The sequence below is a fragment of the Pseudomonas sp. 5C2 genome, from assembly GCF_034314155.1.
Taxonomy (GTDB): Bacteria; Pseudomonadota; Gammaproteobacteria; order Pseudomonadales; family Pseudomonadaceae; genus Aquipseudomonas.
In genome coordinates this window covers 576716-632262 of record NZ_JAVIWH010000002.1, presented here as the reverse complement: position 1 = coordinate 632262, position 55547 = coordinate 576716, and the positions used below count along the sequence as shown (strand labels likewise).

General features: G+C 56.0%; 57 protein-coding genes, 1 tRNA gene and 4 pseudogenes (2 of these 62 running past the window's edge). 29 read left to right on the top strand and 33 right to left on the bottom strand.

Translation table 11 applies throughout. The features are described 5' to 3' along the window. A protein-coding gene (gene zapE, locus RGU44_RS03585; RefSeq protein ID WP_322215668.1) for a cell division protein ZapE crosses the window boundary here: on the bottom strand, positions 1-695 show its 5' portion. 430 nt of this gene lie to the left of the window's left edge; only the first 695 of its 1125 coding nucleotides appear in the window; the start codon lies at positions 693-695; its stop codon lies beyond the left edge, outside the window. 149 nt (positions 696-844) lie between these two features. Next, positions 845-1021, bottom strand: a pseudogene (locus RGU44_RS03580) (cysteine hydrolase); the annotation flags it as partial. A 13-nt stretch (positions 1022-1034) separates the two neighbouring features. Here RGU44_RS03580 and RGU44_RS03575 point away from each other — a divergent pair. Then, positions 1035-1217: pseudogene (locus RGU44_RS03575) on the top strand (SDR family oxidoreductase); the annotation flags it as partial. A gap of 187 nt (positions 1218-1404) precedes the next feature. Next, positions 1405-1494: transfer RNA gene (locus RGU44_RS03570), tRNA-Ser, on the top strand. A gap of 170 nt (positions 1495-1664) precedes the next feature. Here RGU44_RS03570 and RGU44_RS03565 read toward each other — a convergent pair. Next, positions 1665-1784: a DUF2514 family protein gene (locus tag RGU44_RS03565; RefSeq protein WP_322215665.1), complete on the bottom strand. Its 120-nt coding sequence runs from the start codon at positions 1782-1784 to the stop codon at positions 1665-1667. Positions 1785-2194: 410 nt separating this feature from the next. Here RGU44_RS03565 and RGU44_RS03560 point away from each other — a divergent pair, with 410 nt between their 5' ends. The 6 genes from RGU44_RS03560 to RGU44_RS03535 all read left to right on the top strand — a co-directional run bounded on the left by RGU44_RS03560 (position 2195) and on the right by RGU44_RS03535 (position 6719). After that, positions 2195-2977 (top strand): transporter substrate-binding domain-containing protein, encoded by a 783-nt coding sequence (locus tag RGU44_RS03560; RefSeq protein ID WP_322179745.1) that lies wholly within the window; start codon positions 2195-2197, stop codon positions 2975-2977. 56 nt (positions 2978-3033) lie between these two features. Further along, entirely contained in the window at positions 3034-3762 is a 729-nt protein-coding gene (locus RGU44_RS03555) for an ABC transporter permease (protein WP_322179747.1), read from the top strand. Further along, positions 3759-4469, top strand: a complete 711-nt coding sequence (locus RGU44_RS03550) for an ABC transporter permease (RefSeq protein WP_322179749.1) — start codon at positions 3759-3761, stop codon at positions 4467-4469. Before RGU44_RS03555 ends, RGU44_RS03550 begins: the two co-directional genes overlap by 4 nt. Before the next feature lie 56 nt (positions 4470-4525). Continuing rightward, positions 4526-5290 carry an ABC transporter ATP-binding protein gene (locus RGU44_RS03545; protein WP_322179751.1) on the top strand — a complete coding sequence of 255 codons (765 nt, stop codon included), beginning with the start codon at positions 4526-4528 and terminating at the stop codon, positions 5288-5290. A gap of 219 nt (positions 5291-5509) precedes the next feature. Then, a complete protein-coding gene (locus tag RGU44_RS03540) occupies positions 5510-5740 on the top strand; it encodes a hypothetical protein (RefSeq protein ID WP_322179753.1) in 231 nt (76 codons plus the stop codon). Between the two features lie 556 nt (positions 5741-6296). Then, positions 6297-6719: a hypothetical protein gene (locus tag RGU44_RS03535; protein ID WP_322179755.1), complete on the top strand. Its 423-nt coding sequence runs from the start codon at positions 6297-6299 to the stop codon at positions 6717-6719. Positions 6720-6895: 176 nt separating this feature from the next. On the opposite strand, the gene RGU44_RS03530 is transcribed toward RGU44_RS03535, so the two are convergent. Further along, positions 6896-7390, bottom strand: a complete 495-nt coding sequence (locus tag RGU44_RS03530; protein ID WP_322215662.1) for a hypothetical protein — start codon at positions 7388-7390, stop codon at positions 6896-6898. 227 nt (positions 7391-7617) lie between these two features. Between RGU44_RS03530 and RGU44_RS03525 the strand changes: the two genes are divergently transcribed. The 4 genes from RGU44_RS03525 (at position 7618) to RGU44_RS03510 (ending at position 10814) form a co-directional block, all read left to right on the top strand. Continuing rightward, positions 7618-7911: a DUF6388 family protein gene (locus RGU44_RS03525; protein ID WP_322179759.1), complete on the top strand. Its 294-nt coding sequence runs from the start codon at positions 7618-7620 to the stop codon at positions 7909-7911. Positions 7912-8105: 194 nt separating this feature from the next. After that, positions 8106-8798, top strand: coding sequence for a crotonase/enoyl-CoA hydratase family protein (locus RGU44_RS03520; RefSeq protein ID WP_322179761.1), 693 nt, complete (start codon positions 8106-8108; stop codon positions 8796-8798). A gap of 185 nt (positions 8799-8983) precedes the next feature. Next, positions 8984-9706, top strand: a complete 723-nt coding sequence (locus tag RGU44_RS03515) for a 1-acylglycerol-3-phosphate O-acyltransferase (protein WP_322215659.1) — start codon at positions 8984-8986, stop codon at positions 9704-9706. Between the two features lie 136 nt (positions 9707-9842). Continuing rightward, positions 9843-10814, top strand: a complete 972-nt coding sequence (locus RGU44_RS03510; protein WP_322179765.1) for a magnesium and cobalt transport protein CorA — start codon at positions 9843-9845, stop codon at positions 10812-10814. A 40-nt stretch (positions 10815-10854) separates the two neighbouring features. Here the strand turns inward: RGU44_RS03510 and RGU44_RS03505 are convergent, their stop codons facing one another. The 3 genes from RGU44_RS03505 to RGU44_RS03495 all read right to left on the bottom strand — a co-directional run bounded on the left by RGU44_RS03505 (position 10855) and on the right by RGU44_RS03495 (position 15092). Further along, the gene (locus RGU44_RS03505; RefSeq protein ID WP_322179767.1) at positions 10855-11583 is read right to left on the bottom strand and encodes an amidotransferase; all 729 of its coding nucleotides are present in this window, start codon (positions 11581-11583) and stop codon (positions 10855-10857) included. A gap of 115 nt (positions 11584-11698) precedes the next feature. Next, entirely contained in the window at positions 11699-13843 is a 2145-nt protein-coding gene (locus RGU44_RS03500; protein ID WP_322217735.1) for a 3-hydroxyacyl-CoA dehydrogenase NAD-binding domain-containing protein, read from the bottom strand. Positions 13844-13886: 43 nt separating this feature from the next. Further along, a complete protein-coding gene (locus tag RGU44_RS03495; RefSeq protein WP_322179769.1) occupies positions 13887-15092 on the bottom strand; it encodes an acetyl-CoA C-acetyltransferase in 1206 nt (401 codons plus the stop codon). Between the two features lie 625 nt (positions 15093-15717). On the opposite strand from RGU44_RS03495, the gene RGU44_RS03490 reads away from it, so the two are divergent. Next, complete coding sequence (locus tag RGU44_RS03490) at positions 15718-16551, top strand: cytochrome c (protein WP_322215656.1); 834 nt, start codon at positions 15718-15720, stop codon at positions 16549-16551. A 56-nt stretch (positions 16552-16607) separates the two neighbouring features. On the opposite strand, the gene RGU44_RS03485 is transcribed toward RGU44_RS03490, so the two are convergent. The 11 genes from RGU44_RS03485 to RGU44_RS03435 all read right to left on the bottom strand — a co-directional run bounded on the left by RGU44_RS03485 (position 16608) and on the right by RGU44_RS03435 (position 28057). Beyond that, complete coding sequence (locus RGU44_RS03485; RefSeq protein WP_322179773.1) at positions 16608-17405, bottom strand: transglutaminase family protein; 798 nt, start codon at positions 17403-17405, stop codon at positions 16608-16610. Further along, positions 17402-18361, bottom strand: a complete 960-nt coding sequence (locus tag RGU44_RS03480) for an alpha-E domain-containing protein (RefSeq protein ID WP_322215653.1) — start codon at positions 18359-18361, stop codon at positions 17402-17404. The genes RGU44_RS03485 and RGU44_RS03480 overlap by 4 nt, the downstream gene beginning before the upstream one ends. A gap of 12 nt (positions 18362-18373) precedes the next feature. Then, positions 18374-19783 (bottom strand): circularly permuted type 2 ATP-grasp protein, encoded by a 1410-nt coding sequence (locus RGU44_RS03475; RefSeq protein WP_322179777.1) that lies wholly within the window; start codon positions 19781-19783, stop codon positions 18374-18376. Positions 19784-20113: 330 nt separating this feature from the next. Further along, positions 20114-20452, bottom strand: coding sequence for a ribonuclease E inhibitor RraB (locus RGU44_RS03470; RefSeq protein WP_219060602.1), 339 nt, complete (start codon positions 20450-20452; stop codon positions 20114-20116). 250 nt (positions 20453-20702) lie between these two features. Then, positions 20703-20939, bottom strand: a complete 237-nt coding sequence (locus RGU44_RS03465) for a hypothetical protein (RefSeq protein ID WP_322215649.1) — start codon at positions 20937-20939, stop codon at positions 20703-20705. Between the two features lie 139 nt (positions 20940-21078). Further along, positions 21079-23166 carry an LTA synthase family protein gene (locus RGU44_RS03460; protein ID WP_322215646.1) on the bottom strand — a complete coding sequence of 696 codons (2088 nt, stop codon included), beginning with the start codon at positions 23164-23166 and terminating at the stop codon, positions 21079-21081. Positions 23167-23536: 370 nt separating this feature from the next. Beyond that, positions 23537-24397, bottom strand: a complete 861-nt coding sequence (gene speE, locus RGU44_RS03455) for a polyamine aminopropyltransferase (protein WP_322215643.1) — start codon at positions 24395-24397, stop codon at positions 23537-23539. Positions 24398-24608: 211 nt separating this feature from the next. Next, on the bottom strand, positions 24609-24800 hold the full coding sequence (locus RGU44_RS03450) for a PLDc N-terminal domain-containing protein (protein ID WP_322215640.1): 192 nt from the start codon (positions 24798-24800) through the stop codon (positions 24609-24611). A gap of 110 nt (positions 24801-24910) precedes the next feature. After that, positions 24911-25441 (bottom strand): hypothetical protein, encoded by a 531-nt coding sequence (locus RGU44_RS03445; protein ID WP_322179785.1) that lies wholly within the window; start codon positions 25439-25441, stop codon positions 24911-24913. Positions 25442-25587: 146 nt separating this feature from the next. After that, complete coding sequence (locus tag RGU44_RS03440) at positions 25588-26124, bottom strand: ankyrin repeat domain-containing protein (RefSeq protein WP_322179787.1); 537 nt, start codon at positions 26122-26124, stop codon at positions 25588-25590. Between the two features lie 100 nt (positions 26125-26224). Continuing rightward, positions 26225-28057: a long-chain-acyl-CoA synthetase gene (locus RGU44_RS03435; RefSeq protein ID WP_322215637.1), complete on the bottom strand. Its 1833-nt coding sequence runs from the start codon at positions 28055-28057 to the stop codon at positions 26225-26227. A gap of 434 nt (positions 28058-28491) precedes the next feature. Here RGU44_RS03435 and RGU44_RS03430 point away from each other — a divergent pair, with 434 nt between their 5' ends. Both RGU44_RS03430 and RGU44_RS03425 read left to right on the top strand, forming a co-directional pair. After that, on the top strand, positions 28492-28770 hold the full coding sequence (locus RGU44_RS03430) for a DUF3509 domain-containing protein (RefSeq protein ID WP_322179791.1): 279 nt from the start codon (positions 28492-28494) through the stop codon (positions 28768-28770). A 384-nt stretch (positions 28771-29154) separates the two neighbouring features. Then, positions 29155-30087: a hypothetical protein gene (locus tag RGU44_RS03425; protein ID WP_322215634.1), complete on the top strand. Its 933-nt coding sequence runs from the start codon at positions 29155-29157 to the stop codon at positions 30085-30087. A gap of 1 nt (position 30088) precedes the next feature. Here the strand turns inward: RGU44_RS03425 and RGU44_RS03420 are convergent, their stop codons facing one another. From RGU44_RS03420 to aroC, 6 genes are all read right to left on the bottom strand, one after another. Then, complete coding sequence (locus RGU44_RS03420) at positions 30089-30811, bottom strand: helix-turn-helix transcriptional regulator (RefSeq protein WP_322179795.1); 723 nt, start codon at positions 30809-30811, stop codon at positions 30089-30091. A 275-nt stretch (positions 30812-31086) separates the two neighbouring features. Then, positions 31087-31770: an acireductone synthase gene (mtnC, locus tag RGU44_RS03415; protein ID WP_322215631.1), complete on the bottom strand. Its 684-nt coding sequence runs from the start codon at positions 31768-31770 to the stop codon at positions 31087-31089. A gap of 15 nt (positions 31771-31785) precedes the next feature. Beyond that, the gene (locus RGU44_RS03410) at positions 31786-32331 is read right to left on the bottom strand and encodes an acireductone dioxygenase (protein WP_322215628.1); all 546 of its coding nucleotides are present in this window, start codon (positions 32329-32331) and stop codon (positions 31786-31788) included. A gap of 12 nt (positions 32332-32343) precedes the next feature. Continuing rightward, on the bottom strand, positions 32344-32958 hold the full coding sequence (locus RGU44_RS03405) for a methylthioribulose 1-phosphate dehydratase (protein WP_322215625.1): 615 nt from the start codon (positions 32956-32958) through the stop codon (positions 32344-32346). Then, positions 32955-34094: an MFS transporter gene (locus tag RGU44_RS03400; protein WP_322217733.1), complete on the bottom strand. Its 1140-nt coding sequence runs from the start codon at positions 34092-34094 to the stop codon at positions 32955-32957. Before RGU44_RS03400 ends, RGU44_RS03405 begins: the two co-directional genes overlap by 4 nt. A gap of 61 nt (positions 34095-34155) precedes the next feature. After that, positions 34156-35247: a chorismate synthase gene (aroC, locus tag RGU44_RS03395; protein ID WP_322215623.1), complete on the bottom strand. Its 1092-nt coding sequence runs from the start codon at positions 35245-35247 to the stop codon at positions 34156-34158. 174 nt (positions 35248-35421) lie between these two features. On the opposite strand from aroC, the gene RGU44_RS03390 reads away from it, so the two are divergent. The 5 genes from RGU44_RS03390 to RGU44_RS03370 all read left to right on the top strand — a co-directional run bounded on the left by RGU44_RS03390 (position 35422) and on the right by RGU44_RS03370 (position 42040). Next, on the top strand, positions 35422-36399 hold the full coding sequence (locus RGU44_RS03390; protein WP_416194613.1) for an alpha/beta hydrolase: 978 nt from the start codon (positions 35422-35424) through the stop codon (positions 36397-36399). A gap of 116 nt (positions 36400-36515) precedes the next feature. Further along, the gene (locus RGU44_RS03385; protein ID WP_322179805.1) at positions 36516-37319 is read left to right on the top strand and encodes a hypothetical protein; all 804 of its coding nucleotides are present in this window, start codon (positions 36516-36518) and stop codon (positions 37317-37319) included. A 1200-nt stretch (positions 37320-38519) separates the two neighbouring features. Next, entirely contained in the window at positions 38520-39230 is a 711-nt protein-coding gene (locus RGU44_RS03380; RefSeq protein WP_322215621.1) for a FadR/GntR family transcriptional regulator, read from the top strand. Between the two features lie 125 nt (positions 39231-39355). After that, on the top strand, positions 39356-40549 hold the full coding sequence (gene lhgO / locus RGU44_RS03375; RefSeq protein WP_322215619.1) for an L-2-hydroxyglutarate oxidase: 1194 nt from the start codon (positions 39356-39358) through the stop codon (positions 40547-40549). 162 nt (positions 40550-40711) lie between these two features. After that, positions 40712-42040 (top strand): MFS transporter, encoded by a 1329-nt coding sequence (locus RGU44_RS03370; protein WP_322215616.1) that lies wholly within the window; start codon positions 40712-40714, stop codon positions 42038-42040. A 574-nt stretch (positions 42041-42614) separates the two neighbouring features. Here RGU44_RS03370 and prmB read toward each other — a convergent pair. Continuing rightward, complete coding sequence (gene prmB, locus RGU44_RS03365; protein WP_322179813.1) at positions 42615-43523, bottom strand: 50S ribosomal protein L3 N(5)-glutamine methyltransferase; 909 nt, start codon at positions 43521-43523, stop codon at positions 42615-42617. Between the two features lie 261 nt (positions 43524-43784). Here prmB and RGU44_RS03360 point away from each other — a divergent pair, with 261 nt between their 5' ends. From RGU44_RS03360 to RGU44_RS03350, 3 genes are all read left to right on the top strand, one after another. Beyond that, the gene (locus RGU44_RS03360; RefSeq protein WP_322179815.1) at positions 43785-44375 is read left to right on the top strand and encodes a cysteine hydrolase family protein; all 591 of its coding nucleotides are present in this window, start codon (positions 43785-43787) and stop codon (positions 44373-44375) included. 203 nt (positions 44376-44578) lie between these two features. Then, positions 44579-44899: a hypothetical protein gene (locus RGU44_RS03355; protein ID WP_322179817.1), complete on the top strand. Its 321-nt coding sequence runs from the start codon at positions 44579-44581 to the stop codon at positions 44897-44899. 119 nt (positions 44900-45018) lie between these two features. Then, positions 45019-45576 (top strand): Smr/MutS family protein, encoded by a 558-nt coding sequence (locus RGU44_RS03350; protein WP_322179819.1) that lies wholly within the window; start codon positions 45019-45021, stop codon positions 45574-45576. A 327-nt stretch (positions 45577-45903) separates the two neighbouring features. Here RGU44_RS03350 and RGU44_RS03345 read toward each other — a convergent pair whose 3' ends face one another. After that, entirely contained in the window at positions 45904-46137 is a 234-nt protein-coding gene (locus RGU44_RS03345) for a hypothetical protein (RefSeq protein WP_322179821.1), read from the bottom strand. Between the two features lie 64 nt (positions 46138-46201). Further along, the gene (locus tag RGU44_RS03340) at positions 46202-46849 is read right to left on the bottom strand and encodes a BON domain-containing protein (RefSeq protein WP_322179823.1); all 648 of its coding nucleotides are present in this window, start codon (positions 46847-46849) and stop codon (positions 46202-46204) included. 267 nt (positions 46850-47116) lie between these two features. Here RGU44_RS03340 and RGU44_RS03335 point away from each other — a divergent pair, with 267 nt between their 5' ends. From RGU44_RS03335 to RGU44_RS03320, 4 genes and pseudogenes are all read left to right on the top strand, one after another. After that, on the top strand, positions 47117-47503 hold the full coding sequence (locus tag RGU44_RS03335) for a hypothetical protein (RefSeq protein WP_322215614.1): 387 nt from the start codon (positions 47117-47119) through the stop codon (positions 47501-47503). Positions 47504-47616: 113 nt separating this feature from the next. Then, a pseudogene (locus tag RGU44_RS03330) lies at positions 47617-47842 on the top strand (site-specific integrase); the annotation flags it as partial. A gap of 23 nt (positions 47843-47865) precedes the next feature. After that, positions 47866-48411 (top strand): GTP cyclohydrolase I FolE, encoded by a 546-nt coding sequence (folE, locus tag RGU44_RS03325; RefSeq protein ID WP_322179827.1) that lies wholly within the window; start codon positions 47866-47868, stop codon positions 48409-48411. An 88-nt stretch (positions 48412-48499) separates the two neighbouring features. Further along, a complete protein-coding gene (locus tag RGU44_RS03320; protein WP_322215611.1) occupies positions 48500-48871 on the top strand; it encodes a glutathione S-transferase N-terminal domain-containing protein in 372 nt (123 codons plus the stop codon). 33 nt (positions 48872-48904) lie between these two features. Here the strand turns inward: RGU44_RS03320 and RGU44_RS03315 are convergent, their stop codons facing one another. The 3 genes from RGU44_RS03315 to RGU44_RS03305 all read right to left on the bottom strand — a co-directional run bounded on the left by RGU44_RS03315 (position 48905) and on the right by RGU44_RS03305 (position 51269). Continuing rightward, a complete protein-coding gene (locus RGU44_RS03315) occupies positions 48905-49294 on the bottom strand; it encodes a lysozyme inhibitor LprI family protein (protein WP_322215609.1) in 390 nt (129 codons plus the stop codon). A gap of 171 nt (positions 49295-49465) precedes the next feature. Next, positions 49466-50068: a glutathione S-transferase family protein gene (locus RGU44_RS03310; protein ID WP_322179836.1), complete on the bottom strand. Its 603-nt coding sequence runs from the start codon at positions 50066-50068 to the stop codon at positions 49466-49468. Positions 50069-50102: 34 nt separating this feature from the next. After that, entirely contained in the window at positions 50103-51269 is a 1167-nt protein-coding gene (locus RGU44_RS03305) for a PLP-dependent aminotransferase family protein (protein ID WP_322215607.1), read from the bottom strand. Between the two features lie 82 nt (positions 51270-51351). On the opposite strand from RGU44_RS03305, the gene RGU44_RS03300 reads away from it, so the two are divergent. Further along, on the top strand, positions 51352-51828 hold the full coding sequence (locus tag RGU44_RS03300) for a MarR family winged helix-turn-helix transcriptional regulator (RefSeq protein ID WP_322179841.1): 477 nt from the start codon (positions 51352-51354) through the stop codon (positions 51826-51828). A 129-nt stretch (positions 51829-51957) separates the two neighbouring features. Next, entirely contained in the window at positions 51958-53151 is a 1194-nt protein-coding gene (locus tag RGU44_RS03295) for a benzoate/H(+) symporter BenE family transporter (protein ID WP_322215605.1), read from the top strand. Between the two features lie 40 nt (positions 53152-53191). Here the strand turns inward: RGU44_RS03295 and RGU44_RS24875 are convergent, their stop codons facing one another. The 3 genes and pseudogenes from RGU44_RS24875 to RGU44_RS03285 all read right to left on the bottom strand — a co-directional run. Further along, complete coding sequence (locus tag RGU44_RS24875; protein WP_407074677.1) at positions 53192-53896, bottom strand: methyl-accepting chemotaxis protein; 705 nt, start codon at positions 53894-53896, stop codon at positions 53192-53194. A gap of 204 nt (positions 53897-54100) precedes the next feature. Further along, positions 54101-54229 (bottom strand): annotated as a pseudogene (locus RGU44_RS24870) (HAMP domain-containing protein); the annotation flags it as partial. Positions 54230-55412: 1183 nt separating this feature from the next. Next, positions 55413-55547: the 3' end of an LD-carboxypeptidase gene (locus RGU44_RS03285; protein ID WP_322179847.1), read on the bottom strand. The gene runs 816 nt beyond the window's last position; 135 of the gene's 951 nt are visible here — the last part of the coding sequence; its start codon lies beyond the right edge, outside the window — the gene reads right to left on this strand; it ends in the stop codon at positions 55413-55415.

The following is a 55547-nucleotide window of genomic DNA, read 5'->3' as shown; positions in this document are numbered from 1 at the left end:
CCAAACGCGACCGGCTCGCTCGACATGGCATGGCCCGCGCTCAGGCGTTTGAACACGTCACCCAGAACGCTCGGCTGATCCGGCTGGCTGAGCCAATAACGCTGATGCAATTGCCCCGGATGCAGGCGGTGATCTTCACCACCGTCGACGCTCACCACCGTCATTTCACGGTTGATCGCGTCGATGGCCGGAACCAACCGTTGACGGTTGAAGCCATCGGCATACAACTGCTCCGGCGGTTGATTGGAGGTGGACACCAGTACCACACCTTCCTCGAACATCACCTGCAGCAAGCCACCCAGAATGATCGCGTCGCCGATGTCACTGACAAACAGTTCATCGAAGCACAGCACCCGCACTTCCTGACTTAGCTCGCGGGCCAAGGCTCTCAATGGATTGGCCGTGCCAGTCAGCTGGAACAGCCGAATATGCACCCAACGCATGAAGTGATGGAAATGCTGGCGTCGGGCCGGCACTTTCAAGCTCTCGTAAAAGCGGTCCATCAACCAGGTCTTGCCTCGTCCTACCGGGCCCCACAGGTAAACACCCTTGATTGGCGATTGGTGCTTACTCTCATGCAGCGCCACGTAGCATTCCTGTAACAACCGAACGGCCTTCAATTGCGCCGCATCAGGCTTGAATCCTTGCTCATCAATGGCCTGTTGATAGGCCTCCAGTGGGGACACGACATTCATCAAGAAAAATTACCGTCCAATTATTAAATTCCCGAATCGCCTTCTCAGGTCTTCGACTGACCTTTTCGCGCCCGTCATATTTGCATAAAACGCAACGCTCGCCTCGCTCTTGGTATCCCGATATTCCGCATTCGTGAGTGCCCGCCTCATCAGGCCCGACTTATCCCTGTGAGAATTTCAGCAGTCGACAGCACCGTCGCATACTCGTCATGCAGGTTGCTCAACGACATCGCGTGCACCTCCTGTGCCGCATGCGGAGCGCCAAAGAAGTCGGTCTGATCAAACGTAAAACAAGCATCGTGAGGCACCAGCACCTCGAACCCCAGGACGCTGGTCCGCCCGGTCGACACCGACATGAACCCGGCCGAAGGTGACTTTGCGGACTCACTGATCCACCTGATCGCAGTAGGTCGCCACGGTAAAGCCGAAGAAATCGCCGGCTTCCTGGCCTACCTGGCAGGCCAGGAGGCCGGTTACACCACTGGCGCAAGCCTGTCCATCGACGGCGGCTTCGGCGCCTGATTCCTGCTTAAGGACAGCCACGGACTTCGAACAGATGACAGGGCCGAGTCGTATCTGTACTCATCACCACGTCGATGACAGCGTAATTTGCTTAAGCACATGAAAATTCTGAAAAAAACTTTTGCCTTCGTCAAAGGTTTCGACTACATTAGCGCGCCTCGACAGACTGAATGGTTTGACGAGATACGGTGAGGTGTCCGAGAGGCTTAAGGAGCACGCCTGGAAAGTGTGTATACAAGAAATTGTATCGAGGGTTCGAATCCCTCCCTCACCGCCATATTAGAAATACGCTAAAGCCCTGATTTTCCTAGAGAAAATCGGGGCTTTTTCGTTTATGCCTGTTTATTCAGGCAATTTTTAGGGCGAAAAGGACGACTTTAAGCCTGGATTAGGCCGCTTTAGGCTCACCCTTCCCCGGCGTCCTGCCGATCTAACACAATACCTTCTTTATTTACCCACCCCATCAAACGCCTGCTCGCACGTCACACCCCGTGCATGGCTTTGGTCAGCATATCCTGCCAGATCGGCCGCTCGCCGATCAGCGCGCTTGAACATGTCGGCGAGCAAAGGAGCGGTTCAACCTGGGGTCTTCCCCGACCGCACTCGCTCATTTCAAATTGTTACCGGACGCCCCAGCCTGGGCTAAAACCCTGCCTCGGTAACAACCGCAAGCGCATTTCAAAAACCTTCGATAAGTTTTATACCATCTCAAAAACGTTGATCTAGACAGCCTCCAGCTATTTTTAGAACTTTCTTGAACACCCAATCAACGAGTTGGCCGTTCGATTGCATAGGCTTGTACGTACAAGTAAGCATGTGTTCAGACGCGTAAGCGCCAGAAGGGCCGACACACAGGTTTGCTTAAAGCCCTTGCTCGGGGATTCGGTTCGGAAATTTCTACGTTCATAGCGTCATACGCGTTCCCGCAACAGTACTTATGCGTCACAAGCGCTCATATTGATTTTAGGAAATGAATAATGAAAAAAGCATTGCTGACCCTTTCTGCACTGGCTTTATGCATCGCCGCCGGTTCTGCGCTGGCCAAGGAGTACAAGGAATTGCGCTTCGGCGTCGATCCTTCTTATGCGCCTTTCGAGTCCAAAGCAGCTGATGGCAGCCTGGTGGGCTTTGATATCGATCTGGGCAATGCGATCTGCGCCGAACTGAAGGTCAAGTGCAAATGGGTCGAAAGCGATTTCGACGGCATGATTCCGGGCCTGAAAGCCAACAAATTCGACGGCGTTATCTCGTCGATGACCGTAACAGATGCGCGGATGAAGGTTATCGACTTCTCGGAGGAACTGTTCTCTGGCCCGACTGCACTGGTGTTCAAGAAAGGCGCGGGCGTAACGGCCGACCCTGCAACCCTCAAAGGCAAGAAGGTTGGCTATGAGCAAGGCACCATTCAGGAAGCCTACGCCAAGGCTGTATTGGACAAGGCGGGTGTAACAACCCAGGCCTATGCGAACCAGGACCAGGTTTATGCTGACCTGACGTCTGGCCGTCTCGATGCTGCCGTGCAAGACATGCTGCAGGCGGAACTGGGCTTTTTGAAATCGCCAGCCGGTGCTGGTTTCGAAGTCAGCAAACCCATCAACGATCCACTGCTGCCAGCAAAAACCGCAATCGGCATCTCGAAAGGTAACAAAGACCTCAAGACACTGCTGGATAAAGGTATCAAGGCATTACACGATGATGGCAAATATGCCGAGATCCAGAAAAAACACTTTGGCGACATGAATCTTTACAGCGGCAAATAATGCCCCGGCGCCCATCCTCAAGATGGGCGCTTTTTTGCTTGCCAAGGGCCTGACCAATGTTCGAAAACCTATTACATATTCTGGGACTTTCAGCTTTCAGCCTTAAAGGCTTTGGCCCGCTGTTACTGGAAGGCACCTGGATGACCATCAAACTATCGATACTGTCGCTACTGTTGAGCGTTCTACTCGGTCTGATCGGCGCCAGTGCCAAGCTGTCCAGTTCGTCCCTGCTGCGCATTCCAGCGCAGCTCTACACCACGCTGATTCGTGGGGTGCCGGATCTGGTCCTGATGCTGCTGATTTTCTACAGCCTGCAAACCTGGCTGAGCAACCTCACCGTGGCGCTGGACTGGGACTATATCGAGATTGATTCATTCAGCGCCGGGATCATTACCCTGGGGTTCATCTACGGCGCTTATTTCACCGAGACCTTTCGCGGCGCGATCCTCGCCGTGCCTCGTGGGCAGATGGAAGCTGCAACGGCCTATGGCTTGAGCCGCAGCCAGCGCTTCCGCTTCGTGGTGTTCCCGCAAATGATGCGCTTCGCCCTGCCCGGCATCGGCAATAACTGGATGGTGATTCTCAAAGCCACCGCACTGGTCTCGATCATCGGCTTGGCCGATCTGGTCAAGGCTGCCCAGGATGCCGGCAAAAGCACCTATCAACTGTTCTACTTTCTGGTACTCGCCGCCTTGATCTATCTGCTGATTACCAGCGCTTCGAACTATGTCCTGCGCAGGCTGGAATACCGTTATGCCGCAGGCTCCAGGGAGGCGGTACGATGATCGATCTTCTACAGGAATACTGGAAACCGTTCCTTTACAACGACGGTTATCACATCACCGGGCTGGCCATGACTTTGTGGCTACTCAGCGCCTCGATCTTCATCGGCTTTCTGGTGTCGATCCCGCTGTCGATTGCCCGGGTTTCAACCCATGTATGGGTACGCTGGCCGGTCCAGTTCTATACCTATCTATTTCGCGGTACGCCGCTGTATATCCAACTGCTGATTTGCTATACGGGGATCTATAGCATCGCCGCAGTTCGCGCTCAACCGGTGCTCGATGCGTTCTTTCGCGATGCGATGAACTGCACCATTCTCGCCTTTGCCCTGAACACCTGCGCCTACACAACGGAAATTTTCGCCGGGGCAATCCGCAGCATGGCCCACGGTGAAGTCGAAGCGGCAAAGGCCTATGGTCTGACCGGCTGGAAGCTGTATGCCTATGTGATCATGCCGTCGGCACTGCGCCGCTCGTTGCCGTACTACAGCAATGAAGTGATTCTGATGCTGCATTCGACCACCGTGGCCTTTACCGCGACCATCCCGGATATTTTGAAAATTGCACGAGACGCCAATTCGGCGACCTTTTTGACCTTCCAATCGTTCGGAATTGCCGCGCTCATCTACTTGAGCGTCACCTTTGCACTGGTCGGTTTGTTCCGCTTGGCAGAACACCGATGGCTGGCGTTTCTTGGCCCGGCTCACTAGGACGTCAACTGCACGCGCAGCGGCTATCTACTTCCCTCTTGAGGATGCTTGCACACATGTACAAACTGACCATTGACGGCCTGCATAAAAGTTACGGCAGCCACGAAGTACTCAAAGGCGTGTCGCTGAAAGCCAAAACCGGCGATGTGATCAGCCTGATCGGCGCGAGCGGTTCGGGTAAGAGCACGTTTCTACGGTGCATCAACTTTCTCGAAACACCCAACAGCGGCAGCATGAGCCTGGACGACCAGCAGATTCGCATGATCAGTGATCGACACGGCATGCGCGTAGCCGACGACGCAGAACTGCAACGAATCCGCACCCGCCTGGCGATGGTGTTCCAGCACTTTAATCTGTGGAGCCACATGACTGTGCTGGAGAACATCACCATGGCCCCGCGCCGAGTGCTGGGGGTCAGCAAGAAGGATGCAGAGGATCGGGCTCGACGCTATCTCGACAAAGTCGGTCTGCCATCCCGTGTCGCCGATCAATATCCCGCGTTTCTCTCTGGAGGTCAGCAACAGCGCGTCGCCATCGCCCGGGCCTTGTCCATGGAACCGGAGGTCATGCTGTTCGACGAACCGACCTCGGCACTCGACCCGGAATTGGTTGGCGAAGTACTGAAGGTCATTCAGGGGCTGGCCGAAGAAGGCCGTACCATGATCATGGTCACCCACGAAATGAGCTTCGCTCGTAAAGTGTCAAATCAGGTGCTGTTTCTGCATCAAGGGCTGGTCGAAGAACAGGGAGCACCCGAGGACGTACTGGGCAATCCCCAAAGCGAGCGGCTGCGGCAGTTTCTCAGCGGCAATCTGAAGTAAGCCCCACCCTCCGCACACTACCTTTGAGCGACTGGCACGTTGCTCAAAGGGCTGATCAAGGACTTGATCAAAGGGTCACTGATTACTTTGGTAGTTGGCGTTATCATTCTGGACTTCGCTTCCAGGCGGTCCATGTCCCCCATCAAAACCTTTCTTTCGCCATTCGACCAACACCCAATCAAATTTGTTAGGCTCAGCCTTCTATACAGGAGGCCACCCATGACTCTCGAAGAAATGAACATTCCTCTATCGATCAAAACTCAAGCCGCCGATATCATCGCGCGCATTGAGCAGTCGACTGGAATTATCGATGCGACAATGGCGGGAGGGATCGCTGAAGGCTTTGTACTGGGTATCGTCTGCCTCAAGGCAATGCAGCCAGAGGATATCGATCAGTTGGAAACGCTGTTCAGTCAGGCCGGTGACCGGAAAATGGCTGGGTTGAAATAGACTTTCCTGTCCGTGGACGGATGACGGCTGCCACACTTTTATGCGTATTCTGCCCATCAGCCAGGCTCGCGCTCCTTACACGCCAGTGGAATGCATCAAGACCGCTTAGGGGAAATGCGAGTTTCAGATTGCTTCACTCCGTGGTGGGCACTCAACACGCTCCAGGAGATATCTCCCTGTTCCGACGTAGACAGCCAAGCGACCATGCTCCACACCAGGCCCAGCCAAAACACTCCCAAAACCATCAACATCCTTATGAAGGCTCGCGTGGTCATGATGGCAACCCGTTTGAATGATACTCATCATGCATCAGTCTCTCTCTAACCGTTCAACTTTGTTCAAATAAGTTTCATTCCTGCAAATAGCCTGTATGCGTCGAACAGAGGACGATGTGGATAGAGACAGTGGAGGACCCGCCGACCCTGTATCGTGTTAAAACACTGCATGAGACACCGTATATTACCTCGTCATCTAGTCCGGCTCAGCGCCGGGCTTTTTCATTGTTTGCCCACTGCACTAACCCACAACGTTGTACCTATCTTTTGAGGTTGAAATCATGCGATTGACGCTGCCCGTACTAGTTTTAGGGCTTCTTGCTGCTCAAGGTGTCATGGCTGCCGGAGATGGCACTGCTGCTATTGGTGGCGGGCTTGGCGGCGCGCTTGGAAATGTCATCGGTCAACAGATGGGCGGAAGCACCGGGGCGGCGGTTGGAGCAGGTGTCGGCGGCGCTGCTGGCAGTGCTGTAGGCGCTAAAAGAGGCAACAAAACCGAAGCGGCCATTGGCGGTGGTATTGGTTCGGCGGGTGGCTCGATAATCGGCAACAAGCTAGGCGGCACGACCGGATCAACCATCGGTGCAGGCCTTGGTGGTGCAGCGGGCGGAGCCCTTGGTAACAACATGGCCGATGACGGTGGTAATAATCGATCCGACGGGAAGAGGCACGGCCACAAACGCAACAAGCATAAACACGACTGAGTCGCTTTTGATTGATTGCGCGCGACGCCTGATCTGTCGACACGCTCGCTATAGCCCGGCCCAGCGCCGGGCTTTTTCATTCTGCCCCGGCGTATAGCCCTAAAGCACCCACCGACGAGGGCGAGGCGGAACCTGACAGAAAGGCCTGATGATGAGCAGGCCAGCCTTTTTTGGCGCTATTCCTGCCCCAACGAATAGAGCAGTGAAAGCCCCAAATGCAGGATTGCGTCGTCTGACCGGTTTGAAAGCGAAGCCCTCAGACTGATCAGTTCACCCCCTTCATCCCCGGGATGGACCAGGCCTTGCAGTGTGATACGCAGTGCCCACACTTGATGCCAAAACGGTTCATCTCTAGGGTCGTTGTTCAGCTTTTGAATCACATACTTTCCGTACAACCCGGTTTCACGGGTGAATACCCTGAAATGGGCTCTGGCTACGCCGAACGGCGACTCGATATGCCAGGCAGTGCCATCCCCAAGAGTTTCGAAGGTCACCCCCAGTGTTTGCCTGGAGTGCTCGTCCTCGAAAAGCGCATTCAGCCTCGCCGTCAACCTGACAGCATATTTTTTTAGCTGGGCTGACTCTTCCACGGCCGATGTGACTGTGGCCCAGTGTTCTTCGGGTATCGACAGGTATCTCATGGCAACCTCCGGAGCTGCTTGAACGCTCACTGTGCACCTTCCTTGTATCAACCCGGCAACCGCCCTCAAACCCCACACTCGTCGCAGGCTCGGACGCTGCCCGTCCATTCCAATACTAGGCCAAGAAGTGAACATGGATCGGGATCCACGGTTAGGAAGTTGATCCTCACTCCGTACGACGACCGAGACTCGTTTCCGGTGTAACCTAGCGCCGGTTGTCGCATAGCTCGACGTTAATCTGCCAGAAGAGACGAAGCATGAACGCATTAGAGTGGAACGAAGTCGCGCTGGCGAAATTTCTCGCTGACAATTCTTTCTTGCAGGCAGAGATCGAAAACCTGAGCCCCGAGGAGCAAAAGCAGCAGACCCACTGGGCCTTCGAGGATGAGGCGGAGTCTCAAGGTATCGAGCCCTGGGAGTTGGCGTTGCAACTGGTTGCCGAGTCGCCCGAACAACTTAAGACGATGCGTCTTGAAGCCCATAAACAAGTCGCCGAGACACTCGGTATGAACTGGGCAGAGTACTGCGAGCTGAACGATATCGAGGAGTGATAAGCCTCAAGGTGATCCGCCGTTGAAAAAATGTGTTGCCGCACGTGCACGACCGACCGTTGCGGCAGCCCGCTTTATCCAGTGATTCAAGGCTGAGGCCGGCTAAAATCCTGACTCACCAGTCATCCATAGCGCTTTACCTTGGCGTCGCGGGTGGGTAACGTCTGCCCCACTTCAACACAAGGAATCGCGTCATGAGTGATCTGATCTCGTATCACCTGGAAGACGGTATTGCCACGCTGACCTTGAGCAATGGCAAGGTCAATGCTATTTCCCCGGAGGTGATCGTAGCGTTCAACTCGGCGCTGGATCAGGCCGAACAGGATCGCGCGGTGGTGATCATTACCGGGCAACCGGGGATTCTTTCGGGTGGTTATGACCTCAAGGTGATGACGTCCGGTCCTGAGAATGCAATCAGCCTGGTCACGGCCGGTTCGAGCCTGGCACGGCGGCTTTTAGCTCACCCTTTCCCGGTGGTGGTTGCCTGCCCTGGGCACGCAGTGGCCAAAGGCGCATTTTTGCTCTTGTCGGTAGATTACCGGATTGGCGTGGACGGTCCGTTCAGCATCGGCTTGAACGAAGTACAGATTGGCATGACCATGCACCATGCCGGGATCGAATTGGCGCGTGATCGCCTGAGCAAATCGGCCTTCCATCGGTCGGTGATCAACGCCGAGATGTTCAACCCTAAAGGCGCTCTGGATGCAGGTTTTCTCGACAAGGTTGTCAGCGCCGAAGAACTGCAAAGCGCCGCACGCACAGCGGCCTTGCAATTGAAGAAACTCAATATGGTGGCGCACAAGAACACCAAGCTGAAAGTGCGCAAGGCGCTGCTTGAGGCGCTCGACCAGTCCATCGTGCTGGATCAGCAACACTCCGTGATTTGATCTTTAATCGGTTGAAAAAGCCTGATTCTTTGCCAGGTCTTTTCAACCGACCGCTCTAGCGCAAGCCTGTCCCGACACAAGAAATATCTCCTCAAACAATCAACCCTGAACAGCCCTGCTCTGCAATTGCTGTCCTCAGTGCACATCCGTACACTGCGCCACCTTTTGCCTTGGTGGGCCAGTTGATGCTGTTGGTGTTTCGCATGTTGTTAATGGGCCTGCACTTTATTGCAGCGGGTGTACTGGGCGTATTGTTAGGGCTGTGCCGTCCATTCAATCCGGATAACAGTCGTCTGTGCGCGCGCATTTACGCCTGGCCTGCGATGTCTATTTTACGTTTGCGTCTGAAGGCCGACATGGCCCCGTTGCTCAAGCAGTCGCAACCGTGCGTAATCATTGCCAATCATCAGTCGAACTACGACCTCTTTGTCCTCGGCAATGTGGTCCCTCCACGCACCGTTTGTATCGGCAAGAAAAGCCTTAAATGGGTGCCATTGTTCGGTCAGCTGTTTTGGTTGGCGGGTAATGTCCTGATTGATCGCGGCAACGTCCACAAAGCCCGGCAGTCGATGTTGACCACGACCGACACCTTGCAGCACAAGGACACCTCGATATGGGTCTTCCCGGAGGGCACACGCAACCTCGGAGAAGACTTGCTGCCATTCAAAAAGGGCGCGTTCCAGATGGCCATCGCTGCCGGCGTGCCCATCGTGCAGGTATGCGTCAGCAGCTACATCAAACACATGCAACTCAATCGCTGGCGCACGACCCGAATAATGATTCGTTCATTGCCCGCCATCCCGACGGCTGGCTTGAGCCTGGATGACGTGCCCATACTGATGGGCCGATGCCGCGAGCAGATGCAAATCTGTATCGCCGCCATGGACAAGCAACTGCTCGGCGCATGACGCTCACCCTTCAAGCCCGTTGAGTCGGCTTTATTGCCCGTGAACTCACCCGCTATCGCTGACTCTGATCAGTCAGACCACGTTAAGCTAAGCGCTACGTGCCACTGTCATCCAAAAAAGAAGAAGCGATACCACTATGGGCCGAGTTGTTGCTGCTGCGGTTTACAGCGCCGGAAAAAAAGTCACCAACATTACCCTCGACGAGGGTGCCGCATGGGCTGCGAAGCCCGGGCACTTCGTCTGGATTGGCCTGGAACAACCCAATGCGGAGGAACTGACTAATCTACAACGTCAGTTCAATTTGCATGAACTGGCCATCGAAGATGCACTTGAGACACACAGCCGACCGAAGCTCGAAACCTTCGGCGACGCACTGTTCATCGTCACGTACTCCCCTGTTCGCGAAAACGGCAAACTCGAATTCATCGAGACGCATATCTTTGCTGGCAAGGGCTACATCATCACCGCCCGTAATGGCCACTCGAAATCGTACGGGCTGGTGCGCCAGCGTTGCGAGGCGCGGCCGTTGCTGCTTGAACATGGTGAAGATTTCGTGCTGTATGCGCTCCTCGACTTCGTCACAGAGTGTTATCAACCCGTTACCGAGGCCATCCACAGCGAACTCGACGCACTCGAACACGGTGTACTGAGCGGCGCGATGAACGAAGTCGATATTCAGCGCATTCACAGTCTGCGCCGCGATCTGCTGCGGTTACGCAGGTACGTGGCGCCCATGGTGGAGATTGGTGAAGAACTGCAAAAACTGAGCTTCCCGTTTATCGACAAGAACATGCGCCCGTACTTTCGCGACGTGGAAATTCACGTCACTCGGCAAATGGAAGATTTGGCCAACCTGCGCGACATCGCCAGCCAGACCATCGAAATCGGTCTACTGCTGGAGTCCTCGCGGCAAAGCATCGTGCAGCGCAAGTTCGCAGCCTGGGCGGCGATTTTGGCGTTTCCGACGGCGGTTGCGGGGATCTACGGGATGAACTTCCAGAACATGCCGGAGCTGGGTTGGCAGTACGGCTATTTCGCGGTGCTCGGGTTTATCTCGACAGGATGCGTGGGTTTGTATGCCAGCTTCAAGCGCTCGGGATGGTTGTAGCGCACCTGCTCGACAGCGGTAGAGCAGGTGCGATTTACCCTCAGCCCACCTGTGTTTCAGGCTTGTGCGCCACAAAACGCATCATCCATTCAGCCACGGTCGTGCCGTGGTGGTCGTATTCCAGACTGGCGATGCCGCTGTTATAGATCTGCTCACCCAGGTGCTGTTGGCGGATCTCCAGCAAGGCGCGGGAGTAATCGTGGATGAACTCCGGGTGACCCTGAAAGCACAGCACTTGATCATTGATGTGGAACGCGGCGAACGGGCAGAAATCGCTGGAGGCAATTACGGTAGCGTTTTCCGGGAGTACCGTGACTTGATCCTGGTGGCTGATGAGCAACGTCAGCTCGTCGATAGCCGGACTCATCCACGGTGTCGCCGGAGCCAGTTTATATCGGTGCGTACCGACGCCCCAGCCCTGATGGGCACGTTCACTTTTCCCACCCAGCAGCAACGCCAATAATTGATGGCCGAAGCAGATACCCAGCAGCTTGTCACCTTGCTCGAACCGCTGCAGCAGGAAGGTTTTCAGGGTTTGAATCCATGGATCGCTGCCGAATGAGTCGGCTTTGCTACCGGTGATCAGATACGCGTCGAAACGCTCATCAGCAGCAGGGTAATCACCATGCATCACGTTGTAGACGCTAAATTCTGCCGGAATCGGCTGACGCGAAAACAACCGTTCAAACATCTGCCCATAACCCTGATATTGATTGACCAACTCCGGACGCAGGACGTCGGTTTCCAGAATGCAGATGCGTAACGACATAAAAAAGTACCTGACACAGTAAAGGCAATAGCGCAGGGGCAAAGCCTGCCTTGAATAACCACATCAAGGCAAGTGCCCACGCACTATTCATTTACTCCAGTTTCGCGCGCGCCCCTTAAAACAATTGGTTCTGCGCGGCTTTATCCAGCAACAGTACCGGTGGCTCGAAACGCTCTCCGTACTGTTCGACCAGATACTGCGCGCGAGCGACGAAATCCTTGAGCCCGTACTGGTTGATAAATTGCAGCGCACCACCGCTCCAGGCGGCAAAGCCGATGCCGAAGATCGACCCAATGTTAGCGTCGGCGGTGGACAACAGAACGCCCTCCTCCAGGCAACGCACGGTTTCGATGGCCTGAATGAACAGCAAGCGATCGCGTACATCCTGCGCGGCAATCTGCCCATCGGCTTTTTCGAAGCGCGATTTCAGTTCCGGCCACAAGTGCTTGGGCGCGCCTTGTGGGTAGTCATAAAACCCACCGCCAGCGGCCTTGCCTGGGCGCTTGTACTCATTGAGCATCAGGTCGACCACCGCGAACGCAGGGTGTTGCGGCACGGGTTTGCCCTCAGCCTCGAGATCCTTGCGCGCCTGTTGGCGAATGTGGCTCATCAGGCTCAAAGACACTTCATCGGACACTGCCAGCGGCCCAACGGGCATACCGGCCTTGCGCGCCTCGGTTTCAATCATCGCCGCCGATACGCCTTCGCCAAGCATGGCAATGCCTTCGTTGGTAAAGGTTCCGAACACCCGTGAGGTGAAGAAGCCCCGACTGTCGTTGACCACGATTGGGGTTTTCTTGATTTGCAGGACAAAATCGAAACCTCGGGCCAGGGTTTCATCGCTGGTGTTGGCACCCTTGATGATCTCCACCAGTTGCATCTTGTCCACCGGGCTGAAGAAATGCAGGCCGATAAAACGGTTCTCTTGCACAATCGCCTTCGCCAGGCCGCTGATAGGCAAGGTCGAGGTGTTGGACGCGATGACAGCGTCACGCAAGGCAACCCGCTCCGCTGCAGCCGTGACAGTGCCTTTGAGCGAGCGGTCTTCGAACACGGCTTCAATGATCAGATCGCAGCCATGCAGATCGGCATCCAGCTCAGTGGCCAGGATGCGGGCCAGAATCGCATCCCGCTGCTCGGCGGTCATTCGCCCACTGGAGACCTTCTTGTCCAGCAACTTGGCAGAATGGCTTTTGCCCTTCTCAGCCGCAGCCTGACTGACGTCTTTAAGTACCACCTCGATACCCGCCGACGCGCTCACGTAAGCAATGCCCGCGCCCATCATGCCCGCGCCTAACACGCCGACTTTTTTGGTCTGATGAACCGGAATACCTGTGGGGCGTGATCCACCGGCATTGATTTCATTGAGCTGAAACCAGAAAGTGCCGATCATGTTTTTCGCGACCTGACCGGTGGTGAGTTCGGTGAAGTAGCGTGTTTCGATGATCTGCGCCGTATCGAAATCCACCTGTGCGCCTTCTACAGCAGCACACAGAATTTTCTCGGGCGCCGGGAAACATCCCTGAGTACGGTTTTGCAGGATCGACGGCGCAATGGCGAGCATTTGCGCGACTTTCGGGTGTGAGGGCGTGCCACCGGGAATCTGGTACCCGGCCACATCCCACGGTTGTTTCGCGGACGGGTTGGCGCCGATCCACGCGCGGGCCTTGGCCAGCATGTCGTCGCGGTCGCTGGCGATCTGGTCAATCAGGCCTGCTTGCAGTGCCTGTTGCGGACCAATTTTCTTACCTTCGAGCAAATACGGCAGGGCTTTTTCCAGACCGAGCATGCGCACCATCCGCACGACCCCGCCGCCGCCCGGCAAGAGACCCAGGGTGACTTCCGGCAGGCCGATCTGAACACTGCTGCTGTCCAGGGCAATGCGATGATGACAAGCCAGGCAGATCTCCCAACCGCCGCCTAGCGCGGCGCCATTAATGGCGGCGACCACCGGTTTGCCCAAGGTTTCGAGCGTGCGCAGCTGTACCTTCAGGTTCAGGACCATCTCGTAGAACCACTGTGCACGGGCCTTGTCGACCTGAATCAGTTCGTTGAGATCGCCACCGGCGAAAAAGGTTTTCTTCGCGGAGGTGATGATTACCCCGGCAATCGAGTCTTTCTCGGTGTTCAGTCGGGCGACGATGCTGGCCATGGCATCGCGGTACACCGCGTTCATGGTGTTGGCGGTCTGGCCGGGCATGTCGATGGTCAGGACGACAATCTGGTCCTGGCCCTTCTCATAATGGATGGCGTCAGTCATGGCGGAGGTCATAGAGAAATCCTGGTGAAGTCGGGAGACAGGCTTAATAGCGTTCGATGATGGTGGCAATGCCCATGCCGCCGCCGACACACAGTGTCGCCAGGCCATAGCGCAGCTGGCGGGCTTCCAGCTCATCGAGCAAGGTGCCAAGAATTGCGCACCCGGTTGCTCCCAGCGGATGGCCCATGGCGATTGAACCGCCATTGACGTTGACCTTGTCGGCACTGATGTCCATGTCCTTGATGAACTTGAGCACTACCGAGGCGAACGCTTCGTTGACTTCGAACAGGTCGATATCCTCGACCTTCAACCCGGCGCGGCCCAAGGCCTTGCGCGTCGCTGGCGCGGGACCGGTGAGCATGATGGTAGGGTCGGCACTGGTCACCGCCGTCGCGACAATGCGTGCCCGAGGGCGCAGACCCAGCGCCAGGCCCTTGGCCGCGGAACCGATAAGCATGGCAGCCGCACCATCAACGATCCCGGAGCTATTGCCGGGGGTATGAACATGGTTGATGCGCTCGACATGGCTGTAGACCCGAAGCGCAGTGGCGTCGAATCCCATCTGGCCGATCATTTCGAAGCTCGACTTGAGCTTGCCCAACCCCTCCAGGGTCGAGTCGGCGCGAATGAACTCATCGTGATCAAGCAGCAGCGTGCCGTTCTGGTCTCTTACCGACACCAGAGATTTGTTGAACGAACCATCGGCGCGTGCACGGGCGGCTTTTTGCTGTGAGTACAAAGCATAGGCATCGACATCGCCGCGACTGAAGCCCTCCATCGTCGCAATCAAGTCGGCACCGATCCCTTGCGGGGTGAAATGGCAGTGCATGTTGGTCTGCGGGTCCAACGCCCAGGCACCGCCGTCGCTGCCCATTGGTACACGTGACATCGACTCGACCCCGCCCACCACCACAAGGTCTTCAAAGCCTGAGCGAATTTTCATCGCGCCCAGGTTGACCGCTTCCAGGCCCGACGCGCAAAACCGGTTGAGCTGCATCCCCGCGACGCTGACGTCCCAATCGGCGACCAGTGCAGCCGTTTTGGCAATGTCCGCGCCCTGATCACCCACCGGCGTTACGCACCCCAGAACAATGTCATCGACCTGACGGGTGTCCAGTTGGTTGCGTTGCTGCAAGGCAACAAGCAATCCCGCTATCAAGTTCACCGGCTTGACACTGTACAGCGCCCCACCCGGTTTGCCTTTGCCACGGGGCGTGCGTACCGCATCGAAAATCAAAGCTTCAGTCATGAGGTCCTCGGAGCGCAGTGGAAAGTGGGTTCCTGTACCGACACCTTAAACGTCACCCGAGCTGATTCAATGACCTAAGCGCTCATTAGGCTTGACCGCCTCGCTCAGACGAACGGTAGCTGACTAACATATCTGTATCGCAAGCCTTCAAAGCGTCTAGCAAAGGCAGTACTCGGAAGCTGGCGATGAGCCTTAGTACGTGCAATTCATATCGTCTCTTAAATGATACGAAATCGATCTAAGCCATACGTGACGCGGGTCCTAAGGTTAACCCTGTAACAGACGGACGCAAAAAAAATACAGTAGCAGTCTGAGTTGCCGGGTCTGCCGGGACACCTGTTCGCGTGTATCACCTTTGCCAGCTGCCCGATTCATGTACTACGAAATCGGAGAGCTTTAGTCGCTCAGGAATAACAACAAAAGGCAGTCAGCCATGTTTAAACATTCGAAAGTTCGTCAGGCGGGGCTTATTGTGTTCGCCACTACTCTTTTATTGATTGTGCCGAACATGACCCGTCTGTTCGGTTGAGCGTATCTTTGCCATGCCAAAGCAAGGTATTCGATACGCTGTCGAGTAAAGCGCATCTGTGCCAATCTTCCAGCCTGAATTAATGGAGATGGGTTTATGCGTCAGTGGTTAGCGTTCATACCGTTGCTCTGCTGCTTTGCTGTCAGCCACGTGGGCGTCGTCCAAGCCGCTCAATTGAGCGTCGAGCTACCCGACGGGGTCCATATTTGGGACACCGCACAGCTGCTTAAGCATCCGCAAGCGCAGCAGATCCAAATCGCCGAAGATGTTTCCTACAAACGCGCCATGACCTATCGCGCAGTGCCAATGGCGGCGCTGCTTGGGGGCATTACTGCAAAGGATCATCTCCAGGCCGTGGCCACGGATGGGTTTGCCGCCGAGATGCCCGCAGGGCCTTTGCTTGAGAGCACTGGCGCACGCGCGTGGCTGGCGATCGAAGACCCGGCAGCTCCGTGGCCCACGCTGGGCGAAAACCAGCAAAGCCCCGGTCCTTTTTATCTGGTATGGACCGAACCGAAAGCCGGCAACATCAGCCCCGAACAATGGCCCTTCGCGGTCAGTAAAGTACGAATATTAGCGTCCGTGGCTGAACGTTTCCCAATGATGCTGCCGGACCGGGCATTGGCTGCCAATGATCCGATCAATCAAGGGTTTGCACTGTTTCAGAAAAACTGCCTAGCCTGCCATCGCCTCAACGGTGCCGGTGACTCGCAACTGGGTCCGGACCTGAATCAGCCGCACAGCCCCATTGAGTACTTTGCGGGGGACTACCTCAAGCTCTACATCCGAAACCCGCAAAGCCTGCGTCAATGGCCACAGGCAAAAATGCCCGCGATCTCTACAGCGGTGCTGTCCGAGGGTGAGCTGGATCAACTGATTGGCTATCTCAGGCACATGGCGCAACGCAGAACGGCAGCGTCCCCGCTCTAAGCGCTGACGTGCCTGCGAAGAAGCTGACGCGGTGTGTCACACCGCGCTCAGGATGGTTACTGCTGCTGCACCAACAACATCGGCGAGACGAACACTTTGGCATGCATCTGCTCGCAGCCACCGCCACGGCGCATACCCCGTACCGGGCAGGCGTCGAGGTAATCCAGACCCACTGCCAGCTTGAGGTGACGCTCAGGCCGGGACAGTTGATTGGTCACATCGAAGCTGTACCAGGCGTCATCGATCCAGGCTTCCGCCCAGGCATGACTGGCCAGATGCTCGCTGTTTTCGCTATAGAGATAACCTGATACATAACGCGCGGGCACTCCCAGACTACGGGCACAGGCCAGGAACGCATGAGTGTGGTCCTGGCACACGCCTGAACGGCCAGCAAACGCTTCAGCAGCGCTGGTATCGACCTCTGTCGAACCAGGGCTGTAGGTCATGTGTTGGTTCAGACCGTACATCAAGTCGATCAAGGCATTGCGGTCTTTGCGCGTGTGGCACTGTTTGAGCGCAAAGGCACGTATGGCTTCATCGGCTTCAGTCAGACGGGTGAAACGCAGAAATGGCAGCGCTGACTGGCTTTCATGCTCAGCCTCACGCTTCTCGTCGATTTCAACCTGGCCACGGGCACCGATAATGATCGCTTCGTGGGGCTCATCCAGCGTCAATACATGAAGGATATTGCCGAACGGATCGATCTGCGCACGCACCGGGCGCGGCAAGGTCAGCTGCCAGCTGAGTACCTGCTGGCGCTCGCTGTCGTGAGGTGTCAGACGCAAATACTGGATGCTGGCGCGGACCTGATCTTCGTAGTGATAAGTGGTCTCGTGGCTAATTGAGAGTCTCATGCAGCCTCCAGGTATGAAGTGTGGATAGCGTTACCCAATTGGGCCACTAACGGAATGAATTCATTCAGCCATTCATGCAGGCCTTCACCCAGGATTTCATCGATGCTGGTATAGCGCAGACGTGCGTCCAATTCGGCGGCCAAGCGCTGTGCCGGACGGCCATTGGCGCCTGGCAGACTCGCGAGGATCTGATCGAGCTCCTCCAGACAGGCGCGCAACGAGCGCGGGATGTCGGCACGCAACAGCAGCAATTCGGCGACCTGACGCGCACCCGGCGCGTCCCGATACAGCTCGGTGTACGCCTCGAACGACGACAAGGCGCGCAACAAGGCGCTCCACTGGTAGTAGCCGTGCGCCGAACTGTCAGAGATCGCTTCGGTATTTTTCCCGAGCACTTCGAGCATCTCGTAACGGGCGTCGAGCATGCGCAGGGTGTTATCGGCGCGCTCGATGAACGTCCCCAGACGGATAAAACGGAACGCATCGTGACGCATGATGGTGCCATAGGTCGCCCCCCGAAACAGGTGCGAACGCTCTTTGACCCACTCACAAAAACGGCTCATGCCGTAACGACTCAAACCCTGCTCGGCGATGCCGCGTATCTCAAGCCACGTGGCGTTGATGTTTTCCCACATGTCTGCCGTGATTCGTCCGCGCACCGCATGAGCACTGGCCCGAGCGGCACCCAGGCAGCTGTAAATGCTGGCCGGATTGGTCGCATCCAGGGCGAAAAAATGCAACAAGCGTTCGGCGTGCAACTCACCGTAGCGCTCCAGATAGTCGTCCAGCGTGCCGGTAATCAACAGCGGCATGGCCATTTCATCCAGACCATCGCCGCGCCCATCCTGGGGCATCAGTGACAACGAATAGCTGACGTCGAGCATCCGCGCGAGGTTTTCCGCTCGCTCCAGATAACGCGACATCCAATATAAATCCGAGGCAGTTCTACTTAGCATTGGCAGGCATCCTTAATCCTCAACCACCCAGGTGTCTTTGGTTCCGCCGCCCTGGGACGAGTTCACCACGAGAGAGCCTTCACGCAGGGCTACTCGGGTAAGGCCGCCTGGGACTACTCGGGTTTCACGGCCGGAAAGAACAAATGGGCGCAAGTCGATATGGCGTGGGGCGATGCCGTTCTCGACAAAAGTCGGACAGGTCGACAGGCATAAAGTGGGTTGTGCGATGTACGCGTGGGGCTTGGCTTTCAGGCGGGCACGGAACACTTCGATTTCAGCTGCCGAAGCCGCCGGGCCAACCAACATGCCGTAACCACCCGAACCTTGGGTTTCCTTGACCACCAGTTCCGGCAGATGCGCCAGCACGTGGGACAACTCTTCCGGTTTGCGGCACTGCCAGGTCGGCACATTTTGCAGAATCGGCTCTTCATCCAGATAGAAACGGATCATGTCCGTCACATAGGGATAGATCGACTTGTCGTCCGCTACGCCGGTCCCGATGGCATTGGCCAGCACCACATTGCCCGAGCGATAGGCCGAAAGCAGGCCCGGGACGCCGAGCATTGAGTCGGGGTTAAACGCCAGCGGATCGAGAAACGCATCATCCAGACGCCGGTAGATCACATCGACGGCTTTAGGCCCGTCAGTGGTGCGCATGAAGACGCGATCATCACGCACGAACAGATCGGCCCCTTCCACCAACTCGACACCCATCTCGCGCGCCAGAAAGGCGTGTTCGAAAAAGGCACTGTTAAAGCGGCCAGGAGTCAGGACTACAACGCTCGGATTGTCGATGGGGCTGGAGCTTTTCAAGGTATCGAGGAGCATGTTCGGATAATGATCGATGGGCGCGATGCGCTGAGCGGCGAACAGCTCCGGGAACAGGCGCATCATCATCTTGCGATCTTCGAGCATGTAACTGACGCCGCTGGGTGTGCGCAGGTTGTCTTCGAGCACGTAGTAGGTGCCGTCGCCATCACGCACCAAGTCAACACCGGAAATATGCGAATAAAGGTCACGGTGCAGATTCAGGCCCTGCATCGCCAACTGATATTGCTCGTTGGCCAACACCTGTTCGGCGGGAATAATCCCGGCTTTGATAATCCGTTGATCGTGATACAGGTCGGCGAGAAACATGTTCAACGCCTTGACCCGCTGAATACAGCCGCGTTCCACAATCCGCCATTCGCTGGCAGGAATACTGCGCGGAATCGTATCGAACGGAATCAACCGCTCAGTGCCCTGGTCGTCCCCATACAGCGTGAACGTAATCCCGGCACGATGAAACAAAAGGTCGGCTTCACGTCTGCGCTGAGCCAAAAGCTCCGGCGGCGTCTCACCCAGCCAACGGGCAAACTCCCGATAATGCGGACGGACCAAGCCGCCAGCGTCATACATCTCATCATAAAAGGTGCGGATCATGCCGTACTCCTTGTCACCACGGACACCAAAGGCCTTCGCAAGGCCCGTGCCATCGGCATAAACGCTTTAATATCAAACAGTTGGATAAATCCCCTAACGCAACCGCACCATTCCTGTGCAGTAACCGCCCCAACTTATTCACCTACGCCTCATTGCGACGCGTCCTTCAATAACGCTATCTATTACCAGCATAGTCAGCGTTGATTTCACAGGTGTAATTTTGTTTCACAACCCACCCAACAATCCCTCTAACGGTTAGAACCTACAAACTAAAACCGGCTGACAAAAGGTCAGCCGGTAAGGGGATTGCAACGGGGACACCCTCGGGCGTTAATTAAAACGCTTGATTTCCTGAGTCACGCCCCACCCCTCGACCTCACCGTCCAGCGGTGTGATCACCGTTTGAAAGTCTTGCTCGAAATCATCGATCCCACCATAAGTGGCGTACATCACTTTGCTCAATTGAAGATGCCATGCCCCGTCATCACGGACGCTGACCTGCGCGTTCAAGGATTCCCCACGAAACTGCCCTGCCGCTTGCCGTGCCCGCTCCTCATCCGGGAAAACGGCATAAAACTCGATGGGATGAATACGTGCGAAATCAAAACCGCCCTCTTTCATGCGGCGCAGTACGTTACTGCTGATGTCCTCTTGATAGGCTGTGCTCATGAAACGTCCTCCTATGCAACGATAGATAGAGTTTCAACACTCCCAACGCGACCCGCCGATTGGTGGTCGCTCAGCAACAGATAGTCTGTCGCCAGGAGCCAAGCATGTAGCTGACAAGGCCAGATCTATCAGGTAGACCGGGCATCGACATGGAGGAAGCCAAAGCAAGCCAGCTTCGGCCTCATTTGCAGAGTAACCCTATCGGCCGTCCGTGCCAAATGGCAGATCAAGCAATGGCCAAAGGTATGATTCAAGGAGTTTCAGTGACCGAAATAATTTGCACACTGTGCAGTGCCTTCAGGGATTTTACCGTCGGCTCGGGTGCCCGGCCGTCAAGGTCGTTCAGATCAAGTTTATCAACCACAGGGTACAAAACCTCGCGTAGATAGTCTGCCGCTGCCTCCATATCAGGACGCTGCTCGCTGCCAAACTCTAGGCTTTGTCGGACGCCGTCTTTATCAAGATAAGTAATGGTCCACTGTTTCATCTATGTCTCCTCAGCGAAGCCGAAGAAAGCGGCTTACTTAATCTGGACCCTGAAAATCCAGTATTCGTTCCACTGTTTTGGCTGCCGGGCGGACAAAAAAAGAGACCGGTAAAGGTCTCTTTTTTAGTACGCCGCTCGCTTAGCGCGGCTTGCTGTCGACCACGCCCGCGGTATTCTCCATCAGGCTCTTGGTTGCGGTTTGCAGGAAGCTTTCCAGCTTCAGCCTTAGCTGTGGTAAATCAGCTTGTTGAGGCATCAGTTCGGCGTGGGGCTTGGCGCCCAGCTCATATTGGTACACGCGAGGTTCCATATCCTTGGGCTCGATCAGAATACGATCGCCAGTCACCAGGGCGACAGTCAACTCGCCCCCCGATGGTTTGATCACGCCAAAACCTTTATCGCCTTCAGGCAGGTTCAGCAAGTCACGACCCCAGCATTGGTTACGCGATTCGCCACCCAAACGCCCCATGATGGTCGGAACGATATCAATCTGGGTGCCGACAATACTGCTGCGCTGACCGAATTTCTCCTGGACGCCTGGGCCGATCATCAGCATGGGTACGTTAAAGCGACCAAGGTCCATTTCGGAGACTTGCTGATCGTTACCGAAACCGTGATCCCCGACGACGATGAACAGGGTTTCTTTGAAGTAAGGCTCTTTGCGCGCCTTCTCGAAGAATTGCCCCAACGCCCAGTCGGCATAACGCATGGCCGTCAAATGCTCATCCAGCGTGCCATGCCCGGTAACCCGCTCGACGGGCAGGTTTTCCGGCAACGCATACGGCGTATGGTTGGACAGGCTTTGCAGCAACGCATAGAAAGGCTTGCCACCTTCGCGTGCTTTCAGCTCCTGAGCGCCTCTGTCGAACATATCCTGATCGGACACACCCCACGTTGGATCGGAGAACACGGGATCGACAAAATCATTACGGCCAATGAAGTTGGTCATGCCCTGGTTGCTGAAGAAGCCTGATTGGTTGTCCCACGCAAAATCGCCGTTGTAGACATAGACATCGTCGTATTTGCGGGCACTTAGCAACTGCGGCAGGCCGGACAGTTTGTGGCTGCCTTCCGGGGTTTGCATCAGGTATTCAAAACCTGGCAGGTTTGGAAAGCAGGCCATGGTGGCGAACATGCCCTGGTGGGTATGCGTGCCATTGGAGAAGAAGCGGTCGAACAGCAGGCCTTCCTTGGACAGCTTGTCGAAGTAAGGCGTGATGTTGGCATCGCTGCCCAAAGCACCCACCGAATGACCGGCGAAACTTTCCATCAGGATCACCACCACGTTGCGGATCGGCAGTGTTTTTTCCACGGGTGGCAAGGAATCGCGGCGCACGGCAGCGGTGTCGGCATCAACCAGCTTGTCACTGGCGGTCAGCAACATGTCACGCACGGTTTGTTCCGCCAACGGTTGGGGCAGCGTGGCCTTCCAGATATTGGCGCGCTGGTCGGACGTCAGGGCTTCGGCAGCAGAGATCAACGATAAGGTGCCATTGAGGCCCAACTGGTTGGCGAAGTTCGAATCAGTGGTGTACGCATCCCCCCAACGTAATGGCGGGCCCTGACGCAGGGTGCCACGAGCGGCGACGACGGCAACCATCAGGCAGGCCACGAACACGCCGATACGCAGATACCACGGTGCGACCGAGCGGTTGCTGCTCGAACTGACATTAAGCCGCCGACGGGTTCGAGTCAGACGGTCGATGCCCTTGAAGAGCAGACTCAGTACCCAGGTAACCGCCGCCCAGGCCAGCAGATAGCGTCCCACCGGGAAGCCGTTCCAGAGCATGCTCAGCACGGTTTTCGGGTCTTCCTTGACGTACTGGAACACCAGCCCGTTCAAGCGTTGATGGAACTCGCGGTAAAAGTCCAACTCCATCAGGCCGAGGAACAGCGTGATGCTGGCGCCAATCGTCAACCAAAACCGGAACAACCCACGCCCAGTCATTGCCCGGGCGCTGAACAACGCCAGCACCAGAGGAATGAGCAGGTAAATTGTCAGGCGCAAGTCGAAACGCAGGCCATTGACCATCGCCTCGAAAAAGGTCGACGCAGGGATGCTACCAATCATTTCGCGGTTATAGACCAGCAGCGCGACTCGCAGCAGGGTATACATCACCATCAAGACCAAGCCGCTCAGCAGCGTGTAAGCCAGATGCGATTTGACGGTGGGTTGCAGCAAGCGCGACGAGGCGTGCTGATGACTCAGGGCGTCCTGTGTGGCCATGGTGTTCTAGGATCCGTTGGATTCAGGGTAAATGAAGTTCAAATGCATGTGCGCCCTACGCTGTTCGAGACGGCGAGGTTGGCGCGGCGGGCAATTTATTCATGATCGTGTGTGGAGTTTACCAATGATGCGCGCCAAATCGCCAACGACAGCGCATCTAAAAAAAGGTTCCCGTGGCTCTAAAGCAAGGGTCTTGGCCGCCACAGGGCGAAATAACCGCGCATGATTTTCTGGAATGGGCTGTGAAAATTTCGTCTCGCGCAGCGACTTAAATGTAAGGTTGTGTGTCGGGGAGTTTGCATACGACGATCTAAATCGCTATTCCACGTAACAAAAAGCCGCCAATGATGGCGACTTTCCACATCAAAAATCAGTCGTTACTTGGCTTGTTGACTGCCTGCAAAACATACTGCGGCAACGCAAAGGCACCGATATGGATTTCAGGATTGTAATAGCGCGTCACGATACCGCTGCTGGCGAAACGCTGACGTAACGTGTCCAAAGGCAGTTTGCGGTAGTCAGTATTGGTTGCGCCCCACGCGAAGGTCATGGCGCCACCGATGTAAGTCGGGATCGCGGCCTGGTAAAAGTGCCAGTCCGGGAACAGGCTGCGCAGGCGACCGGCAGTGGTCTGCACTTCGGCCAACTGCATGAAAGGTGTGCCGTTCTGGGTGACCAGAATACCGCCTTCGTTCAGGCAGCGGCGGCAGGCCTCATAGAAGTTTTCGGAGAACAACACTTCGCCCGGGCCAATCGGATCGGTGGAGTCGGAAATGATGATGTCGAATTTTTCTTCGGTGGTCGCCACGAAGCGCATGCCGTCATCGATCACCAGATTCAGGCGTGAATCTTCAAAAGCGCCTTTCGAGTGGTTCGGCAAGAACTGCTTGCACATCTCGACCACGGTGCCATCGATTTCAACCATGGTGATGTGTTCGATGCTGCGATGTTTGGCAACTTCGCGCAGCATACCGCCATCCCCGCCACCGATAATCAGCACGCGCTTGGCTGCGCCGTGGGCGAGGATCGGTACGTGGGTGAGCATCTCGTGGTAGATGAATTCGTCGGCTTCAGTGGTCTGGATAACGCCGTCGAGCGCCATGACCCGGCCCATGCGCGGGTTCTCGAAGATCACCAGATGTTGATGCTCGGTGCGCACTTCGTGCAGCAGTTTTTCCATACGGAAGCGCTGGCCGTAACCTTCATACAACGTCTCTTGATAATCGCTCATGGGTAAACCCCTGGTGGATGCTGATAGCAACGGACAGTGAGCCGCTTTTAGTAAAAGCGCTGCCCCTGAGAAAGTCGGGCATTCTACGTCGCGGACGATGACAGGTCGAACCTCTATTGATCAGCCCATGCTGCCCGGACCTGAAAAACAAAAAGCGCCTGACTGCAGCAGTCAGGCGCTTGAGGGGTACGTCAGCGTCAGGTCAAACGTGTCAGAAGCGCACGTTACCGCGCGGTCCGGCAATCGCCCAGATGATCAAGCCCAAAACCGGTAGCAGCACAATCAGCAATACCCACAGGATCTTCATCCCTGTTTCGGCGCCGCTTTTCAATACATTGAGGATTGCCCAGATATCCAGGGCAAGGATGATCAGACCGACCAGACCATTAAACGTAGAACCCATGGTGTTGCTCCTAATTGAATACTTCTCTGATTAGGATAGTTGCACGCAGTGAGGGTTCCATTTCGCCAGCATCTTATTTTTCGTGCCCGCTGACCAAGGTCGTGCGCCGATCAAACATGCAAGGCAATGCGCAGGGCTTCCAGTGAAGGCGCTGCCGTGATACCCACTGCCGCCGCCAACTCGATCACCCGATCCTGATCCTGACCATAGATCAGCACCGCTTGCAGTTCATCGTCCAATGGCTGACTGAGGTTCATCAGTACGTAACCGCCCTTCTCCCGGTTCATGCTGCTCAGTTGAATCTGAATACGGTTGAGAGCGATCAATGCTTCGGTTTTGGCCAATTGCTTGGGTTTGATGTTGAAGGTCACGTCCTGACCGAAGGATTCAACGATCTGTGCAAACAGGTCCATGTAACTGTCGGCCTGAAACAACACGGTCTCCGGCAAGCTGCCAACCACGACCCATTCGCCCAACGGGATGGGGAAACTGTCGTCGTAGTTGATGTCAGGATTGGTCGCGAGAAACGCCTGGGGATCGGCGTAAGCTTGGGCGGCCTCAGCCGCGATGTGCGCGATTTCTTCCTCGCCCATGCAACCCGAACTGATTTTACTGATTAATTCTATGAGTTGGTTCTTCATGGGCTGTCCTGACAATAGGCGAATAGGGGGCGCGAAAACAAGGCGCGAAGGATAACTTGAAATCCATCAGGGCTCTATTGGTAAGGCCTTGATTAACGCTACCCCTGAGCGACCGCCCCAGCGCGATCACAAGGAAGTCGGAACGATCAGCCGTTGAGCTTGCTCAATTGCTCGGCGGTGTCCGCCGCGCCCATGGTTTGCGCAGCGGCCAATGGGGTGACGCCGTTGGCATCCTGCGCATGAGGGTTGGCGCCTTTAGAGAGCAGGTAATCGACGATTGCGGTGCGGTTGAACATGGCCGCCATCATGAGCGCAGTACGCCCGTCCGCAGAGGCGCCTTCGACGTCGGCGCCGTTTTCAACCAGCAGTTTGACCACAGGCAGGTCACCCTTGAACGCCGCACCGGCAATAGGGCTCTGACCGTTGTCGTTACGTATTTCAGGATCAGCTTTAAAGTCCAATAACACGCGGACGCTGTCCAGATGTCCATGGTAGCTGGCAAGCATCAACAACGTGTCGCCCTTGTGATTGCGCAAATTGGGGGTAAGACCTTTTTCCAGTAGACGCCCAAGCATCAATGCGTCGCCTTTGCGTGCAACATCAAATACCTGCTCGGCAAACTCCAGGGCCTCGTCATCGGTCATTAATGTGGCATCGGCAGCCGATTTGGAATGATCTGACATGGTGTACTCCTTGAACGGCGCAGGCAGTTGGAATCAGCGTATGTCCGCCAGTTTCCAGAGCTGCCCGCCCAGGGTCAAGGTATGTGGTCCATAGCCAAATTCAATAGCGAAACTTGCCAGCATGGATATCCCGCAGCACATCGGGCGTTACCGGCACATAGGTGTCTGAACCCGGTAGCCAGGCGTAAACCGGATCACCCCCGGTTTTGCCGGGGTCAAAGGCCTCGTTCTTCAGTCGGGTCTTCTGGTACTTGAACGTACCCGTGGTTTCCATCTTGACCTTCACGCGCAGGAACACTGGCACTGCGTAGGACGGCATCTGACTTTTCGCGAACTGCAGCAACTCCTGGAAGTCCAGGGTCGCCAGCGACTCTGCCGGGGTAATCGCCGCCATCCCGGCACGACCGTTGGTGTTCATGATCTCGACACCGTACGCCACGACTTCAGAGATTTTAGGGTATTGAAGCATGATGTTCTCGACCTCGGTGGTCGATACGTTTTCGCCCTTCCAGCGATAGGTATCGCCCAACCGGTCGACAAATTGCACATGGCCAAAACCGATATCGCGCAGCAGATCCCCTGTGTCGAAGTACCGATCACCCTTTTCAAACACATCGCAAAGGATCACTTTCTGGTTTTTCTCAGGCTCGGTGTAGCCATCCAGCGGTGCTTTCTCATCGATCTTCGCCAGCAGCAATCCCTGTCCTCCCTTCCCGATCCTCTGCATGAAGCCATCAGCGTTACGGATCGGCGAGCCACTTTCATGGGCGTATTCCACCAACGTCCAGGCCTGAAGGGAAAAGCCAACGGTATTGTCGAAGTTGAGGACATTGGTGAAGCCGATATTGCCGTCGCTGGCAGCGTACAGTTCGCAGACATGGTCGACAGCGAAGCGTTTTTTGAACGCGGCCCAGACCCCGGGACGCAGACCATTGCCGATCATCTTGCGCACCGGATTGTCCGCGTCGTTATGCTGCTCCGGGTGATCCATCAGATAGCGGCACAGTTCGCCGACATAACCAATCGTGGTCGCCTTGAACGTGCGCGTATCACTCCAGAATTGACTGGCACTGAACTTGCGTCGGATCGCAAAGCCCGAAGCACCGCATATCGCAGAGCCCCAGCACACGTTCAGCCCTGTACCGTGATACAGCGGCAGCGTGCAATAAACAATATCGTCAGGCCGCATGTCGAGCGCGATCATGCCGAAACCACCATGGGTTTTCATCCAGCGACCGTGCTTGAAAATACCCGCCTTGGGCAAACCAGTGGTGCCCGACGTGTAGATATAAAAGCACGCATCATTGAAGTAGATGCGTTGGGTGGTTATTGGGTTTGCCGGGGATTCTTCAGCGCTGACCCGCGCCAGGTTGATGTAACTCTTCGGGGCCTGCCCTGCATCCCTGCTGGTGTCCTGATCGGCGACGAAGAAGGTTTTGCCCGCGTCGATGGCGACCTCGGTGCGCACGGCATCGTAAACCGCCACCAATTCCTCGCCGACGATAATCGCCAGCGGCTTCACCAGATTCAGGCTGTGTACCAACAAACCCTGAGCTTGCGAGGTGTTGAGCATTGCGCACACGCCGCCGATTTTTGCCACGGCCAGCACATGCACCAATAGCTCAGGACGATTCTCGATGAAAATCCCGACCACATCCCCCTTGCGGAGGCCTTGACCGATCAGGTGATGGGCGATGCGATTGGCCCACTGATTGACCTGCTCGTAAGTGAATACGCAGTCTTTATAAAGAAGTGCCGGGCCCTGCGGGTTGCGCAACACCGCGTTTTCAAAAGTCCAGCCCAAGCCGCACGGCTGATCGGCCTTGGTGACATTGGACATTTTCATGCCCTTGATCACCCGTGGCAGCGCCCTGGCGATAGAAGGAAGCTTACGGGCCATCATGGCCCACGTGATCATGTCGCTATGACTCATGGTTGCCCCTTCGTAGCCGCGTGATTCTATTTTTTGTTTTGGGCGCGAGCGGTGCGGTGACGTCCCTGCCGCAACCACAAAGAAAGTACGTCAGCCGTTCAAAGGGTGTACACGATGGATTTGAAAAATTTTGTATCTCCCACCTAAAGAGCATTGGCATAAGGATGGGATTAACCCACCTGACCGCTGTCCTAGCTTCAGCACGCCTCATAAAACCGCTGATCGTTAGAGCCTCTGCCAAACTCCATCGCCCCTGTATTCCCGGCAAAATGCAGGATGCTCGACAGCCATTCATGCACTTTGCACGACTCAAGAAAAACACGATATTTTTAAGCTGTTGATTTTATTACGTATTATACAAAGTCCGAGACTGGCACAGACACTGCACTAATCACTCCACGCTTGTTATCCCGTGAGCAATGGAGCCGCTAGATATGACTTTCATTCAAGAAAAATTTGCATCCGTATTTTCCGAGTTCGAAGTCACCACCCAAGCCCGTCCCGATGGTGGAGTGTTGCTGAGTTTGCGCAACAGCGAAGGCAAGCAGATCCGTCGTTCGGTGTCCTACGCTCAGCTGCACACTGCCGTGCAACTGCAGTGGGTGATCAGCGCGATTCGCCGAGACCTGGCCGCACAAGCCAGTGAACTGCCAGCACTCTCCATGCTGCAGAGTCAGCACCGCTTCGATCTGCCGACCTACTACACACGCTGAGTTCATCCAACGTGGCATAAGCATTAGCGAACAAGGCCGTAGGCGCACATTCAGCGTCCACGGCCTTGTTGCATGTGCACCCCCATAGAAACCCACCGCAACAGTTAATACCCTTCCTGAACACTGCGCACCTGCCCGACCGGATAGTTTTATTCGTGCCGCGTTCATCATAAGGTTTCCCTGCCAGGTACATGACGTACCTGATTTCAACTAACAGGTGAACCGGATGAACACGCAAACACTCAAGCGCATCAAACCCACTCAACAGAACACCTTCGGCTTTTACCCGCTGACCAAGTGGTGATGTGTATAACCGCTTAACGTGGTCAGGCACACCATGACGTTATCGTCATGGTGTGTTTCTTAACTGCCGAGTACCCAACAATGAATAACTTAAAACACCTCGACCATTTTTTTGGCTCACGCGATATCAGTTTACTGACAGACTCCAGCGCACTGATTGCCCACGCACAACATCAATCAATCAATGCCCTGTTGATCAACGAACTCAGCTGTTTGCCTGCCAACAGTGTGTGCATCACGTTCAGCAGAGAAGCAACCGAATCGCTGCAACAGCTGGCGGCCCACTGCCAGTCAGGGCAAACGCTGTATACCCAGGCTCACGCATTCGACCCATCGCTGAAAAGCGGGATCTACACCCTCGACCTGATCTGTTCCTGCGACTATCGTCTGGCCATGCGCAAGCAGGAGCAACTGCTGTCGCTGCTCGATGAGCATCACGTGTTGCGCCTTTCCGGGGACAACACACTCGGTACATTGCGCATCGTCAATGAGGCTGCGCCCTACGCGATGATCGAGGAAGACATTCAGGCGTCCAAGGGCTTTTATATATTCCCGCTGGCTGAGTTGCTGGAAGTCCATTACACCCATATGGACCCGGATGAACCCCGGACCTTCACCCTTGATGGCGAATTTAACGTCTCCGGCATCCTCTACGCCCGCGGCTATCCTGATCCGTCTATTGCGCCCCGATTGATCGAATCGTTGGCCAGCCTGGCCCAGGCTGTCGCTGCCCATGGCGCCACGGCGATCATCGTCGACAGTCAGGTCAGGTCCTTTACCGTCAACGCTCGCGACTACTGTGCATTGCTGACCGAAGCCACCGGCCCCCGGGGGCTGCACTTGACCGAGTGTGCATTCGGGGTCAATGCCAGCATTGCCGACAAGATCGACTACCGCATCAATTCCCAACTCAACGAAGGTATCGAAGGCCTGCACATCGCTGTGGGGGACGGCCGTCAGGGCTATCACATCGACATGCTGATGCCGGGTGTGGTCGCCACGCCCTTGGGCTGAGTCATTTAATAATGCCTTGGCAAAGCGCCTCCCCCACCGCCTGCGCTCGATTGGAAACGCCTAACTTGGAATAAATACTTTTGAAGTGGTACTTCACCGTGGCTTCGGAAATAGCACGGATAACGCTGATCTCCCACGCTGTCTTGCCTGCGCGAGCCCACTTGAGCACTTCCAGTTCTTTTTCGGTGAGCGCCTTGGCATGCAGTTTTCGGCCTTTGCCGGCCATATGCAGAATAGGGACAAGATTGCTCAACAGGTACTTGTCTCTATCGTTGAGCGTACGGCTCATCGCATTGAGTGAACACACGGTAACAACACCTTGCTGGACGCTAGCCTCGTTGGAATAGCCGTAGGAGGCGCCGGGCATCAGTCGGTAATCCTGAACCACCTCTTTGTAGGTCGGCGTCGGTGGATGACGTTCGAACGCTTTGTCCCAGTCCATGAACCCCAAGTGCTCGCGATAACTGCGGATCACTGGATCATCCATCATCAATCGACCATGACGGTAGAGGTCGCTCCAGACACCGTCCACATTAGAGGTAATGCAAGTCAGCAATACGGTCCCTTTGAACTGATACAGCATGGCCCGCTCACAACAGCATTGGCATCTTAACCAACCCAAGGCATTTTCGATGGCCTTGTCGCCATTGAGTTCTGTAATGCTGACCACCATCTGTTGAATGAGCTGGGTCAAATCGGCGTTGACTGATACTGCACTTCCCATGATCACCTCCCTTTACCCCCGACATAAAGTATTCAGGAATCGACCGACAGAGAGTTGCACAGTAAAAGGCATTTAAAAATAAAGGAAATTATAAACAGGGTTTACTTACTTACCAACAAGCCACTTCCTACAAAGCAATAAGAAAAACCTTACAGACATTTCGCACGATCATAATGGAAGTCATGGCCTATCGTCGGCCGCAATCACCCTCTATCAAGGGTAATTGCAGTTAGAGGGCTTACAACGAAGTCCCTGCAGACGAAAAGCAAAACGTTTTAGAACGCCGACAGGTCAATCACCGCAAAACTGGCGACATTAGCGTGTCCAACCAACTCGCCGCCATTGCGAACCAGGCCACAAGTTGGCATGCCCGCTTGTTGCGCAGCGTCGAGTTCTTCGACGATATCGGACAAAAACAGAATCTCCTCTGCCGGACGACCTATTGCTGCGGCAATGCTGCGATACGACTGCGGCTCGCGCTTGGGCCCGGACGTCGTATCGAAATAGCCGCTGAACAGCGCAGACAGATCGCCTGCATCAGAGCAGCCAAAAATCAGCTTCTGAGCCTGAATCGAGCCAGACGAGTAGACATACAGCTCATAACCTTCCTGATGCCAGCGCTTGAGCGCCTCGACCGCATCCGGGTAAACATGGCCTTTCAACTGGCCAGCTCGATAGCCCTGCTCCCAGACCATGCCCTGCAGCGCCTTGAGCGGCGTGGCCTTACGGTCTTCGGCAATCCACTCCAGCAAAATTTCGATCACACGCTCGACATCAGCCTGGGGTTCGTCGATTTCGTGGCGCACCGCTTGCAACTGCAAGGCCACCGCAGGCTGAGTGGCCTCTTGACGAATAAAGTCCGGCAAATGCCTGGCGGCGTAAGGGAACAACACCTCAAACACGAAACTCACCGCGCTGGTGGTGCCTTCGATGTCAGTAAGGACAGCTTTAATAGGCATGCAAACTCCGGGTCTTTAGTCTTCAAGCCGTGGAAAATGGTTGGCTATCTGTTCGCCGGTGAACGTTGCCACCCAGCCTTCCGGGTTGTTGAACAACCTGATCGCCACGAAATGCGGGTGTTCCCCCATGTCGAACCAATGACGAGTGCCCGCCGGGACGGAGATCAGATCATTCTTCTCGCACAGCACGGCATATACATAGTCGTCGATGTGCAGCGTGAACAAACCACGTCCGGCCACGAAGAACCGTACCTCGTCTTCGGCATGTTGGTGTTCATCAAGAAACTTGGCGCGCAGTTCGGCTTTCTGCGGATGGTCGCGGTCGAGGCTGATCACATCCACCGTGACGTAACCGCGCTCGGTCATCAATTTATCGATCTGTACCTGATACGCGGTAATCACTTCTTCCTGGGAAGCACCCGGCGTGACGGGTGCCGTCGCTTGCCAGCGATCGAAGCCAACGCCATGTTCGGCCAGGGTTGAGGCGATGTCTTCCAGATGGGTCAATACTTTGTTCGGCAAATCAGGCGTAGAGACGTGATAAACGGACAAGCTACTCATGACGGCATTTCCTTAACGGTTCAATAGAGCGCGAGTCTTGAGCTCGCACTCGAACAAAAATTCAAACGCTTCGATCTGACGCAATGCATCGCTCATTCGCGCGCCCCAGGTGTAAAGACCGTGGCCACGAATCAGGTAGCCGGGGCAATCAGGGTGGGCGTCGAGCCAAGGTTGGACCTTTGCCGCCAATCGGGCAATGTCCTGATCATTTTCAAAAATCGGCACGATAACCTTTGATTCATGGGTCGCCACGCCCGCAAATGCTTTCTGCAGTTCATAATTTTCGAACACCACCCTCTCCCCCGCCGTCAGGCGCGACAACACGGTCGCATTGACAGAATGGGTGTGCAGCACTGCGCCTACCTGTGGCTTACAGCGGTATAACTGGGTGTGCAGCAAGGTTTCGGCAGAAGGCTTTTTGCCCGGCTCCAGGCTGTTGCCGGAAAGGTCGGTGACCAGCACGTCATCCTGGCCCAACTGACCTTTATGCTTGCCTGACACTGTCAGTAACGCGGTGGTCGCCGACAACCGTGTCGAATAATTACTGCTGGTGGCTGGAGACCAGCCACGGCCATACAAAAAACGCCCGGCGTCGATGATTTCCTGAGCGAGTTGTTCGCGGGTCATGCCCTGTCCTCTTTCATTCGTGTCGCAATCATGACGGCTGCGGCGAGCGCCGCAAGACTGGCAATGCTGAAGGTCCAGTTCGGCCCCAATACATTCCAGCTATAACCAGAATACAACGCCCCCAAGGCACCTCCAGTGCCGGCGAGCGCGGCATACAGCGCCTGCCCTTGACCCTGCTGCCCGGGGCCGAAACTGCGCTGCACAAAATGGATAGCCGCCGCGTGAAAACTGCCGAACGTCGCGGCGTGCAGGATCTGGGCAAACAACAACACAGGCAAATGTTCGGCGAAATTGCCCAGCAGCAACCAACGTAACGCAGCCAGAAAAAAACTCGCCATGAGCACATGGCGAAGGGTAAACCGCGTCAGAATCCGGCTCATCGACAAAAACATCAACACTTCGGCCACGACTCCCAAAGCCCAGAGTAGACCGATGAGGCCGCGACTGTAGCCCAAATGCTCCAGATGCAGGGTCAGGAAGGTGTAATAAGGGCCGTGGCTCAACTGCATCAATGCAACGCTGGCGTAAAAAGCCAGAACACCGGGACTGGCAAGCTGTTTAAGAAAGCCGCCACTGGCCAACCTGTGCGTCGACGGTGCGGGTTGCGCATTGGGCACCCACCAACTGCTGGCGACAATACCGGCCATGATCAACAGTAGCGCCTGCGGGTACACGTCCAGGCTGAACCACTCGAACAGCCGACCCAACGCCACCACCGTGAGGATGAAACCAATAGAACCCCACAGCCGGAACTGGCTGTAGCGGGCGGTCTGCCCCTGCAAATGGGCCAAGGTGATGACTTCGAACTGCGGCAATACGGCATGCCAAAAGAACGCATGCAACGCCATGACCATTGCCAGCCAGGCGTAGCTCTTGTCGAACAGGATCAAGGAAAACGTCAGCAGCGTACAGATCGCCCCAAAGCGCACAATCGCCAGGCGGCGCCCGGTGTAATCTCCCAGCCAACCCCAGATATTGGGGGCGATGCAGCGCATCAGCATGGGGATGGCTACCAGTTCACCGATGCGTGCGCTGGAAAACCCCAGGTGATCAAAGTACAGCGCCAGAAACGGCGCTGTCGAACCCAGCAAAGCGAAGTAGAACAGATAGAAACTGGACAATCGCCAGTAAGGGATCTGACCTTCGGGAAGTGAAACCACGGCTAAACCGCCGTGGCTGCATCACCGTCATCGAGCATTACAGTTGCCCCAGAACAGGTGTCGACACCTGCACATCGGAGTTCTGCCCGCGATTGCGCAGGAAATGATCCATCAACACGATGGCCATCATGGCCTCAGCGATAGGCGTGGCGCGGATACCGACGCAGGGGTCGTGACGACCTTTGGTAATGACGTCGACCGGGTTGCCATGGGCATCAATCGAAAGTCCTGGCGTGGTAATGCTTGAGGTCGGTTTAAGCGCCAGATGGACGACGATTGGCTGCCCCGACGAAATCCCACCCAGAATGCCGCCAGAGTTGTTCGACAGGAAACCCTGCGGCGTCATTTCGTCGCGATGCTCGGTGCCGCGCTGGGCGACGCTGGCGAAACCGGCGCCAATCTCCACGCCCTTGACCGCATTGATACTCATCATCGCGTGGGCCAGTTCCGCGTCCAAACGGTCGAAAATCGGCTCGCCCAACCCAGGCTTAACGCCTTCGGCAACCACAGTAATTTTGGCGCCGACCGAATCCTGATCCCGACGCAACTGGTCCATGTAGGTCTCAAGCTCCGGCACTTTGTCCGGGTCCGGGCAGAAAAATGCGTTCTGATCCACCGACTCCCAGGTCTTGAACGGAATTTCAATCGGGCCCAACTGGCTCATGTAGCCGCGAATCCGAATGCCCTGGCTGGCCAGGTATTTCTTGGCGATGGCACCCGCCGCCACGCGCATCGCCGTTTCACGGGCCGAGCTGCGACCACCGCCGCGGTAATCGCGCACGCCGTACTTGTGGTGGTAGGTGTAATCGGCGTGCGCCGGGCGAAACAGGTCCTGAATTGCCGAGTAGTCCTTGGACTTCTGATCCGTATTGCGGATCAACAGGCCGATAGGGCAACCCGTGGTCTTTCCTTCGAACACACCAGAGAGGATTTCGACTTCATCGGCCTCCTGGCGCTGCGTGGTGTGGCGGCTCGTGCCGGGCTTGCGGCGATCCAGATCGAACTGCAAGTCTTCCAGCGAGAGCTCAAGCCCTGGCGGGCAGCCGTCAACGATAGCGACCAGTGCCGGGCCGTGGCTTTCGCCAGCAGTGGTAACAGTGAACAGCTTGCCGTAGGTATTGCCGGACATGCAGGACGCTCCGCGAAAATAAGCTAAAACAATCAAACGGTCTGTTTATCAATCAAAAACCGCAAGCACGCCAGTATACGCAGGCTGCCTGAGTAGTTCATCCTTCAAGCGTATTGCCGAACCTTATCCGCGTTGACGCGTCCAATCGGCACTTGAACAGATGATGGCCTACCGATGTTACGAGTCACCACTTTAATTCGTGCTATTACCGTAACCCTGCCCCTGCTGACAGGCCTTGCCCACGCAGCCACACCCAGCGTATTGCAACGTCCCATCAGCCTCGATACCGGAACCGGCGAGCTGTTTGGCACCTTATTGCTGCCCAGATCCGACGCCCCTGTCCCCGTGGTATTAATCATCGCTGGATCCGGCCCCACCGACCGTGATGGCAACAACACCGACGGCGGTCGTAACGACAGCATGAAGCTTCTGGCGAGAGTCCTCGCCAAACACAATATCGCCAGCGTGCGCTACGACAAGCGGGGCGTGGCCGCGAGCAAAGCGGCCACGCCCGATGAGCGCAACCTGAGCATCGAAGCCTATGTCGCCGACGCAGCGGCCTGGGGAAAAATGCTCAAGACTGACCCACGCCTGGGACGCTTGATTCTCCTGGGGCATAGCGAAGGCGCCCTGGTCGCCGCCCTCGCCGCAGAGCAAGCTGGAGCTGCGGCAGTGATTTCCGTCGCAGGCACCGGGCGCCCGGTGGATCAAGTGTTGCGCGAACAATTGCAATACCGATTGCCCCCACCCTTGCTGCAACGTAGCGAACAGCTGATCGACTCGCTTAAGGCAGGCCACACCGATGACAACGTGCCACCCGCTCTCGATGTGGTATTCCGCCCGAGCGTGCAGCCGTATTTGATTTCGCTGCTCCGCCAGGACCCGGCCGCCGCCTTCGGAAAACTGCAGGTTCCGGCGCTGATCATTCAGGGTCGTAACGACATTCAGGTGGGGGTCGGTGATGCCGAGCTTCTCCATGCGGCCAAACCCGACGCGGAGCTGGCTCTGATCGACGGCATGAACCATGTCTTGCGTATTGTCCCCAATGACATTGGACGCCAGCTAGCGTCCTACAAAGACCCGCAGTTACCGCTCGCCAGTGAACTTTCAACGCGAATCCTGCGTTTTATTGGCGCATTACCCGCCGCGTAATGCGCGCTGGCCTGTCCACAAACCGGCCAATGGCCTTCAGTCCTGAAAAAAACGGCCGATAGCGGATGGCTGGCACTGAGTTTGCTGCTTGGTGCCTGGGCCACAGGACTGCTTATATGACCGACACTCAAGCCACACCCGACGCTGAAGTTGAAGCCGAAAACGCAGCCGTTGCGCCGGATCCTGCGAGCTTGCCGTGGGCGGACGTTCAACCGGAACATTTTAAAATGCTGCGCCTGGCGCCACTGCCGACCGACCGGGCCACCGGCGGCCGCCCATTGCGCTTCGTGCAGTTCGGCCGCGCCGAGCGCAACGATAAAGAACACAGCCTGTTACGCATGGATATCCAATTGCCTGCGCAACGTGTGCGCAAAGAGCAGAACCACCTGGACGTATGGGTCGATCACGCCACTCATCGGGTGCGCTTCAGCCCCGAAGCCGGGTTACAGATAGAACCGTGGAATCGTGGTCTCGGTCGCTTTCTGATGGCTCAGGGCATTCACTGGGCGCAAAAAAGATGGTCGCATTACCAGATCGACGAAAACGTGCTCGCCAGTAAAGACGCCCTTAACGAAGACACGCGCCTGCGCCGGGATAATTTTCTACGCACTCAGGGCTTCGAGATTACGTACGCCGACGCCCAGCACATGAAGGGCAGCGTCAAAGCGGTAAACGTCAGCGAACTGCTTAACACCTGGAACAGCGAAAAGGTCCAGATGGTCGAGATTCTCGACGCGGGCAATATGCTCCAGCAAGCAGAACAGAACTTGCAGGAGCAAGACGTCAAGCTGCGCAAACAGGAGGAGTCCGTCACCCGATTCAAACGCGAAGACAGCAGCTTGCGCTTCACCATCGCTTGCCTGGTGGCGTTCGCGGTATTCCAGGCTGGGCTACTGATCTGGATCGCTACGCACCGTTAGGTTTCCCTTGCGTTAGGAGGCCCCACCGAGTCTTCGCCGCCGCGCTGTCACACAGAAAACCAGGTTGTGATTTGTGTGTTGTTATCGGTGGTGGTGCACCAGATTGCGTAATTGCATGGACTTGACCACCCATTTGCATTGCCACTGATCAGTCAATTGCATTCACTCTAACCAGCCGACGCCTGCTAAAAACGGTCAGCAGGTGCCACCCGGGGATGCGCGCGTCAGCCAAGACGGAAGGACAGTAACCGACCCATTGCGGACGCTGACCAACGATTAAGCTAAGGGGCGGCGGCACGCAGTCCCAGTGAGCGAAGCTAAGGATTTGAACCACTTGTTAGGAGGTACACTTATTTGTTGAACCGAAACTTTTTTGAGGATGGCTTTGTACGTAAATATGTGCATTATTAGTAGATGGGTTTCAGGTTGTTTCTGACAACTTCTGTATACGGATCTGATGTGCAGAATACGATCTTAGCAACATCATATCCCGTTGAGAAGTATGTATTTTGTCTGAGGCTCTGCCCTGGCTGTAGGCTGTTAATGTAAATTTGGTTAGAACTTCCAAGTTGCATGTTGTTACTGTCATAAGCATAGACCAAGAGGAAGGCTGGAGATGGAGCGTTAGCCGTATTCCGGAAAGTGCATGTTGGTGAATATTTGTGTTCTAGTTCGCAGTTTGAGATCTCCAGTGGTTCATTACACTTGTACAAGGAAACACCAGCATTCGCTTCAAAGGTTGCGATTGCAGCAAAAAAACAAAGAGCTAGATGGGAGCTATTCATGTCTATTTCTCTAGTGGGGGGGGGGGGGTGAGAACAGGTCTCACTAATTAATCGGCGATGCGATAGAAAACTTTAGGGCCGCCCCGGTCAACTTGTCCCGATCACCCGAAAAAATATCTGCCAAAAGCATTAAGAATGCTCTCGGTGACATTTTCTTACACCTTGGTAGCGACCGCTTCTGGCCGATTCCTGCCCGTCACCACTGACCGAAATCGCCCAAGAGCGGACATCACAAGTCCGCTTTCGGACTGTAGTTTGGTTTGTGTTCAATACCTTACTAGTACTTCAGTGCGATCTTTACGCAGTGTGCGCGCCCCCGACGTGATCGTGCAGGATGGTTCAGTGACTCCGCCAGTCTTGACAACTGGAAATCAGGCAGACTATTGTCTGACAACCTGACTACTAAGGTTCTCTTATGCTTGAGATACAGCGTCCCGACTCTCTCGTGGTGCGTGTTGTCAGCGCGATTCGTACGGAAATCGACTCCGACCAGCTTGCTCCCGGATCGCGCTTGCCGACCGAACAGCAGTTGGCGGAACAGCTGAACGTCAGTCGCTCAGTGGTTCGCGAAGCTATCGCCCAGCTAAAAGCTGATGGCGTATTGATCGCGCGGCGAGGCCTTGGCTCGTTTATCTCCCAGACACCCACCGGGACGGTGTTCCGCTTCCCGAAGAAAAACGGCCGCAGGCCAGACCTAGCGCAAATGTTCGAGATGCGTCTGTGGATCGAGACCCAAGCGGCCTCGATTGCCGCTGTGCGCCGAGACGCAGCAGATCTGCAACGTATGAAGGAAGCGTTGCAGGAAATGCATGACAAACGCACCGACTTCGAAGCCGCGGCCTTGGCGGATGTGGAGTTTCACCGGGCAATCGCCGAAGCCAGCAAGAATGACTATTTCGTGGCCTTTCATGACTTTCTGAGAAGCCAGTTGGCTGCGGCGCGCAAAACGGCCTGGGAAAACTCGGCTTCACGCTTTGTCAGCGGTTCAGTAGATGCTGCCCACGAACACCAGGCGCTGTACCAAGCCATCGCCGATGGTGATCGGCATGCCGCTGCGGCCTGTGCCGACGCCCACTTGCGCGCATCCGCCAAGCGCCTGCAACTTGAGCTTCCTCCAACGGACTGAATTGATCCAATCCTGAAGCCCTGAAGCCCTGAAGGCGTGATGCGGCATGCAGGCTTTTAACAAAATCATTAGTCTGACAACCTGATAACCATACCGGAATTGACGGATCGAAGGTAACTACAACAATGACTTACGACTTTTGCATCATTGGCGGCGGAATCGTCGGCCTTGCCACCGCGATGGAGTTACTCAAACGCCAGCCCACCGCATCGTTGGTGATTCTGGAAAAAGAAACCCTCTTGGCCACGCACCAGACGGGCCATAACAGTGGCGTGATCCATGCTGGCGTCTACTACGCTCCGGGCAGTCTCAAGGCTGATTTGTGCAAACGAGGTGCCGAGGCAACCAAGCAGTTCTGCACGGAACACGGCATCAAATTCGACGTATGCGGCAAGTTGCTGGTGGCCTCGACCGCCCTCGAAGTCGAGCGGATGGAAGCGCTGTATGCGCGTTCGCAACTCAATGGAATGAAAGTCGAGCGCCTTGACGCGGATGAGCTGCGTCGCCGCGAGCCGAATATCATCGGGCTCGGCGGGCTATTTCTCGACGCCACCGGCATCGTCGACTACCGGGAAATATGTGAAACCATGGCGCGCGTCATCACCCGCAGTGGCGGCGAGATTTGTCTGGAAAAGACCGTTACTGCCATAGAAGAACACGGTAACAGCGTGACAGTCAGCACCCATGACGGTGTTTGGCGTGCGAAGAAGCTGGTGGTTTGCGCCGGCCTGCAATCGGATCGCCTAGCGACACTCGCAGGCATCAAGATTAATCACCAGATCATCCCGTTTCGCGGCGAATACTTCCGCCTCCCGGCAGCGAAAAATAATATCGTCAATCACTTGATCTATCCTGTCCCCGATCCAGAGCTACCGTTTTTAGGGGTACATCTGACACGCATGATTGATGGCAGTGTCACCGTAGGCCCAAATGCCGTGCTGGGTCTGGGCCGTGAAAACTACAAGAAATTTTCGATCAACTGGCGCGACGTAGCCCAGTACACAACCTTCCCGGGATTCTGGAAAACCATCTGGCAGAACCTGGGCTCCGGTAGCGTTGAGATGAAGAACTCATTGTTCAAATCCGGCTATCTGGAGCAATGCCGAAAATATTGCCCTTCACTGAACATTGACGACCTGCTGCCGTATGAGGCTGGCATTCGTGCCCAGGCCGTCATGCGCGACGGCACCTTGGTGCATGATTTTCTGTTCGCCGAAACACCACGCATGCTCCACGTGTGTAATGCGCCTTCTCCCGCAGCCACTTCGGCCATTCCCATAGGCTCAATGATTGCCGACCGAATTTTCAAACCCAGCTAATACCGCCCCACGCAAACTATCGACCCTTCTCGCTCTGCATCTGTGATGCCTGCTGGGAGACGGCGACTAAGAACATGAAAAAACTCTATTGGCGCCTGACGGTGAATAGAGAGCAATAAGCGTCAACTAAAAATAATTACAATACTCATGAGGAAATATAAAATGACGGCAATAAAAATGATCAACCCTTTAGCGGAAACCCCGGAACACACTAAAAAACGTCTGCGTAAAGTTGCCGCTGCCACCATTGTTGGCTCAATGCTGGAGTGGTATGACTTTTACTTGTACGCGACAATGGCGGCGATTGTCTTTTCGAAAATATTCTTTGATAACAGCGACCCGAAAACAGCGTCGCTGTTAGCCTTTTCCACGTTTGCCATCGGGTTTATTGCTCGCCCGTTTGGCGGGGTTCTTTTCGGCTACTTGGGAGATAAATTCGGCCGCAAGCAAGTGTTGGTGCTGACGTTTTGCTTGATGGGTGTCTGCACAACATTGATCGGCCTGATTCCCAGCTACGCCTCAATCGGCATATGGGCACCCATCATTTTGGCCAGCGTAAGGATCATCCAAGGTCTAGGGGCGGGGGCTGAGCTGTCCGGGGCGGCGGTCACCTCCTACGAGCATGCGTGCGAAGGTAAACGCGGAAGTCAGGGCGCTTGGCCGGCACTGGGTCTAAACCTAGGTCTGCTGCTTTCATCGCTGACTATTTATCTTCTGACCATCAACGGCAATGAGTTCCTGCTGGCAGGCGGATGGCGCATCCCGTTCATTTGCAGCATTGCATTAGTAGGCGTAGGTCTATGGGTACGCCGCAGCATTCCGGAAACACCCGAGTTCGCGGAACTGAGCAAGGAAACGGCAAAAGCCAAGGCATCGCCCTTGAAAGCATTGTTCAAGAACGACCTCAAAGGGCTTGCGGTGGTATTTTTCGTTGCCGTTGGCTACAACGCTTTGAGCTACATCTTCAAAACGTTCTCCCTGGCCTACCTGACTCAATTCAAGGGGGTTGACGTTCATGTCACGTCACTGTCGGTGACGATCGCCAGTTTGATAGCCATTGTCGCCGTACCCTTCTTCGGCTGGCTGTGCGACAAGTGGAGCAGTAAGACCGTACTGATACTCGGCGGTGTATTTTCGCTGTTGTTTGCCTACCCGTTCCTGGCACTGCTCGACACCGGCGAGAGCCTGATGATCTATCTGGCCATCGGCATCGCCACCGGCATCCTAGCCCCGATGATGTTCGCTCCGCAGGGTTCTTTCCTGAGCCGCCAGTTCCCCACCCAGACCCGTTCCTCAGGCTTCGGCACCGGGCGCGAAATCGGTACCGCGATTGCTGGCGGTCTGGCGCCGCTGGGTGCATTGTCGCTGGTGTCCGCCTCCGCGACGCACTCCACAGTTGGAGTGGTCATCATCCTGGCGATCGCATCGGTATTGGTCGTGGTTTTCGCCTTGTGCGACCAAGGACGCAAGCACTCGGCGTTCAAAAACTAACCGGAAAATGATCGTTTAATGAGGGAGGGTACGAACTCCGCCCCCTCTTAACTTGTATAGGAGTTGATTTACCCGCCACACAACGGGGCGTTGCCTTCCAGAGCACGCGACTGGCTGCGGAGGTTCGTTTCCAGCCGATGGCGACAGGCAGGAAACGGCCCAGAGTGTGTAAAAACGCTTAGTCAATATCGAAGTCCGCGCTTCTGTGCGAAATCTGAAGTTTATCGGCTGGTTGGCCAGACCTATATTTTACGTAGAAACGCGATTTTCAGCCCTACTTCGGACGCCAATCACGCTGAAAACCGTTTTTACACACTCTGGGCCGATTGCAGTCCTTCAGTGCTTGGCTGACGCACTCCCCCTGAGTGGCACCCGCTGACACCCATCAACTGCAAAAACTGGTCAGCGCGAATGCAAACGACTGGTCAGTGGCGATGCAATTAGGTGGTCAAGCGGGATGCAATTAAGCATCAGATAAACCGCCTTCGCGAACAAGTTCGCTCCCGGGATTTTGTCTGAATTGACTGCCGAATTACGGCCTTGAAAGTGTCGTATCAGGCACCCCTCATTACGATCAAACCCGAGAAGCGAACAGCGCTTGATGTTCGCGGCATTGCTCGGCCGATAACATGAACACGCCATGCCCTCCCCGCTCAAACTCCAGCCAGGCGAAGTCGACTTCCGGGTACAGCGCCTCGACATGGATCTGGCTGTTGCCGACTTCGACGATCAGCAAGCCCTTCTCGGTCAAATGTTCCGCAGCCTGACTGAGCATGCGCCGCACTAGGTTCAGACCGTCATCGCCACAGGCCAGCGCCAACTCCGGCTCATGTTGATATTCATCCGGCATGTCGGCGAAATCTTCGGCATCGACATAAGGCGGGTTGGAGACGATCAGGTCGAATCGCTGCCCCGGCAAACCGTCGAAACCATCACCCTGCACGGTGTAGACGCGCTCATCCACGCCGTGACGCTCGATGTTCTGATTCGCCACTTCCAGCGCTTCGAAAGAAAGGTCGGCCAACACCACTTCAGCGTTGGGGAACTCGAACGCACAGGCAATGCCGATACAACCGGAGCCCGTGCACAGGTCGAGAATGCGTGCTGGGTCTACTGGCAACCACGGCTCAAAACGTTTTTCGATCAGCTCGCCAATCGGTGAACGAGGGATCAGAACCCTTTCGTCCACGATGAACGACAGGCTACAGAACCACGCCTCCCCCAGCAGATAAGCGGTTGGGATGCGCTCGTCAATGCGGCGTTTGAGCAAGCGTTGCAGATTAACCAGCTCGTCGTCTTCCAGACGGCAATCCAGGTAGCTGTCGGCAATTTCCCACGGCAGATGCACCGCGCCCAGCACCAACTGACGGGCTTCGTCCCAGGCATTGTCGGTGCCGTGACCAAAAAACAGATCTTCCCCATGGAAACGGCTAACGGCCCAACGGATATGGTCGCGCAGGGTGCGCAGGCGGGAAGTGATCACGGGGGCATGCTCCTTGAAAAAACGACGGACGATTCTATCAGCCATGGTCTGAACAAACGATGCCCAAAAGATGATTGATCACCCCCTCGACAGCAGACAACCTGCGATGACTTCGTAGCCACGAAGCAGGCAAAATGACATGAATCGCAAACACTCCGATGGCTTGCAGCCCAGTAACCACGCCACTTCCAATCGTTGCCATTCACAGAACCGCTCAGCCAGAGGACAATGTGACAAAAGCGCCACCGACAGGAGCCCCAGATGTCCGACCCAAAAACGATGTTTCAACTCAGTGGCCGTGGTTACGCACCGGCTAATCTGAGCAATGCCAGCCTGATCATTATCGATGCGCAGAAGGAGTACGTCAGTGGTCCGCTGGCGCTGACAGGCATTGATGAGGCCGTGGCCAATATCTGCCAATTGGTGGACGCTGCCCGGGCAGCGGGTCGACCTATCGTGCATGTGCGCCATCTTGGCACCGTGGGCGGTTTATTCGATCCGCAAGGTGAGCGCGGCAAGTTCCTTCCCCAGCTATTGCCTCAAGGCGAAGAGCCGGTCATCGAGAAGCTCCTGCCAAACGCATTCCACGGCACTGGCCTGCACGATCTGTTGCAACGCTTGGGGCCTCTGGACCTGATCGTGTGTGGCTTCATGAGCCATTCAAGCATCAGCACCACCGTACGCGCAGCCAAAGACTACGGTTATCGCTGCACGTTGGTGGACGACGCCTGCGCAACCCGAGACTTGCCCAGCAAGCAGGGCGTGATCAGCGCCAAGATAGTTCATCAGACCGAGATGGCGATCATGGCGGACAACTTCGCAACGCTTGCACTGACCCGGGATTTGATCTGAGTCAGGCTTGATCCATCAGGATGCTGACCCGGCCTCATCGCTTTGGCAGCTCCTGAAAAACGGCTGGGTTACCTCTGCCAAAGAGACGAATTGGATGTAACCGCCCATCCATTAATCATCCCCACAGCCCTTGATTTCCGCCAAAACGGGAACCACCAGGTTATATCCTGGTCAGAGCGCCGATACCCTGAGAGGAAATCGGAATGAAGATATCCGATGGTTTCGATGCTCGTCGCTTGCGCCCAAAAGGCCCAAGCAACTGGCGGATGCGCTTCGGCGCCGCATTTGCAGCACTGTTGGCCACCTGTGGCGTTTTACTGGTGATGGCCGGTATTGCCAGCTTGATCGGTCACCCGCCAGCACTGGGCGAGCTCAATGCCAGCGCGGGCGGAGCGAGTCTCGTGGTGGCGATCGGGTTGTTCCTGCTGTATCTCGGTGTCTCGATATGGCGTCGCTGCCGTCGTCGTCTGCGCCGGCCCAGCGAGCTGAACATGGCACCGCATCTGATGAAAAAGCACGACTGAGGCTGACAAACCCTCTTCGTATCGCTCACTGGAAACACAACCGGGCACAGCGATAACGTTTTAGTCACGCCTGGCAAGGCGTGACGCAGGTAAACTAGCCGTCCTGCGCGGAGGCTTAAATGCAAGACGACGATTTTTCCCTGTTTAAAAACGAGATCCGCGGCGTAAAGCCGATCAAGCACGATCACGCAGACGTCGGCAAACCCAAAGCCGACCGTAAGCACCTGGCCAAACTGCGTCAGGCTGCTACTGTGCGCACTGACTCGGTGATCGTTGATGGCCTGTCCGACCAATTCGTCATCGACGTTGGCCCGGAGGACGTATTGAGCTGGGCTCGTGATGGCGTCCAGGAAGGCCAGATGCGCAAGCTTAAACTCGGGCAGATCAGCTTCGAGGGGGGCTTGGACCTGCACGGCATGAGCGTCGAAGTAGCGCGGGAAACACTCTGGGAGTTTTTGGCCGAAGCGACCAAGCTGGAAGTTCGTTGCGTGCGCGTGACCCATGGCAAGGCGGTGCGCCTGGATGGCAAACGCCCGATGATCAAAAGCCACGTCAACACATGGCTGCGCCAGCATTCACAAGTGCTGGGCTTTGCCTCTTGCCTGGCAAAACACGGCGGCGCGGGCGCCGTTTACGTCATGCTCAAACGAACAATGATGGAAGGCCGCGACGAGTAACTCCTTAAGTCGCAGCCTTAATGATTGCGGACCGTCAGGCTGCTTGGGTGTCACAGCCTGACTGGATCAGATCCGATTCGATCAACGCCGGCCACCCTCATAGTAACGGTGACCATGCCCATAACCGTCATGCCAAGGTCCAAAGAAACAGCCCGACATGGACGACAATACCGCCACCACAATCGCCATTTTCACTACTCGACTCACCATACATTCGCTCTCTTCACGACAGGTATTTATTACCTGATACTTCAGACATCAACGGCTTTCGTATCGCCAACCGATGACTGTAAAGGTTAGGTAAATGCCTGGTGATTGATCGCGATTTTAAACTTCCCCCGTGGCCTCGGCCAGTGTCGCCAAGACTTCCTCCATATGATTGATGGAGTCGCGTAAATCTTCAAAAGCGCGCTCAAGCGCATGATGGCTATTGGCAGGATTGTTGCCCGGCAAAAGTTTGGAGCTGACGTCTTCTTCCGCCTTTAGCTGATGAATGCTCGCGCGTAGCGTCTCTAACTCCAGTGCAATACGACGAAGATGCTCTCGCCTTATCTCGCTCATGAACGTGCTCCTTTCAACAGCGTGGGGCCAGGCGAACGAGAAGAGCATCGCCTGGCCCCGAGCATCAACCAATCGTTAGCTTATCTTCAACTTTGTAAACACCGGGGACAGACCATGCCGCCCGCTCAGCTGCCTGACGTTCGAGCCAGAGGTGAACCTTACCTTCGAGTTTCACGGTGCCACCAGTGACTTTGACATGAATACCGTGAGCCTCAAGGGCAGCATTGCGCTTCAGCGCATCTTCGATCCTGCGTTGAACGTCTGCAGCATTCACCCGTGGTTTAAGCGTGAGCAGGTTAGTGACGCCCTTGACACCGGACAGTTTGCGCACTGCACGTTCAGTGGCTTCTTTCTGGAATTGCCAGTCCACTTCGCCTTCCAGCGTTACCCAGCCAGCCTGAACCCTGACCTTGATTCGATCATCCGGAACTTCAGTGTTCCAACTGATGACATCCAGTGTCCTGGAGGCAATGGTGTCGTCCGCGACGACGAAGTCACTCGGAAAGCGCACTTCGATTTCCTCGGCAATGGCTCGAACACCCTTGACGCTCTTCACGGCACGCTCCGCCGCGATTTTTTGCGCATAGTTAGTGACATGACCTGTCAGTGTGACGACGCCCTTATCTACAGCTACACCGATGTGGACCGCATCAATGTTCGGCTGGAATTCAAGCTCATCCAAAATATCCTGGCGTAAACTTAAATCGTTCATGGCGGATCCTCGCGTTCTTTATGGACTCATTGATTTCTCGCATCTGACAGCGAGCTTCCCACTGCTATTATGGTTTTACCCCCCGAGGCTGGAGCGGTATTGAGTTTTATCAACAATCCATCCTGTGCCTGACAGACCGACGCGCAAGGGCGCCAGCCGTCCGTGTCCAAAGCAGACTGACGGCACTGTCTTCCATCCCGCCAGGATTGACGCGTACCACCGCAAGGCATTGAATATTTTTGCAGTGACACTGAAGGAGGATTCCACATGGCCAAAATCAAAGCGCTGGCGGGTGATTTTCTTCAAGGTGATGGCGAGTACAGTTCCGGTTCAATTACGCTCACGACACCCCTTTACCCCTGGCCCGGCATCAAGATTTCGGTTTCTACGATAAAAAATCTGGAGGTAGCCAGCGAAGCGTCAACTAAAAAAACCGCAGACGCTATCAGCTTTGGATTGGCCGGCGGGTTGGTGTTGGGGCCTGTAGGCGCCGCAGCAGGTTTCATGCTGGCCAGTGAGGAAAAGGAAGTGACGTTTTTGGCAACGTTAAAAGATGGCAGAAAGCTTCTGGCGGCAACCGACGACTGCACCTACCGGCAAATAGCGCAGGATGTCGGCAAGCCGCGTTTCTTCACAGCCACGACCAGGCAGTGACACTGTCGAGACGTTGTTATGACGCCCCATCCAGATCGTTAGCCACCCAGCAATGACTGATTACCCTAACAACCGAGCCCGGCCCGACGCCGGGCTCTTTGCCGTCGGCGTTCAGATCGCGTCGACCGTGCAACTGCTGTCACACCTACGCTACCATGTGCCTCATTGGCGGGCATGGACCCTGCATTCATCGCCAATCAGCTCGGCCATAGCGTGCAAATGTTACTATCCACGTACGCCCGATGGATAAACGCCAGCACCGACTGGCGCCAACTCGAAAAGCTCGAAACAAGCCTGATTGGTACACATCTGGTACAGACAGAAAATGTACCGCCCTGAAACCCGTACGGAAAAACAGCCCTGTGACACTGGAACAGAATTACACCGCGATACTGGGTCAGCTCGGCGAGGACGTGTCCCGCGAAGGTTTGATCGACACACCAAAACGTGCTGCCAAAGCCATGCAGTATCTATGTCGAGGCTACGAACAAAGTCTCGAAGAAGTCACCAACGGTGCCCTCTTCAGCTCCGACAACAGTGAGATGGTCATGGTAAAGGACATCGAGTTGTACTCGTTGTGCGAACACCACTTGCTGCCATTTATCGGCAGGGCTCATGTCGCTTACATCCCGAACGGCAAAGTGCTCGGTCTGTCGAAAGTCGCGCGAATCGTCGACATGTATGCCCGCCGCCTGCAAATCCAGGAAAACCTCAGCCGCCAGATCGCCGATGCGATTCAGCAAGTGACCGGTGCTTTGGGTGTCGCAGTCGTCATTGAAGCCAAGCACATGTGCATGATGATGCGCGGCGTCGAGAAACAGAACTCATCGATGATCACCTCGGTGATGCTCGGTGAATTTCGCGAAAACGCGGCGACCCGCAGTGAATTTCTCAGCTTGATCAAGTGATTCGCTGTGCAGGGGCCGTCCAGATTTCTTGTCTGCGGCTCCTGAGTAATCTCACCTTCGTTTCATCCCCCTACTGCGAGGCGTCACCGTGTTCATCAAGGCATTAAGGGTTGGTTTGGGCCAACTCATCATTTTTATCGATTTCCTGACCCGTCCGGGCAAGAAAAAGCGCACGCCTGCAGCTCAAGCCGCTGTCGATCTGTCGGCGCAGGACCTGACCTTGTATCAGTTCAACGCCTGTCCGTTCTGCGTAAAGACCCGTCGCACCTTGCGCCGCCTGAACGTTCCCGTGGCCTTGCGTGATGCGAAAAACAACGAAGTCGATCGTCAGACCCTGCTCACCGAAGGCGGCAAGATCAAAGTACCGTGCCTGCGCATCGTAGAAGGTGGCAAGACCGTATGGATGTATGAATCCAAGGTCATCATCGACTACTTGCAGCAGCGCTTCGCGGCGGTCTGAAGCTGGAGCCTTCGCAGACAAGCCTGCGGAGGCTTATTTCGGGCAACCTTCAGCCCGACAGGCCACGTAGGCTTTCAACTGCTCCACTCGCAACTGGGTATGCGCTGCCAGACACTGCGACTGAAGCAACGGCCAGATCGAACCAGAGTCCTCTCGCTTGCCCACTTGGTACACACAATCGGCATCACGAAACGCAACCCACTTACGCTGCGCGTCCTTGAACGCCTGCTTTTGCGTCGGCATGTTCAAGTAAGCCATTTGCGCCTGGTATTGGGTGTTCAAGTCCGCATCAAGCCTGGACAGGTCATTGCCAGCACACGCGTTCATGGCTGCCTGATTCGCATTGCAGTCGTCAGCCAAAGCGACTTGCACACTTGTCCATCCAAGCCCCATCACGATGGCGGCCGTTATCAAATAACGCATAGTCAATACTCCTTTTTCCAGAAATAACGTTCAGCCCGAGCCAAACGGCCGCGCAGACTAGAACAGCATTGATGCCCAGACAAAGGCCTATATCGCCACCGAAAACTCCAGGCATTAAAAAACCGGTCGCTCGTTGCAGACCGGTTTATTTGTCTTCAACCTGGGTTCAGGTTAATCCAGCATCCCTATATAGCCCGGTTGCTCGGCCACTCGGCCCAGCCATTGCTGGATTGCCGGGTACGGGGCAAGGTCAAATCCGCCCTGGTAAGCGACGTGGGTGTAGGCGTAAAGCGCGATGTCGGCGATGGAGAAGGTTTCTCCTACCAGGAACGGCGTGCGCTTGAGTTGCTGCTCCATGACTGCGAGCGCTCGGTAGCCAGCTTTTTGCATGGCGTGATATTCCGCGAGGCGCTCTTCCGGTAGCCCGAGGTAAAACTGGATGAAGCGAGCCACCGCGATGCAAGGCTCATGGCTGTACTGTTCAAAAAACTGCCACTGCAAGACTTGCGTGCGCAAGCGCGGCTCGCTGGGCAGATAGGCGCTGCCGTCGGCCAGGAAGTTGAGAATCGCGTTGGATTCCCACAGGCAAGTGCCATCCTCAAGCTCCAGGACCGGGACCTTGCCGTTGGGATTCTTCGCCAAAAACTCGGGGGTCTGGGTTTCACCGTTAAGGATGTCCACTGCCACCCATTGGTACTTGATGCCCAACAGGTTGAGCATCAATTTGATCTTGTAACAATTGCCTGAATTGTAGTCGCCGTAAACTGTGTACATCACCCTTCTCCCTTGCTGCGTATTCATGAATGCATCACGCCGCTTCAGCGACCTGTGCCTGGCGAACCACTGCGGCCAGCCGCTTGAGACCCTCACCCAGACGCTGGGGGTCGATATGACTGAAGTTCAATCGCAGATAACCGGGGTTGGCGTCCGGATCGGCGAAAAACGGCTCACCCGGCATAAACGCCACATCTAGGGCCAGCGCTGGTTTGAGCAGGGAACGGGTGTCCAAAGGCGTTTTAAGGGTCAACCAGAAAAACAAGCCGCCCTGCGGGTTATTCCAATCGGCCAGATCGCTGAAGTGCTCTTGCAGGGCGGCCTCGAAAGTGTCACGACGCACACGATAGAAGTCGCGTAATTCCGCCAAATGGTTGCGGTAATGCTCGGTACCCATCCATTGCAGAGCCTGCCACTGCCCCATCCGGTTGGTGTGCAGATCGGCCGATTGTTTCAGGCGCAGCAAGTGCGGAAAAAGGTCCGGCGTCGCGATCAGGTAACCCACGCGCAGCCCAGGCAGCAGGGTTTTGGACATCGTGCCGGTGTAGATCCAACTGGCCTTTTTCAAGCGGCTGACGATAGGGGTCGCGCTGCCACCGTCGAAATTCAATTCGCGATAAGGTTCGTCTTCGATCAGGGTGACATCGAATTCATCAAGCAGGGCCGCCACGGCATCGCGATGGGATTCACTGTAGCGTACCGCTGACGGGTTCTGGAAGGTCGGAATCAGGTAAGCGAACGCAGGCTTGTGCTGCTCAAGACGCTGGCGCATAGCGATCAGGTCCGGGCCATCGGCCTGCAAGGGCACGGTGATGCAATCGGCACCGAACAGCTGAAAAATCTGCAGCGCGGCCAGGTAGGTTGGTGCTTCGAGGAGGATCTCGGTGCCCTTGTCGATATACAGCTTGGCCGCCAGGTCGAGGGTCTGCTGCGAGCCGCTGACAATCAGCACCTGGCTGGCTTCACACGGCACGCCCAAGGCGCGGGCTTCAGCGGCCAGCGCTTCGCGTAAAGCAGGCTCGCCCTCGCTCATGCCGTACTGCCACATGGCCAGTGGCATGTCAGCCCATTCAACGCGTGGCAGCATTGCTTCTGCGGGTAGCCCGCCAGCGAACGACATCACTTCCGGACGCTGGGCTGCGGCCAGAATTTCACGAATCAAAGAACTTTTAAGGCGTGAGACTCGTTCGGAGAAAGCCATGGAGGTCACCCGTAGCGAAGTTAAATAGAAATACGTCAAACTGCTTGACCAAAATTACGATACCGGGCCTAGATACGTCAATATGATTGACCTTAAAAATAAAATAACTCAGCAGTCGGCGATGGAAGCCTTTTTTTTCGGCTACCAGGCGTTCACCGCCAAAGCCGACGAAATGCTCGCGCAACGCGGCCTCAGTCGCGTGCACCAACGCATCGTGTTTTTTATCGCCCGCTATCCAGGTTTGAGCGTGAAAGAGTTGCTGACGGTGCTCGGTGTCAGCAAGCAGGCACTCAATACGCCCTTGCGCCAATTGATCGACATGAACCTGGTGCACAGCGTCGCGCCTGACGTCGACAAGCGCAAACGCTTGCTGGGCCTGACGGAAGAAGGCATTGCATTCGAGCAGGCCCTGCGTCACGAACAAGTGGATCTGCTGCAACGGGTGTTTGCCGAAGCGGGCGAAGCGGCGGTTGATGGTTGGCTGGCCGTGAACAAAGCACTGGGGCAAGCCCGCCAGACAGGGGTGATAATCCCTGCCGAGTCTCTAGCATCCGAGTGATACAGCTGACGCATTCGACGCTATCAATTGCGACTGTACGGCTAATTGTGACGATTGCTGTATTGCAACAGCGGGTGGCGACTGCGTTTAGGCTTGTGGCTTGACTGGACACCGTTAAGGAAAACCCACATGACCGACGCCATCACTCCTACCCGCCTTCGGCCATTGGCCGACAGCTCGCCTGCTGCCGTGGTCGCGGGCTTTATTGCGATGATGACTGGCTGCACCAGTTCATTGGTCCTGATGTTCCAGGCAGGGCAAGCCGCTGGGTTGACCAGCGCACAGATTTCTTCCTGGATCTGGGCCCTGTTCATCGGCATGGCGATTTGCAGCATTGGCCTGTCTCTGCGCTACCGCGCCCCCATCACCGTTGCTTGGTCGACGCCAGGTGCAGCGCTGCTGGTGACCAGCCTGGGCGGTGTGTCGTACGGCGAAGCCATCGGGGCCTTCATCACCTGCGCCATACTGGTCACCCTGTGCGGCGTTACCGGCAGTTTCGAGCGACTGGTCAAGCGTATACCTGCGTCACTCGCAGCGGCGTTGCTGGCGGGGATTTTGTTCAAGATCGGCAGTGAAATATTCGTCGCCGCGCAACACCGTACCGGCTTGGTGCTGTGCATGTTTTTCAGTTATCTGCTGATCAAGCGCATATCACCGCGCTACGCAGTCCTCGCAGCGCTGATTGCCGGCACGGTGATATCAGGCCTACTGGGATTGCTTGATTTCAGTGGCTTTACGCTGGAAGTGGCAACACCGGTGTGGACCACTCCCTCGTTCTCGCTGGCCGCGACCATCAGCATCGGGATTCCGCTGTTCGTGGTGGCGATGACCTCGCAGAACATGCCCGGCATCGCTGTTCTACGCGCCGATGGCTACACCGTACCGGCCTCCCCGTTGATCTCGGTCACCGGCATTGCATCGTTGCTACTGGCGCCGTTTGGCTCGCATGGCATCAACCTGGCCGCGATCAGCGCTGCCATCTGCACCGGCCCGCATGCCCATGAAAACCGTGACAAGCGCTACACCGCAGCGGTCTGGTGCGGAGTTTTTTATGCCATCGCGGGCATCTTTGGCGCGACCGTGGCCGCGTTGTTTGCGGCCTTGCCTAAAGAGTTGATGTTATCGATTGCCGCGCTGGCCCTGTTTGGTTCGATCATGAATGGCCTGACCGTCGCCATGAACGAACCCAAGGAGCGTGAGGCAGCGCTGATCACCTTTATGGTCACCGCGTCAGGCCTGACACTGTTCTCCATCGGTTCGGCATTCTGGGGGATTGTGGCCGGGGTGCTGACGTTGATGATCTTGAATAGCCGTAAGGGCTGATGCGGGAAGTCAGCTGTTCCGTATCAAGCCCTTCGCTTATTTAAAGCCGGAAGTGCCCGACCATCCCCTTGAGCTCAGTCCCCAATTGCGCCAGCTCGATACTCGACGCAGCATTCCCCCGCATCGCGAGGGCTGATTGATCGGCGCTGGCACGGATGCTGGTGACGCTGCGATTGATCTCTTCAGCGACCGAGCTTTGCTGCTCGGCAGCGGCGGCGATCTGCTGGTTCATTTGCTGGATCAGGGACACCGCTACGGCGATGCTGCCCAGCGCGCTTTCGGTCTGCAATGCATCGCTGACGGCCATTTTCACCAATTCGCCGCTGTTTTTAATCTGCGCCACGGACGACTGCGCCCCGCTCTGCAGGCTGCCTACCAGTCGTTCGATTTCTTCAGTTGATTGCTGAGTCCGTTTGGCCAGCGCGCGCACCTCATCGGCGACCACCGCAAAACCCCGTCCCTGCTCCCCGGCCCGCGCGGCCTCGATGGCGGCGTTCAGCGCCAGCAGGTTGGTTTGCTCGGCGACGCTCTTGATCACCCCCAGGACTTTGCCAATGTTCTGGATCTCGGCACTGAGGTTCTCGATACTCTGGCTGGCGGAGGTGGCGGAACTGGCAAGCGCTTCGATTCGTTGCATGCTCTGGCGAACGACCAGCTGACCGCTTTCGACTTTGTCGTCGGCAGTCTGTGCGGCCTGTGCGGCCTCCTCAGCATTGCGTGCCACGTCATGCACCGTCGCCGTCATCTGATTCATGGCCGTAGCGACCTGCTCGGTTTCTTCCCGCTGGCTACTGACTTCCAGGTTAGTCTGTTCGGTGACCGCCGACAGCGAATGAGCCGACGTCGCCAATTGCTCGATACCGGCTTGCAGGCCGCTGACAATGCTGCTCAGTCCCGCGCCCATCTGCTGCATGGCCAGCATCAACTGGCCGATTTCATCGCGGCGTTTGACCTCTACCGTGGCGCTCAAATCGCCGGACGCTATCTGCTGGGCGACGCGGATCACGCTACGCAACGGTGCCACGATCAGGCGAGTAATGCCCCAGGCGGCGATCAGACCGACCAATAACGCCAGCATCGAGGAACCGATAATCAGCAGCGAGCTGGCTTTGAGCTCAGCCTGCATCGCCTGGTCTTCGGCGCTATAAGCCTCATTGACCCGCTGCACGACCTGTTTGGCATTGTCGGCAAGTTGCTGAGAAACCTGCGCTTCGTTGGCAAGCAAACCGGTGTATTCGGCGAGTTTCTCGGTGAAGTTGCCAATGTGGGTGCTGACTTCGCCCAGCACGGTCAGGTAACCCGAGTCCTTGACCACGCCTTTGAGCTGCTCGGCCAACGCAAGTGCCTGGTCAGCCTGTTCGATCTTGCCTTCTTTGCGGGGCTCACCCGAGCCTGTTTTACGGCTCTGGTCCAGACGCACCCGCGCTTCATCCATCGCCTGCAACATCAACCGTGACACCTGGCTGACCTGATTGGCTTGCGCAATGAACTCAGCACCTTGCTGACCCTGGGAGTCCTTCAGCGCGTAGGTGCCATCATCGGCCAGCCCGGCTTGCAATACATCCAGATTATTAGCAACGCTGGACACCGACCAACTGGCCATCTCCAGAGAAAGGTCCTTGCTCTGGCTGATCTCGACAAATTGATCGAAGGATTTGCGGTAAGCCGTGAGCGCGGTTTGCACCTGGCTCATCATGGTCTGGTTGGCGTCCGACTCGCCCTTGAGCTGCTCCGCCAGGGCCTGCAACGCGTCCACGCCCGCGCGCAAATCATCCGCCACTTTCGGGTCGCTGTGCAGGGCGTAATCCTGCTCCTGCAAGCGCACCTTGAGCAGGCCGCTATTGAGGGTCGACATTTGCTTGAGGCCATTGAAGCGCAGGCTGATGCTCTGCAGCGACCAAACGCCAATGGCAGCGACCAAGGCGGTCAGCAGCAGTACGAGGATGAAACCCACCCCCAGTTTTTTCGCCATCCCGAGGTTGGCAAAGCGTGCTTGCACGGCCGAAATCATAGCGCTCAATCCCCGTTCGAATACCAGAAGGCGTTCAGGCTATTCATTAAGCCGTCCTGGAATCATGCAGATTCGCAACGGACCCGATTCAGCACAAGCCTTTGGCGCCTGGATAATGGCAAAAAGCTACGTGCAAGTCGTTTTCAGAACGCTTAGTGTCGGCTGGCACGTGAACTTTATCGGCTGATCGTCACCCTTCGGTAAAGTACTCACCCAACGGCAACGATTTTCGACTTCACACCGCGCCTTTTTAACGGCAGGCAGCTGCCACCAGCAAGGTGCCAGCATCAGCGTCGAGGATGGCCTGCGTGCCCAACGGCACCGCAATGTTGGGGTCACCGTGACCGATGGGCAGCCCACCCAGCAGCGGAATGCCGAGATCGCC

What these genes read in the sequence shown, in the direction of transcription:
- RGU44_RS03355 (WP_322179817.1), top strand. Translation starts at nt 44,579, where the DNA reads ATGAAGATATCCGATGGTTTCGATGCTCGTCGCTTGCGCCCAAAAGGC.
- RGU44_RS03460 (WP_322215646.1), bottom strand. Translation starts at nt 23,166, where the DNA reads ATGGCCACACAGGACGCCCTGAGTCATCAGCACGCCTCGTCGCGCTTG.
- RGU44_RS03465 (WP_322215649.1), bottom strand. Translation starts at nt 20,939, where the DNA reads ATGAAACAGTGGACCATTACTTATCTTGATAAAGACGGCGTCCGACAA.
- RGU44_RS03360 (WP_322179815.1), top strand. Translation starts at nt 43,785, where the DNA reads ATGTCCGACCCAAAAACGATGTTTCAACTCAGTGGCCGTGGTTACGCA.
- RGU44_RS03310 (WP_322179836.1), bottom strand. Translation starts at nt 50,068, where the DNA reads ATGTACACAGTTTACGGCGACTACAATTCAGGCAATTGTTACAAGATC.
- RGU44_RS03390 (WP_416194613.1), top strand. Translation starts at nt 35,422, where the DNA reads ATGTTACGAGTCACCACTTTAATTCGTGCTATTACCGTAACCCTGCCC.
- RGU44_RS03440 (WP_322179787.1), bottom strand. Translation starts at nt 26,124, where the DNA reads ATGTCAGATCATTCCAAATCGGCTGCCGATGCCACATTAATGACCGAT.
- RGU44_RS24875 (WP_407074677.1), bottom strand. Translation starts at nt 53,896, where the DNA reads ATGACGGCGACGGTGCATGACGTGGCACGCAATGCTGAGGAGGCCGCA.
- RGU44_RS03540 (WP_322179753.1), top strand. Translation starts at nt 5,510, where the DNA reads ATGACTCTCGAAGAAATGAACATTCCTCTATCGATCAAAACTCAAGCC.
- RGU44_RS03535 (WP_322179755.1), top strand. Translation starts at nt 6,297, where the DNA reads ATGCGATTGACGCTGCCCGTACTAGTTTTAGGGCTTCTTGCTGCTCAA.
- RGU44_RS03305 (WP_322215607.1), bottom strand. Translation starts at nt 51,269, where the DNA reads ATGGCTTTCTCCGAACGAGTCTCACGCCTTAAAAGTTCTTTGATTCGT.
- RGU44_RS03490 (WP_322215656.1), top strand. Translation starts at nt 15,718, where the DNA reads ATGCGTCAGTGGTTAGCGTTCATACCGTTGCTCTGCTGCTTTGCTGTC.
- RGU44_RS03475 (WP_322179777.1), bottom strand. Translation starts at nt 19,783, where the DNA reads ATGATCCGCACCTTTTATGATGAGATGTATGACGCTGGCGGCTTGGTC.
- RGU44_RS03405 (WP_322215625.1), bottom strand. Translation starts at nt 32,958, where the DNA reads ATGACCCGCGAACAACTCGCTCAGGAAATCATCGACGCCGGGCGTTTT.
- RGU44_RS03350 (WP_322179819.1), top strand. Translation starts at nt 45,019, where the DNA reads ATGCAAGACGACGATTTTTCCCTGTTTAAAAACGAGATCCGCGGCGTA.
- RGU44_RS03545 (WP_322179751.1), top strand. Translation starts at nt 4,526, where the DNA reads ATGTACAAACTGACCATTGACGGCCTGCATAAAAGTTACGGCAGCCAC.
- RGU44_RS03315 (WP_322215609.1), bottom strand. Translation starts at nt 49,294, where the DNA reads ATGCGTTATTTGATAACGGCCGCCATCGTGATGGGGCTTGGATGGACA.
- RGU44_RS03550 (WP_322179749.1), top strand. Translation starts at nt 3,759, where the DNA reads ATGATCGATCTTCTACAGGAATACTGGAAACCGTTCCTTTACAACGAC.
- RGU44_RS03485 (WP_322179773.1), bottom strand. Translation starts at nt 17,405, where the DNA reads ATGAGACTCTCAATTAGCCACGAGACCACTTATCACTACGAAGATCAG.
- RGU44_RS03380 (WP_322215621.1), top strand. Translation starts at nt 38,520, where the DNA reads ATGCTTGAGATACAGCGTCCCGACTCTCTCGTGGTGCGTGTTGTCAGC.
- RGU44_RS03555 (WP_322179747.1), top strand. Translation starts at nt 3,034, where the DNA reads ATGTTCGAAAACCTATTACATATTCTGGGACTTTCAGCTTTCAGCCTT.
- RGU44_RS03450 (WP_322215640.1), bottom strand. Translation starts at nt 24,800, where the DNA reads ATGGGTTCTACGTTTAATGGTCTGGTCGGTCTGATCATCCTTGCCCTG.
- RGU44_RS03435 (WP_322215637.1), bottom strand. Translation starts at nt 28,057, where the DNA reads ATGAGTCATAGCGACATGATCACGTGGGCCATGATGGCCCGTAAGCTT.
- RGU44_RS03560 (WP_322179745.1), top strand. Translation starts at nt 2,195, where the DNA reads ATGAAAAAAGCATTGCTGACCCTTTCTGCACTGGCTTTATGCATCGCC.
- RGU44_RS03525 (WP_322179759.1), top strand. Translation starts at nt 7,618, where the DNA reads ATGAACGCATTAGAGTGGAACGAAGTCGCGCTGGCGAAATTTCTCGCT.
- aroC (WP_322215623.1), bottom strand. Translation starts at nt 35,247, where the DNA reads ATGTCCGGCAATACCTACGGCAAGCTGTTCACTGTTACCACTGCTGGC.
- RGU44_RS03370 (WP_322215616.1), top strand. Translation starts at nt 40,712, where the DNA reads ATGACGGCAATAAAAATGATCAACCCTTTAGCGGAAACCCCGGAACAC.
- speE (WP_322215643.1), bottom strand. Translation starts at nt 24,397, where the DNA reads ATGAGCGATTATCAAGAGACGTTGTATGAAGGTTACGGCCAGCGCTTC.
- lhgO (WP_322215619.1), top strand. Translation starts at nt 39,356, where the DNA reads ATGACTTACGACTTTTGCATCATTGGCGGCGGAATCGTCGGCCTTGCC.
- RGU44_RS03495 (WP_322179769.1), bottom strand. Translation starts at nt 15,092, where the DNA reads ATGACTGAAGCTTTGATTTTCGATGCGGTACGCACGCCCCGTGGCAAA.
- RGU44_RS03515 (WP_322215659.1), top strand. Translation starts at nt 8,984, where the DNA reads ATGCTGTTGGTGTTTCGCATGTTGTTAATGGGCCTGCACTTTATTGCA.
- RGU44_RS03480 (WP_322215653.1), bottom strand. Translation starts at nt 18,361, where the DNA reads ATGCTAAGTAGAACTGCCTCGGATTTATATTGGATGTCGCGTTATCTG.
- RGU44_RS03345 (WP_322179821.1), bottom strand. Translation starts at nt 46,137, where the DNA reads ATGAGCGAGATAAGGCGAGAGCATCTTCGTCGTATTGCACTGGAGTTA.
- RGU44_RS03420 (WP_322179795.1), bottom strand. Translation starts at nt 30,811, where the DNA reads ATGGGAAGTGCAGTATCAGTCAACGCCGATTTGACCCAGCTCATTCAA.
- RGU44_RS03300 (WP_322179841.1), top strand. Translation starts at nt 51,352, where the DNA reads ATGATTGACCTTAAAAATAAAATAACTCAGCAGTCGGCGATGGAAGCC.
- RGU44_RS03520 (WP_322179761.1), top strand. Translation starts at nt 8,106, where the DNA reads ATGAGTGATCTGATCTCGTATCACCTGGAAGACGGTATTGCCACGCTG.
- RGU44_RS03425 (WP_322215634.1), top strand. Translation starts at nt 29,155, where the DNA reads ATGAATAACTTAAAACACCTCGACCATTTTTTTGGCTCACGCGATATC.
- RGU44_RS03445 (WP_322179785.1), bottom strand. Translation starts at nt 25,441, where the DNA reads ATGAAGAACCAACTCATAGAATTAATCAGTAAAATCAGTTCGGGTTGC.
- RGU44_RS03500 (WP_322217735.1), bottom strand. Translation starts at nt 13,843, where the DNA reads ATGACTGACGCCATCCATTATGAGAAGGGCCAGGACCAGATTGTCGTC.
- RGU44_RS03335 (WP_322215614.1), top strand. Translation starts at nt 47,117, where the DNA reads ATGGCCAAAATCAAAGCGCTGGCGGGTGATTTTCTTCAAGGTGATGGC.
- RGU44_RS03505 (WP_322179767.1), bottom strand. Translation starts at nt 11,583, where the DNA reads ATGTCGTTACGCATCTGCATTCTGGAAACCGACGTCCTGCGTCCGGAG.
- RGU44_RS03430 (WP_322179791.1), top strand. Translation starts at nt 28,492, where the DNA reads ATGACTTTCATTCAAGAAAAATTTGCATCCGTATTTTCCGAGTTCGAA.
- RGU44_RS03295 (WP_322215605.1), top strand. Translation starts at nt 51,958, where the DNA reads ATGACCGACGCCATCACTCCTACCCGCCTTCGGCCATTGGCCGACAGC.
- RGU44_RS03410 (WP_322215628.1), bottom strand. Translation starts at nt 32,331, where the DNA reads ATGAGTAGCTTGTCCGTTTATCACGTCTCTACGCCTGATTTGCCGAAC.
- mtnC (WP_322215631.1), bottom strand. Translation starts at nt 31,770, where the DNA reads ATGCCTATTAAAGCTGTCCTTACTGACATCGAAGGCACCACCAGCGCG.
- RGU44_RS03385 (WP_322179805.1), top strand. Translation starts at nt 36,516, where the DNA reads ATGACCGACACTCAAGCCACACCCGACGCTGAAGTTGAAGCCGAAAAC.
- RGU44_RS03510 (WP_322179765.1), top strand. Translation starts at nt 9,843, where the DNA reads ATGGGCCGAGTTGTTGCTGCTGCGGTTTACAGCGCCGGAAAAAAAGTC.
- RGU44_RS03340 (WP_322179823.1), bottom strand. Translation starts at nt 46,849, where the DNA reads ATGAACGATTTAAGTTTACGCCAGGATATTTTGGATGAGCTTGAATTC.
- RGU44_RS03470 (WP_219060602.1), bottom strand. Translation starts at nt 20,452, where the DNA reads ATGAGCACAGCCTATCAAGAGGACATCAGCAGTAACGTACTGCGCCGC.